General features: G+C 44.0%; 38 protein-coding genes and 1 riboswitch (1 of these 39 cut by a window edge). Of the genes, 25 read left to right on the top strand and 13 right to left on the bottom strand.

Annotated elements, in window-relative coordinates; genetic code table 11:
• Positions 1-755: 755 nt before the first annotated feature.
• The 3 genes from H7T92_RS05975 to pflB form a co-directional block, all read right to left on the bottom strand.
• Positions 756-1,223, bottom strand: a complete 468-nt coding sequence (locus H7T92_RS05975; protein WP_003005049.1) for a threonine/serine exporter family protein — start codon at positions 1,221-1,223, stop codon at positions 756-758.
• 4 nt (positions 1,224-1,227) lie between these two features.
• Positions 1,228-1,986 carry a threonine/serine exporter family protein gene (locus H7T92_RS05970; protein ID WP_201037327.1) on the bottom strand — a complete coding sequence of 253 codons (759 nt, stop codon included), beginning with the start codon at positions 1,984-1,986 and terminating at the stop codon, positions 1,228-1,230.
• 418 nt (positions 1,987-2,404) lie between these two features.
• A complete protein-coding gene (gene pflB / locus H7T92_RS05965) occupies positions 2,405-4,720 on the bottom strand; it encodes a formate C-acetyltransferase (RefSeq protein WP_201037326.1) in 2,316 nt (771 codons plus the stop codon).
• Positions 4,721-4,980: 260 nt separating this feature from the next.
• On the opposite strand from pflB, the gene dinB reads away from it, so the two are divergent.
• On the top strand, positions 4,981-6,087 hold the full coding sequence (gene dinB, locus H7T92_RS05960; protein WP_201037325.1) for a DNA polymerase IV: 1,107 nt from the start codon (positions 4,981-4,983) through the stop codon (positions 6,085-6,087).
• 231 nt (positions 6,088-6,318) lie between these two features.
• Here dinB and recD2 read toward each other — a convergent pair whose 3' ends face one another.
• The 3 genes from recD2 to rnhC form a co-directional block, all read right to left on the bottom strand.
• Complete coding sequence (gene recD2, locus H7T92_RS05955) at positions 6,319-8,751, bottom strand: SF1B family DNA helicase RecD2 (protein ID WP_201037328.1); 2,433 nt, start codon at positions 8,749-8,751, stop codon at positions 6,319-6,321.
• Between the two features lie 67 nt (positions 8,752-8,818).
• Positions 8,819-9,469: a signal peptidase I gene (gene lepB / locus H7T92_RS05950; protein WP_070590042.1), complete on the bottom strand. Its 651-nt coding sequence runs from the start codon at positions 9,467-9,469 to the stop codon at positions 8,819-8,821.
• A gap of 3 nt (positions 9,470-9,472) precedes the next feature.
• A complete protein-coding gene (rnhC, locus tag H7T92_RS05945; protein ID WP_129299446.1) occupies positions 9,473-10,372 on the bottom strand; it encodes a ribonuclease HIII in 900 nt (299 codons plus the stop codon).
• Between the two features lie 136 nt (positions 10,373-10,508).
• Between rnhC and H7T92_RS05940 the strand changes: the two genes are divergently transcribed.
• The 5 genes from H7T92_RS05940 to H7T92_RS05920 all read left to right on the top strand — a co-directional run bounded on the left by H7T92_RS05940 (position 10,509) and on the right by H7T92_RS05920 (position 17,012).
• The gene (locus H7T92_RS05940; protein WP_070506075.1) at positions 10,509-10,799 is read left to right on the top strand and encodes a hypothetical protein; all 291 of its coding nucleotides are present in this window, start codon (positions 10,509-10,511) and stop codon (positions 10,797-10,799) included.
• A gap of 10 nt (positions 10,800-10,809) precedes the next feature.
• Positions 10,810-11,364, top strand: a complete 555-nt coding sequence (locus tag H7T92_RS05935; RefSeq protein WP_003008795.1) for a CvpA family protein — start codon at positions 10,810-10,812, stop codon at positions 11,362-11,364.
• Positions 11,365-11,437: 73 nt separating this feature from the next.
• Positions 11,438-13,777, top strand: a complete 2,340-nt coding sequence (locus tag H7T92_RS05930; protein WP_201037324.1) for an endonuclease MutS2 — start codon at positions 11,438-11,440, stop codon at positions 13,775-13,777.
• Between the two features lie 159 nt (positions 13,778-13,936).
• Positions 13,937-15,355, top strand: a complete 1,419-nt coding sequence (locus H7T92_RS05925) for a C69 family dipeptidase (protein WP_201037323.1) — start codon at positions 13,937-13,939, stop codon at positions 15,353-15,355.
• A 129-nt stretch (positions 15,356-15,484) separates the two neighbouring features.
• A riboswitch (glycine riboswitch) is annotated at positions 15,485-15,579 on the top strand.
• Positions 15,580-15,680: 101 nt separating this feature from the next.
• Positions 15,681-17,012: an alanine/glycine:cation symporter family protein gene (locus H7T92_RS05920; RefSeq protein WP_201037322.1), complete on the top strand. Its 1,332-nt coding sequence runs from the start codon at positions 15,681-15,683 to the stop codon at positions 17,010-17,012.
• A 53-nt stretch (positions 17,013-17,065) separates the two neighbouring features.
• Here the strand turns inward: H7T92_RS05920 and sstT are convergent, their stop codons facing one another.
• Positions 17,066-18,283 (bottom strand): serine/threonine transporter SstT, encoded by a 1,218-nt coding sequence (gene sstT, locus H7T92_RS05915; RefSeq protein WP_201037321.1) that lies wholly within the window; start codon positions 18,281-18,283, stop codon positions 17,066-17,068.
• Positions 18,284-18,420: 137 nt separating this feature from the next.
• On the opposite strand from sstT, the gene H7T92_RS05910 reads away from it, so the two are divergent.
• Entirely contained in the window at positions 18,421-19,269 is an 849-nt protein-coding gene (locus H7T92_RS05910) for a mechanosensitive ion channel family protein (RefSeq protein WP_201037320.1), read from the top strand.
• 40 nt (positions 19,270-19,309) lie between these two features.
• On the opposite strand, the gene H7T92_RS05905 is transcribed toward H7T92_RS05910, so the two are convergent.
• On the bottom strand, positions 19,310-19,630 hold the full coding sequence (locus H7T92_RS05905; protein ID WP_201037319.1) for a hypothetical protein: 321 nt from the start codon (positions 19,628-19,630) through the stop codon (positions 19,310-19,312).
• A 281-nt stretch (positions 19,631-19,911) separates the two neighbouring features.
• Positions 19,912-21,258 (bottom strand): NADP-specific glutamate dehydrogenase, encoded by a 1,347-nt coding sequence (gene gdhA / locus H7T92_RS05900; RefSeq protein ID WP_003004977.1) that lies wholly within the window; start codon positions 21,256-21,258, stop codon positions 19,912-19,914.
• A 299-nt stretch (positions 21,259-21,557) separates the two neighbouring features.
• Here gdhA and H7T92_RS05895 point away from each other — a divergent pair, with 299 nt between their 5' ends.
• From H7T92_RS05895 to H7T92_RS05825, 16 genes are all read left to right on the top strand, one after another.
• Positions 21,558-22,493 carry a dihydroorotate oxidase gene (locus tag H7T92_RS05895; RefSeq protein ID WP_201037318.1) on the top strand — a complete coding sequence of 312 codons (936 nt, stop codon included), beginning with the start codon at positions 21,558-21,560 and terminating at the stop codon, positions 22,491-22,493.
• 124 nt (positions 22,494-22,617) lie between these two features.
• A complete protein-coding gene (locus H7T92_RS05890) occupies positions 22,618-22,974 on the top strand; it encodes a hypothetical protein (protein ID WP_049514572.1) in 357 nt (118 codons plus the stop codon).
• A gap of 275 nt (positions 22,975-23,249) precedes the next feature.
• Positions 23,250-24,185 (top strand): peptide-methionine (R)-S-oxide reductase MsrB, encoded by a 936-nt coding sequence (msrB, locus tag H7T92_RS05885; protein WP_201037317.1) that lies wholly within the window; start codon positions 23,250-23,252, stop codon positions 24,183-24,185.
• Positions 24,186-24,219: 34 nt separating this feature from the next.
• Entirely contained in the window at positions 24,220-24,423 is a 204-nt protein-coding gene (locus H7T92_RS10440) for a hypothetical protein (RefSeq protein ID WP_375791898.1), read from the top strand.
• Between the two features lie 193 nt (positions 24,424-24,616).
• Entirely contained in the window at positions 24,617-25,960 is a 1,344-nt protein-coding gene (locus H7T92_RS05880; protein WP_201037316.1) for a CapA family protein, read from the top strand.
• Between the two features lie 3 nt (positions 25,961-25,963).
• Entirely contained in the window at positions 25,964-27,628 is a 1,665-nt protein-coding gene (locus H7T92_RS05875) for a MutS-related protein (RefSeq protein WP_201037315.1), read from the top strand.
• Between the two features lie 27 nt (positions 27,629-27,655).
• On the top strand, positions 27,656-28,372 hold the full coding sequence (locus H7T92_RS05870) for a DUF554 domain-containing protein (RefSeq protein WP_201037314.1): 717 nt from the start codon (positions 27,656-27,658) through the stop codon (positions 28,370-28,372).
• A gap of 182 nt (positions 28,373-28,554) precedes the next feature.
• On the top strand, positions 28,555-29,133 hold the full coding sequence (locus H7T92_RS05865) for an HD domain-containing protein (protein WP_195189593.1): 579 nt from the start codon (positions 28,555-28,557) through the stop codon (positions 29,131-29,133).
• Between the two features lie 136 nt (positions 29,134-29,269).
• Positions 29,270-30,118, top strand: coding sequence for an HAD family hydrolase (locus H7T92_RS05860; RefSeq protein ID WP_049523127.1), 849 nt, complete (start codon positions 29,270-29,272; stop codon positions 30,116-30,118).
• Entirely contained in the window at positions 30,119-30,751 is a 633-nt protein-coding gene (locus tag H7T92_RS05855) for an SGNH/GDSL hydrolase family protein (RefSeq protein ID WP_049483048.1), read from the top strand.
• A gap of 419 nt (positions 30,752-31,170) precedes the next feature.
• On the top strand, positions 31,171-31,566 hold the full coding sequence (locus H7T92_RS05850) for a CopY/TcrY family copper transport repressor (RefSeq protein ID WP_049506522.1): 396 nt from the start codon (positions 31,171-31,173) through the stop codon (positions 31,564-31,566).
• 18 nt (positions 31,567-31,584) lie between these two features.
• Positions 31,585-31,956 (top strand): cupredoxin domain-containing protein, encoded by a 372-nt coding sequence (locus tag H7T92_RS05845; RefSeq protein ID WP_024056338.1) that lies wholly within the window; start codon positions 31,585-31,587, stop codon positions 31,954-31,956.
• 10 nt (positions 31,957-31,966) lie between these two features.
• The gene (locus tag H7T92_RS05840; protein WP_260314288.1) at positions 31,967-34,189 is read left to right on the top strand and encodes a heavy metal translocating P-type ATPase; all 2,223 of its coding nucleotides are present in this window, start codon (positions 31,967-31,969) and stop codon (positions 34,187-34,189) included.
• Positions 34,190-34,821: 632 nt separating this feature from the next.
• A complete protein-coding gene (spxB, locus tag H7T92_RS05835) occupies positions 34,822-36,597 on the top strand; it encodes a pyruvate oxidase (protein WP_201037312.1) in 1,776 nt (591 codons plus the stop codon).
• 108 nt (positions 36,598-36,705) lie between these two features.
• The gene (locus tag H7T92_RS05830) at positions 36,706-37,053 is read left to right on the top strand and encodes a VOC family protein (protein ID WP_003005063.1); all 348 of its coding nucleotides are present in this window, start codon (positions 36,706-36,708) and stop codon (positions 37,051-37,053) included.
• Positions 37,054-37,261: 208 nt separating this feature from the next.
• The gene (locus tag H7T92_RS05825) at positions 37,262-38,701 is read left to right on the top strand and encodes a 6-phospho-beta-glucosidase (protein ID WP_003005649.1); all 1,440 of its coding nucleotides are present in this window, start codon (positions 37,262-37,264) and stop codon (positions 38,699-38,701) included.
• 114 nt (positions 38,702-38,815) lie between these two features.
• Here the strand turns inward: H7T92_RS05825 and H7T92_RS05820 are convergent, their stop codons facing one another.
• On the bottom strand, positions 38,816-39,349 hold the full coding sequence (locus H7T92_RS05820; protein ID WP_155124642.1) for a hypothetical protein: 534 nt from the start codon (positions 39,347-39,349) through the stop codon (positions 38,816-38,818).
• Positions 39,350-39,552: 203 nt separating this feature from the next.
• Between H7T92_RS05820 and H7T92_RS05815 the strand changes: the two genes are divergently transcribed.
• Both H7T92_RS05815 and H7T92_RS05810 read left to right on the top strand, forming a co-directional pair.
• Positions 39,553-40,242, top strand: a complete 690-nt coding sequence (locus H7T92_RS05815; RefSeq protein WP_037615952.1) for a response regulator transcription factor — start codon at positions 39,553-39,555, stop codon at positions 40,240-40,242.
• On the top strand, positions 40,242-41,129 hold the full coding sequence (locus H7T92_RS05810) for a sensor histidine kinase (protein ID WP_201037311.1): 888 nt from the start codon (positions 40,242-40,244) through the stop codon (positions 41,127-41,129). Before H7T92_RS05815 ends, H7T92_RS05810 begins: the two co-directional genes overlap by 1 nt.
• A gap of 20 nt (positions 41,130-41,149) precedes the next feature.
• On the opposite strand, the gene H7T92_RS05805 is transcribed toward H7T92_RS05810, so the two are convergent.
• The 3 genes from H7T92_RS05805 to H7T92_RS05795 form a co-directional block, all read right to left on the bottom strand.
• Positions 41,150-41,902, bottom strand: coding sequence for an ABC transporter permease (locus H7T92_RS05805; protein ID WP_201037310.1), 753 nt, complete (start codon positions 41,900-41,902; stop codon positions 41,150-41,152).
• A gap of 54 nt (positions 41,903-41,956) precedes the next feature.
• Positions 41,957-42,865 carry an ABC transporter ATP-binding protein gene (locus H7T92_RS05800; protein ID WP_061593469.1) on the bottom strand — a complete coding sequence of 303 codons (909 nt, stop codon included), beginning with the start codon at positions 42,863-42,865 and terminating at the stop codon, positions 41,957-41,959.
• Between the two features lie 381 nt (positions 42,866-43,246).
• Positions 43,247-43,473 carry the end of an alpha/beta fold hydrolase gene (locus H7T92_RS05795; protein WP_201037309.1) on the bottom strand. The gene runs 424 nt beyond the window's last position, so 227 of the gene's 651 nt are visible here — the last part of the coding sequence; the start codon falls outside the window, past its right edge; the stop codon is at positions 43,247-43,249.

Genomic DNA, 43,473 nt, shown 5'->3' with positions numbered 1-43,473 from the left:
TATGAGGATAAACCACAAGTAAATCATGTAAAACTTATAAAGATAGCAAAAGGACTTATTTTTTTGTTTAGGCTTATACTTCCATATAAAATAAAATAAATAAGGTATAAAAATAATTAAAATAAATAGAAATTTCATCTCTAGCACAACTTATTACTTTCTATTTTGGATTTCCCGCAAGATCTCCTAACTTCCAAATACCAAGCCAAAAAGAAATTGTTAGCATGATAAAGAATGTGAGGAACATATTATCCACCAGATTTTTACTCATCAAGCATAGTTCTCTAGCTATGTAAGGAGACACGAGGAACAAAATGCACTGTACTATAGTAATTATTTTTTTCATGATTCATTTATAATACTGTCACATATGATACAGTATACTCCTTTCTAGGAAGAATTCTTATTATTCCTATCTTTATTATAGGCCTACAGCAATTTAGATTCAATTTTTAATATGTGAAAGTAGTTTCAGAATAATTTACAAAACAAAAATAAAGTACACTTTTTAAAGAATGTACTTTATGCTTCTAATTCAGTTGTATCAATGGTTTAGCTTTAGTTTAGTCAATTGTACATAAACTTTTAGTTTTCTTCAAAAAATAAAAATGAGTTCCAATTGTTAAAATGAATCAAGAAAATACAAAAACTTTCCGCCGTGAGAAAAGTGCTAGAAACACTATTGTTTCTAGCACTCGGGAGTTTTGGACCTAAGGAAAGTTTTTAAGAAGACTTTGTCACCAACACAACCAATGCTAGTTGGCATTGGTCATTTTTCTTTTTTGATGGCGTTGGTAAGAATGGTAGAGTTTCAAAACGACAGATCCACTAGCCATCCCGATGGAGATCACCAAGGCCAGAATAACCACCAGGGTCACGCTGGTTACTGCTTGGCGATATTGCCCACTGACAAAGAAGGAAGTGGTTCGATAGGAAATATATCCAGGAACCAAGGGTGCGAGAATGGACAACATAAAGACCACGACAGGCGTCTTGAGAATGATACTTAAAATCTGACTGATACAGGAGCCGACAATGGCGGCGATAAAGGTTGCTACGATGACATTGGTAGGGCCTTTTAGAATATAGTATAGTAGCCAGATGCCCATCCCGAGGATTCCTCCAGGAATCAACATGGAGCGCTGCACATTTAGGACGATTAAAAAGGTGATGATGGCAATCAAACTGGCCACCGCTTGGATTAAAAATTCAGTTAGGTTCATGATTTTATTTCATAAGGACGAGGGCGACCGTTGTACCGGCACCAAGTGCAAGAGTAATGAGGAGAGTCTCAAAGAGTTTGCTCATCCCAGAGTTGAGGTGGTAATTCATCAGATCTCGGACGGCATTGGTCATAGCGATTCCAGGAACGAAGGGCATGACACAGCCTGCGATAATGAGATCGGTATTGGAAGGAAAACCACTATAGCGCGTCCAGATATGGGCCAAAAAACCAAAGACAAAGGCGGCCGCAAAGGCAGTGACAAAAGGAATGCGAACGTATTTCTCAACGACAAGAGAAAAAGCAAAGGCAAAGACAGTCGCAATACCCGCTCCAATCGCATCATAGAAATTTCCTCCAAACATGATGGAGAAGAAAGGCGCACTGAGAGTTGCTGCAATGGTCAACTGGAGATTAGTATAAGGAACGCGCTTATTTTTCAATTCTCTCAAGGCCTGGTAGGCTTGCTCGAGATCTATCTCTCCAGAGACAAGTTGACGAGAGATCTGATTGACGTCACAGACCTTCTCGATATTGTAATTGGTCCGCAAGATCCGTTTCATGCGTGTGACATTGGCATTCTCAATTGAAAAGAAAATAGCGACTGGCATCGCTAAAACATTGCAATCGACGATTCCCTGTGAATGGGCGATCCGGATCATGGTATCTTCGACCCGGTGAATCTCAGAACCGCTCTCTATCAGGAGGGTTCCAGCTAACATCAGGACGTCGATCACTTGGTTGATCTGTTTTGACTCTTCCATAATTTCCTTCTTACTAAATAATCTGTTTCTATTATAGCAAAAAAGGACGAGAGACAGAACTAAAATCTGACAATTCTAGTTTGTTTCTTATCCTTTCTGAATTCGTTTAGAATAGCTATTGTTTAGGCTTATCATTCGCTAACTCGGGTGGTGGTGCTGCACGGTGCTGTCCTGGACGAGAAGGGTTGCTAAAAAGATCAGTGCAATCAGGATAAAGAGCCAAATAATAGCGAAAATAAATGTTAAAAACATAGGATCACCCCTTCTATATTATTTACAGCTCTACTATAACACTTGGAGAAAGCGCTGTCAAACCCTATATAGTAGGCTCTTAAACTCTTTCAAAATTCAGAATACTCTTGCGATGGGGATGAAAAAACCAGCCGTTTCCGACTGGTTTTTAAGACCTATTTGAATCTTAGTTCAAGGCATCATCCATTGAAAGAACTTCGTGGAAGACACGTTGTGTCAATTCAGTTTTTTGTTCTGGAGTGAGGTATTTAGTGTTTACACAGTATCCAGAGATACGAACGATAACGTCTTCACCTGACATGATCTTTTCGTAAACATCGTTCAAGTCCATAACGTTCAAGTTACAGTGTTGTCCACCGTTTTCGAAGTATCCATCAAGGATGGTTACCAAGTTATCAACTTGTTCGTCACGAGTTTTACCAAGAGCACGTGGTGATACTTGAGTAGTGAGTGAGATACCATCAGCTGCGTAACCAAAGTCAAGGCTAGCAAGTGAGTTCAAGTTTTGCAACCATCCACCTTTAGCTTTGTTAGATGGGTTAGCACCTGGTGAGAAGAATTCCAATTTAGACAAGTTCACAGAACCATCTTCGTTGAGGTATACCCCTTTGTGGACTGGTGAGTTACCAGTTTGTTTAGAGTAAGCAACGTTAGAAGTGATGGTAAGAAGTGAAACAGTTGCTTCAGCGTTCTTGTAAAGTTTGTGGCTGCGAAGACGAGTAGTGTAAGCTTCGATCAACCATTCTGCCAATTCGTTAGAACGTGGGTCATCTTCACCCCAACGTGGGTATTCACCGATTGTTTCGTAATCGTAGATGTAGCCATCTTCGTCACGGATTGGTTTAACAGTAGCGTATTTGATTGCTGACAATGTATCAACAGTGTTGGCAAATCCACAGATACCGAATCCCATGTTTGCGCGTTGGTGAGTTGGCAAGAAGGCCATTTGAACTGCTTCGTAGTTGTACTTATCAGTCATGTAGTGGATGATGTTCAAAGCATCTACATAAGTGTCAGTCAACCAGTCAAGAGATTTTTCAAAGTTTGCTTTAACAGATTCGAATTCAAGAACTTCATCACGGATAGGATCGATGTCAAATACTTTGTAGTCTTTATGAACATCGTCGTAACCACCGTTCAAACCAGTAAGAAGAGCTTTAAGGACGTTAACACGAGCGCCGAAGTATTGGATGTTGTGGCGTTGTTCTTCGTTTTCTGGGTCAAGTGGAGATACACAACATGAGATACAGCTCATTTCACCGTATCCGTCTTTAGCCATTGTTGTAACACCTTCGTATTGGATAGAAGAGTGTTTGTGGCTCATGTGCATACAGTAGCGACGGAAGCTATATGGCAATTTGTCAGTCCAAAGAACTGTCAAGTTTGGTTCTGGAGAGTTACCGATGTTGTCCAAAGTGTTCAAGAAACGGTAGTCCATCTTAGTAACACGGTGACGTCCGTCGTTACCCATACCAGCCATAGAGGTTGTGATGAAGGTTGGGTCACCTGAGTACAATTGGTCGTAAGCTTTTGTACGAGCAAATTTAACAGTACGCAATTTCATAACGAAATCGTCAACGAATTCTTGGATTTCTGATTCAGTGTAAGTACCACGAGCCAAGTCACGTTCAGCGTAGATATCCAAAACGATTGGCACACGTCCAAGAGAAGTAGCAGCACCGTTGATGACACGGCAGACAGCCATAAAGGCGATGTTTGTCCATTGGATCGCTTCTTTTGTATCGAAGGCAGGACGACGTACGTCTACACCATAAAGGTCACCCAATTTAACAACTTCTTGAAGTGCTTGGTATTGAAGGTTTACTTCTTCACGAAGACGGATTGATTCTTCATCGATTTCAGTAATAGAGTTCCAGTCGTTTGCTTTTTCAGCCATCAAGTAGTCAGCACCGTAAAGAGCCAAACGAGCATAAACCCCGATGATACGTCCACGAGAGTAAGCATCTGGAAGACCAGTTACAGTGTGAGCGTGACGAGCACGACGGATGTTAGAAGTGTAAGCGCGGAAGATACCGTCGTTTACAGTTGTAACGTATTTTGTGAAGATTTCATGAACTGCAGGATCTGGTTCGTATCCATTTTCTTTCAAAGTAGTTTCCGCCATACGGATACCACCACGAGGCATAAAGTTCAATTTGAACAATTCATCATTTTGGATACCGAAGATGACTTCGTTTTCTTTATCGATATATCCAGCTGCGATATCAGCGATAGATGTTGGACGGTTATCGTATGGGAAACGAGTTTCTTCATAATGAGCTTTCGTTTCTTCAACAATTTTTTTGATGTGAAGAGAACGTTCAGTTGGACCAGCTAGGAAGCTTTCATCTCCATCATATGGTGTGTAGTTAGCTTGAACGAAGCGAGAAACGCTTGCTTTTTCTTTCCAATCTTCACCTTTGAAGCCTTCCCAGGCTTTGTCAAAAATATCTTGTGCTTCAACGACTGTTTTAACAACCATTTTTATTTTCCTCTATTGTCTTTCTAGCAACTATATCTGTTGCACTTACAATAGTAGTATACCATACAGAAATCGGTTACACAAAGGCGAATTGCGAAAAACAACAGATTCTTTTGTAATACAGTTTCAAATCCTCTGCGATACTGTACTATATTTTTGAAAACAAACAAAGTTTTTCAACAATTTTCATGTTTTCTGGAGAGCCGATTTTTGCAATTCTGAAATTTTCTTCCTATAATAGAAAGAAAGGAGGGTGAAAAATGCTGATATTTCCATTAGTGAATGATACCAGTCGCAAGATTATTCATATTGATATGGATGCATTTTTTGCTGCCGTCGAAGAAAGAGACAACCCTAGTTTGAAGGGCAAGCCTGTCGTGATTGGCCAGGACCCTCGTCAGTCAGGAGGGAGAGGTGTTGTCTCGACTTGTAACTATGAAGCAAGGAAATATGGCATTCATTCAGCTATGAGCTCTAAAGAGGCGCTGGACCTTTGTCCTCAAGCCATTTTTATCTCTGGAAATTATGAGAAATACCGAGAAGTAGGTGAGCAGGTCCGTGAGATTTTCAAGCGTTATACAGATCTAATCGAGCCCATGAGTATTGATGAAGCCTATCTAGATGTGACGGAAAATAAAATCCAGAGCAAATCAGCTGTCAAAATCGCCCGCTTGATTCAGCATGCTATCTGGGAAGAGTTGCATCTCACAGCTTCAGCGGGTGTTTCTTATAATAAATTTTTGGCCAAGATGGCAAGTGACTACCAAAAACCCCGTGGCCTAACGGTGGTCTTACCGGAGGACGCTGAGGATTTCCTGAGCCAAATGGACATTGCCAAATTTCATGGAGTAGGAAAGAAGACAGTAGAGAGACTACATGAGATGGGTGTCTATACTGGCGCGGATCTTTTAGCCATCCCGGAGATGACTTTGATTGATCGGTTTGGGCGATTTGGCTATGATCTCTTTCGAAAGGCGCGAGGGATTCACAATAGCCCTGTCAAAAGTCATCGCATCCGCAAGTCGATTGGAAAAGAGCGGACCTACCGCAAGCTCCTTTATGCAGAAGATGATATTTTAGAAGAAATTGCCAATCTGTCCAGTAAGGTGGCCCAATCGCTGGAAAAACATGGTAAGCAAGGAAAGACCTTGGTCTTAAAAGTGCGCTATGGAGACTTTACCACCTTGACTAAGCGCATCACCTTGACGGAGCCAACGCGAGATGCTGAGCGCATCAATCGTTCAGCACGTCACATTTTTCAAGAAATCGAATCGATAAATACAGGAATCCGCCTCTTGGGTGTCACCATGACCAACTTTGTTGATCATACTGAACTGTCTCTGGTAGAGGAAGAAAAAGACGACTAGTCTATTCACTAGTCGTCTGAGATTGATGACAAAGTCATCTTAGAAACTTTCCTTAGGTGAGTACGGACGTCAGCGAACTTCTACGAAGTTCCATGACTTAGTTTTGAACCTAAAGTTTCAAAACTCCCGAGTGCTAGAAACCATAGTGTTTCTAGCACTTTTCTCACGGCGGAAAGTTTCAGTTGTATTTGAATGAGTCTTAAAAAATATATTATTTTAATTTTTGGGGTATCAATTAGGTTGTTTGACGTCAAAGAAGGCTGCAATCTCTTCTTCTGTTAGTCCAATCATAGGCGAGATGGCGTGGAGATTGTCTTCTGTTAGTCGATAGACAGTAGGCTTAGACGTCTCTGCTTTTGTTTCAACAGTTTCTTCCTTGCTTCGTGCAGATTCGACTGTAGCAGAAGCCGTTGCAACGGATGAAGAATAGTCTGTGGTGGCTTCGCCTCCGTCCAGGTCCTTGAAGCGCTCCACCAAATAGGTCTTGCGCGCTGTACCTGTATTTTTAGTGGCGTAATCAAAGGCGCTGTATTCTCCTAAGAGGATGAGTTTGCTCTTAGAGCGCGTGATGGCGGTATAGATCAAATTACGCTGCAACATCCGGTGGCTTTGATTGGTAATGGGTAAAATCACCACAGGAAATTCGCTTCCTTGCGATTTGTGAATACTCATCGCATAGGCTAAGCGAATCTTGTACCATTCATTGCGCGGGTAGACGATTTCATTGCCATCAAATTGGATAGTCAATTCATCTTGCTTGGATTCTGTATATTTTCCGGGGAGAAGATCGGTAATGTAGCCAATATCTCCATTAAAGACATTGCTTTCTGCATCATTGACCAGATGGATAACCTTGTCTCCATCGCGGTATTGGCAGTCTGGCGAGTCAAAGACGACCTGGTCTTTGACAGCTGGATTGAGAAGGTCTTGCATGAGTGTATTGATGTTGTCAATGCCGGCCTGGCCCTTGTACATAGGTGCCAAGACTTGGATATCTCGAGCCGGGATCTGACTGCGAAGGGCAGCAGAGGTGATCTGTTCGATCATCTTAGGGATGTGTTCGCTTCCGGCTTCGAAATAAGAGCGGTCGGCTTTTCGTTCTGTGAAATCTTGAGGAAGCTTGCCCTGGCGAATGTCTCCTGCTAGTGAGACAATGGTCGAATCTTCACTCTGACGGAAAATATGTTCGAGTTTGGTCTGAGGGATGCTTGGGATCTGCAAGAGATCCGCTAGGACCTGTCCAGGACTGACGGATGGTAATTGGTCAGCATCTCCCACAATCAAGAGTTTGGTATCGGTTGCGATGTTGCTGACTAATTGATTAGCCAACCAGGTATCGACCATGGAAAATTCGTCCACAATGATAAAGTCTGCGTCCAGATAGTCCTCTAAGTGGCTGGTGTCATCATCTCCTGTCATCCCCAAATGGCGGTGGATGGTGGCGCTCGGAAGTCCTGTTAGTTCATTCATGCGTCTAGCTGCCCGTCCCGTTGGAGCAGCCAAGAGGATCGGCAGGTCTTGTTTCTTCCGAAGATCCAGATGGTGGAGTTGGGCATAGACACTGATCATCCCATTGATAACAGTGGTCTTTCCTGTCCCCGGTCCCCCGGTGAGGATAAAGACCTTATTTTGGATAGCTTGGTGAATCGCCTCTTTTTGAATCGCATCGTAGCGAATCCCTAAATCTTTTTCAACCTCCTCAATCGCCTGGTTGATTTTCTCAGGGTCAAATGAAGTCGACTTTCCTTTTTCCAATAATCGACCGATATGACTACGAATCCCTTCCTCCGCAAAGAAAAGACTGTTGTCAAAGATCTTGGTGTCCACGTTTTGGACCTTGTCTTCCTCGATGAGGCGTCCTAATTCTTGGGCAACAGTGGAAGGATCCAATTCTACTGGACGAGCGGATTCTAACAGGTCAATGGTATAGCGCAGGAGGTCCTTGGCTTCGATGTAGGTATTTCCAGTCTCGATAGAGTAGCTAAAAAGGCTGTGGATCAGGCCCGCGCGGAAACGCTCAGGAGCATCACTTGCAATCCCCAATTCTTCGGCTAGTTGGTCCGCGATTTTAAAGCCCATGCCTTGGATATCTTCCACCAATCGGTAGGGCTGTTGCTCCACGATCTGGAGGGTTTCTTCCTTGTAGAAATCCTGGATCTGAAAGGCCAATTTATTGGGAATGCCATAGTTGGCTAGTTGGGCGAGAATGCGCTCCGTTCCGTAATTCTGACGGAGTTTTTCTACAAAAGCCAGGCGGTTTTTCTTGGAGAGACCTGTGATTTCTTCTAATTTTTCAGGAGCCTCCAAAATTTTGTCAATGGTATCGTCCCCATAGAGGTCCACGATTTTTTGGGCTGTTTTGAGACCAATTCCTTTAAAGTGATCGCTGGAAAAATATTTCACCAAGCCCTTGCTAGAGGGTTTGGCACGTTCATAGCGACTGATTTTGAGCTGTTCTCCGTATTTAGGATGATGGACCAGCTCCCCCCAGAAGGTGTAGTCTTCGCCTTCCATGATATCTGCCATGGTGCCCGTCACAATAATCTCAAAATCATCAAAGTCTTCGGCATCTGTATCGCTGATGTCGAGCAAGAGGATTCGAAAAAAACTGCTAGGATTTTCAAAAATAATGCGCTCAATAGTACCAGAAAAATAATATTCCATCATTTCTTTCCTTTTTATAAAGCGAGGCTGGGACATACTTGTCTCAGCCTCAGTCTGTTAATCTATACTAATAAGTTTTGAAAGGGTAGATCGGCCATAGTCTAAAGACGGCTTGTCCTTTGATTTGTTCTTTCTTGAAAGCTCCGACTTGACGGCTATCTTTTGAAACGATCCGGTCATCTCCAAGTAGGAGGTATTCATCGTCGAGCAACTTCAAGGTAAATTTAGGATTGCCATCCTTGTCTACTGTAAAAGCTTGGGCTGTATTGGCCAATTGGCGGAAGAGTTCTCCGTTTTCTTCGAACCCTTTTCCAGTGTATGTTGATTGCAATTTATCTTTTTTGAAACGAGCGATGTAGTCTTTCAAATAGGGCTCATTGGTCTTTTTTCCATTGATGTAGAGGGTATCGTTGTCGTACTGAATGGTATCTCCAGGAAGACCGATGACCCGCTTGACGATGTCCTTGGTTTTGCCGTCGTCGTCTTTTTCACTAGCAACGACAATGTCGAAACGATCAATCGAGAGGTGGTTGACCACAAGGAGATACTCGCTATCTGCTAGGGTTGGATCCATCGAATGGCCGTCCACCTTGACCGGAGCCCAGAGGTAGATGCGAGAGGCGATAATGAGACCAACAATAATACTGAAGAGGCCCCATTCTTTAAGGAATCTCACCACTGGTGAGCTAGATGACTGTTTTGAACTTCTTTTTGACATAACTTATCTTTCTAGTAATTTCTTTGCTTTTTCTGTGTTTTTAAAATGGAGTTTGGCACAATAATCCAGAGCTTTCATCCCGTAGGTCTGAAGCAATTTAGCAGCGACTTGGTCTGACTTTGCCCCTGCTCCACTAGGGAGATTAAAGCCAAGTTCCTTACCCAGATCTTCCAGATTTTGAAGGAAGAGATTGCGGGCGATGATGGAACTAACTGCAACAGCTAAATACTTACCTTCTGCTTTTTCTTCCAACTCAATGGCTTGGGTGACCTGATTTTTTTCAGCTTTCACATATTTTTGGTAGTTTTTAGCCGTCGTAAAGGCATCGATCACAATTCGCTCTGCTTGGACTCCTTTATTTAATAGAAGATAGATAGCCTGGTTGTGCAGGGCCACTTTGACCGAAACAGCATTGTAGCCAGAAGCAATGACTTCATTGTACTTCTTTGGAGATAATAAGAGTGCTTGGTGCTGGATGTTTTCCTCAAGGAGAGGAGCCAATTGCTGAATTTTTCGATCATCCAAGGTCTTTGAATCCCCAACACCGAGCTTTTTGAGCCAGTCGTGCTGGTCAGGTGTGACAAAGGATGCAACGACGGTAAGTCCACCAAAATAAGAGCCGTTTCCGACCTCGTCGGTTCCGATCATGGCTAGATCTTGTCCTGCAGATGAAGTAGTAGAACCTTTAGGGTTCCCAGCATCTTGCCCGAAAAAGGCCAGGTAAGGAGTAAGGTCATTGCCCTGAAGCAAGACTTTTCCAGACTTGTAGATCGAAACGGTCGCTCCCTCTAGTCGAAAGAAATAATCCATATGAGGATTCTTGCTTTGAGAGAGAGAACGGCGATAGGTATGGACAAAATCAAGGATTTGCTCCTGTGTTGGAGTGAGTGTCATACTTTCCATAACCACTATTGTACCACAAATTCAGGGAGAGAGGGAGCAAAAAGAAAGAAAGAATCTACTGGAAAATCCCTGTGAAGAGGGGCTTTGCTACTGACAAAGCTAGCCTTTTTTGGTATAATACCGTGAGGTGATTTTTATGGCGAGCTTAAATAGATATAAATTTACATTTGGAAACAAAGCGCTCACTTTAACAACCAACCATGATAATTTGTTTATGGAAGAAGTCGAACGTGTTGCGAAAGAAAAATACCAAGCAATTAAGGAACAAATGCCAGAGGCAGATGATGAAACCATCGCGATCTTATTGGCAGTAAATAGTTTGTCCATGCAACTGAATCGCGAGATTGAGTTTGATGACAAAGAAAAAGAATTAGATGCTTTTCGTCGCAAGGCTTTAGACGACTTAAAGGATAAATCATCCAAATAAGAGGAGATACATGTTAACTTTCTTAATCTTATTGATTTTGGCATGGAGCTTTTATATTGGCTATGCAAGAGGCATCATCCTCCAATCCTATTACTTTCTAGTGACCTTGGTAGCCCTCTTGATTGCAGGTGGTAGCTACAAGGGACTGGCTAAGGTTTTGTCTCTATGGGTTCCTTTTTCGAGTCCCACCCAGCAATCGGTAAATTATTTTTATGCCAACCGCTACCTATTTCAATTAGATGACATCTTTTATGCAGGTTTAGCATATGTATTGATTTTTGCGATGGTCTACCTGATTGGTCGTGTGATTGGGATCTTTATGCACTTGGTACCTCAGCCAGAAAAATTGGAGGATCGCAAGTATCAAATTGGAGCGGGTGTGATCGCCGTCGTGATAACTCTCTTGGTCATCCAGATGGGCTTGACTGTCCTCTCAACAGTTCCCATGGCTTCCATCCAAAATAGACTCAATGCAAGTGGATTGATCCGCTTTATCATCCTTCATACCCCGATCAGTTCCAGTCTGTTCCACAACTTGTGGGTGACTGCGATTATCGGAGCTTAAGGAGCAAAAATGAAGAAAGGAGTGAGACAAGTCCGATTCAAGGAAGGACGCTCACTTTTTTTGTAGGAGAAACATGAATAAAAAAATCTTAGATATTCTGGAGTTTGACAAGGTCAAGCAACTCTTTGAACCCTATCTACAGACAGAACAAGGGGAGATGGAGCTAGCAGCCCTTACTCCAACTGATAAAAAAGAAAGCATCGAAACGGCCTTTATGGAGCTAGAAGATATGGAGCAGATCCTCTTGGAAGAGCCTCGCTTTGCCGTGTCGACCATTCAAGATGTCCGTCCAGTGGCCAAGCGTTTGGAGATGGAGGCAGCCCTCAATATCGATGAATTACTAGCGCTAAAAGCTGTCCTTCGGGTGACACATGAACTTAAGGATTTCTACGACAACTTGGAAAATGTCCGTCTGGAAAGGCTTGATCGCCTCTTTGACAACTTGGTGGATTTACCACGCCTACAAGGTGGGCTTCAAGCTATCAACGAAGGAGGCTTTGTCGAGTCTTTTGCCAGCGAAAAATTGGCCAAAATTCGTCGCCGAATCCAGGAAAATGAACACCAGGTCAGAGAGATTCTCCAAGACCTGCTGAAAAGCAAGGCCGATATGTTAGCGGATGCTGTGATTGCTAGTCGGAATGGCGGCAATGTTCTGCCCGTAAAAAACACCTATCGCAACCGGATTGCAGGGGTGGTCCACGATATCTCAGCCAGCGGGAATACCGTTTATATCGAGCCTCGGGCAGTCGTCAATCTCAATGAAGAAATTGCCAACCATCGAGCCGATGAACGGTATGAAATCATTCAGATTCTGGAGGAATTGTCTGACACCCTACGCCCTCACGCAGCAGAGATTGCAAATAACGCTTGGATTATTGGTCACTTAGACTTGATCAAGGCCAAGTATCGGTTTATGCGCGATTGTAAGGCAGTGGTACCAGAGGTAAGTAGCAATCGTTCCATTCAGCTCTTGCAAGTGCGTCATCCCTTGATTGAAAATGCCGTCGCGAATGACCTGCATTTTACCGAGGACTTGACAGAAATCGTGATTACCGGTCCCAATACAGGGGGGAAAACCATCATGCTAAAAACGCTGGGACTAGCGCAAATTATGGCCCAGTCTGGTCTTCCCATCCTAGCGGATCCAGGTAGTCGTGTGGGGATCTTCTCACAGGTCTTTGCAGATATTGGAGATGAACAATCGATCGAGCAGAGCTTGTCGACCTTCTCCAGTCATATGACCAATATCGTATCTATCTTGAATCAAGTGGATACCGCCTCCTTGATCCTTCTGGATGAGTTGGGGGCTGGAACCGATCCTCAAGAGGGGGCTGGCCTTGCTATTGCCATCCTAGAAGACCTGCGTTTACGTGGGATTAAGACCATGGCGACAACCCACTATCCAGAGCTCAAGGCCTACGGGATTGAGACTGCAGGAGTGCAAAATGCCAGTATGGAATTTGATACAGCGAGTCTGCGTCCAACCTATCGCTTCATGCAAGGAGTTCCTGGTCGCTCAAATGCCTTTGAGATCGCCCGCCGTTTGGGCTTGTCTGAGACCATTATTCAGGATGCCATGAAGATGACCAATACGGATAATGATGTCAATCAGATTATTGAAAAATTGGAGGCGCAGACCTTAGAAAGTCGCAAGCGTTTGGATACCATTCAAGAGGTCGAACAAGAAAATCTCAAATTCAATCGCGCTCTTCGAAAACTCTATAACGAACTGACCCGAGAGAGAGAAACAGAGCTCAATAAGGCGAGAGAAGAGGCCAAGGAAATTGTGGACCTGGCCCTCTCAGAGAGTGACCGTATCCTTCAAGGGCTTCACGCTAAATCCCAGTTAAAACCACATGAGATCATTGAGGCCAAGGCTCAATTGAAAAAACTAGCGCCTGAGACCGTCGACCTTTCTAAAAATAAGGTCTTAAAAAAAGCCAAAAAGGCGCGTGCTCCTAAGGTGGGAGATGAAATCTTGGTTATCAGCTATGGCCAACGCGGAACCCTGGTCAAGCAACTCAAAGATGGTCGCTGGGAGGCGCAAGTCGGCTTGATCAAGATGACCTTGGAAGAAAAAGAATTCAACCTCATCAAGGCTGAAAAAGAAGCGGCTCAACCTAAGAAACGCCAAGTGAATGTCGTCAAACGATCGAATACGAGTGGGCCGAGAGCACGTCTGGACCTCCGTGGAAAACGCTATGAAGAGGCTATGCAAGAGCTAGATGGCTTTATCGATCAAGCCCTGCTCAACAACATGGCCCAAGTCGATATCATCCACGGGATTGGAACTGGTGTCATCCGTGAAGGGGTGACCAAGTATCTTCGCCGCAACAAACACGTCAAAAGTTTTGAATATGCCCCCCAAAATGCAGGTGGAAGCGGCGCGACCATTGTCACGTTTAAAGGATAATCGAAACCTAGCTGTTTATCAGCTAGGTTTTTTAAAATTTTATAAAATGAAAATATTTGAAAGTTGTTGAAAAGGATTCGCTTTTAAATCTGATTTTCAGTAGGTCCTCCCTTTTAAAAGTGCTATAATAGAGGCAATGAATGATTTGGGAGGATACGCATGCGTAAACGTGAAAGTGCAGATTCGTGTACAACGATTCTAGTCGGAAAAAATGCTAGCTATGATGGTTCGACCATTGTAGCACGAACAGAGGATTCTCAAAATGGCGTTTTTACGCCCAAGAAATTGATCGTGGTCAAACCAGAAGATCAACCGCGTCATTACAAGTCGGTTTTATCAACTTTTGAAATCGACTTACCAGATAATCCAGTTCGCTATACAGCGGTTCCAGATGCCATTCCTAAAGACGGGATCTGGGGAGAAGCTGGGATCAATGTCTACAATGTAGCTATGAGTGAGACAGAGACCATTACGACCAATAGCCGTGTGCTAGGGGCAGATCCTCTTGTAGAGAGTGGCATCGGTGAGGAAGACATGCTGACCTTGGCCTTGCCTTATGTCAAGACTGCCCGCGAAGGGGTTTTGCGTCTCGGAAAGATTTTAGAAGAGTATGGAACCTATGAATCTAACGGGATTGCGATTTCAGATGTGAATGAAATCTGGTGGTTGGAAACCATCGGAGGTCACCACTGGATGGCGCGCCGTGTTCCAGATGATGCCTATGTGACCAACCCGAACCAACTGGGAAGTGATTATTTTGAATTTGGAAATCCAGGCGAGTTTCTCTGTGACCCAGATCTTGAAAATTTTGTCACAGAGCACCATTTGATTCTGGATCAAGAAGGAAAAGGTTTTAATCCACGCTATGCCTTTGGTAGCCAAAAAGACAAGGACCGTCACTACAATACACCGCGGGCTTGGGCCATCCAGCGTTTCCTTAATCCTGAAATTGAGCAGGATCCACGGAGCTTTGAGATTCCTTGGTGTCAAAAACCCTATCGCAAGGTGACGATTGAGGATGTCAAATATGTCTTGAGCAATCACTACCAAGATACCATCTACGATCCTTATGGACCGGAAGGAGACCACGTGAGTCAGCGAACTTTCCGAACGATTGGGATCAACCGGACCAGCCAGACAGCGATTCTGCAATTGCGTCCCAACAAACCGCAAGAAACGACAGGCATCCAATGGATTTCTTATGGCTCCATGCCTTACAATACAGCCGTTCCTTTCTTTACCCAAGTGAATACAACGCCAGATTACTTTGCCAATACGACGGCTAAGGTGACAACGGATTCCTTCTACTGGGCTAACCGGATTATTGCAGGACTAGCAGATCCTCACTATGCCCACCATGTTGGGGATCTAGATGATTACCAAGAATCGACAATGGCCTGGGGACATGCACGCATCAATAAAGTCGATCGTGCCCTTGCAGCAGGTGAAACCGTCGATTTTGAGGTGGAAAACCAAGCCATGAGTGATCAGATTCAAGAAGCGACGGATCAACTCTTGGACAAGATTTTGCTCGATGCTAGCAACCTCATGACCAATCACTTCTCCTTAAGTGATTAAGAACCGCGCGTTTGCAGAAAACTTGCAAGATATTTTCATGAATCGTTGACAAAGCTTTGAAAATCGATTAAAATAGAGAAAATTACATACGACCGAATGAAGTTTGCAGGAGCGTGAGTGACTGTGAATGGACGGAACTCTGGAGAGACCAGAAATGGCACCGAAGGGGCAAGGTAGAGGATGCATCTACTCAAACTCTCAGGTAAAAGGACAGAGCGAAAAATAGGGAAAGTCCCCTATTTTAAGCAGGACCAGAGTACATGTTTGACATGTACTCTTTCTTTTTCTCATTTCTGTCGAGCGGTCGATAAAAAGGAGACAGAGAATGGATCATGTATTGCAATTTTTTCAGCAACTCGATAATTTAGTATGGGGCGCCCCACTTTTGGTGCTCTTGGTAGGAACAGGGATCTACCTGACCCTTCGTTTGGGCTTGCTTCAGATACGCTATCTTCCAAAAGCCTTCCGCCTGATCTTTACAGAAGATGAGGGGCATGGGGATATCTCGAGTTTCGGAGCCCTTGCGACAGCCCTAGCGGCAACTGTAGGGACAGGGAATATCGTAGGGGTGGCTACAGCGATTCAGACAGGTGGCCCAGGTGCCCTCTTTTGGATGTGGATGGCAGCCTTCTTTGGAATGGCGACTAAGTATGCAGAAGGGCTCTTAGCTATTCGTTATCGGACCAAAGATGACAATGGGCACATCTCGGGTGGTCCCATGTACTACATTCTTAACGGGATGGGAGAGAAGTGGCGACCACTGGCTATTTTCTTTGCGGTTGCAGGTGTTCTGGTGGCTCTCTTTGGGATCGGAACCATGACCCAGGTTAATTCCATTACGGGATCTCTCCAAGCCAGTTTTGGAACAGCTCCAGAAGTGGCTAGTGTAGTGATTGCTCTGGTGGTTTCTACCATCATCTTTGGTGGGATTCACTGGATTTCGAAAGTTTCTGAAAAAGTGGTTCCTTTTATGGCTGCTGCCTATATCTTTGCGACTGTCACGATCATTGCCTTGCATCTGGACCAATTGCTTCCAGCCTTAAAATCGGTCTTTTCAGGTGCCTTCACAGGGACTGCAACCATAGGAGGTTTTGCAGGAGCAACGGTCAAAATGGCCATCCAAAAAGGGGTGGCGCGTGGTGTCTTCTCCAATGAATCGGGTCTTGGATCGGCTCCCATTGCAGCAGCTGCTGCGAAGACCAATGAACCTGTCGAGCAGGGCTTGATCTCGATGACAGGAACCTTTATTGATACCATTATCATCTGTAGTTTGACAGGACTTTCGCTCTTGGTTTCAGCTGAGTGGATGGCCAAGGGCAGCACGAGCACCTTGACTCAGGATACGTTTACAGGTGTCTTTGGCCCAGTTGGAGGTATTATCTTAACGCTGTGCTTGGTGCTGTTTGCGACAACGACCATTCTTGGATGGTCTTATTATGGAGAACGGTGTTTCGAATTCCTATTTGGTGTCAAACATATCAACCTCTACCGGGCTTTCTTTGTCTTAATGGTTGGACTTGGTGGTTTCCTCAAGTTAGACCTGGTCTGGGTCATTGCGGATATCGTCAATGGGCTTATGGCTCTGCCCAACTTGATTGCGCTCTTAGCCCTCTCCCCAGTCATTATCAAAGAAAGTAAACGCTACTTTAAGAAATAAGAAAACCCAGATCGCGAGGTCTGGGTTTTCTTGTCTATTTGAGATAGGATCTTTTAATAGCGTTTTTCTTTTGGCCAGCTGCTCATTTCTGCGATGGCAGTGAAGAGCACATCTGTCGAAGAGTTGAGGGCTGTTTCACAAGAGTCTTGAATGACCCCGATGATAAAGCCGACACTGACGACTTGCATGGCCAAATCGTTGGTGATGCCAAAGAGGCTACAAGCAACAGGGATGAGAAGGAGAGATCCTCCCGCAACTCCAGATGCTCCACAAGCAGAGATAGCCGCTACGACACTCAGAATGAGCGCCGTTCCAAAGTCAACCTGAATGTGCAAAGTATTGGCAGCAGCTAGCGTCAAAATATTGATCGTCACGGCTGCGCCTGCCATGTTAATGGTTGAACCAAGCGGAATGGAGACAGAATAGGTATCTGGATTCAGCCCCAATTCTTCACAGAGACGCATGTTGACAGGGATGTTGGCTGCAGAACTTCTGGTGAAGAAGGCTGTTACCCCACTGACACGAAGGCATTTAAAAACAAGGGGATAGGGATTCTTGCGGATCATGAAAAAGACGATCAATGGATTGATGACCAGAGCGACAAAAGCCATCGTTCCCACCAATACTACCAAGAGAATCCCGTAGTTACTAAGGGCACTGAGTCCTTGGCCAGCGATGGTCGTGAAGACTAAGCCCAAGATCCCAAATGGAGCTAGGTTGATAATCCACTCGACAATTTTTGAAGTGATATCTGCTAGGGTTTGCAGGAGGTCTTTACTATGTTCACTGGCCTCTCTCATGGCGATCCCAAAGACAGTGGCCCAAGAAAGGATCCCAATGTAGTTGGCTTGCTGCAAGGCGTTGACCGGGTTGTCGACGATCTTGAGTAAGAGGTTACTAATCACTTCGCCAATCCCGTTTGGAGAGGATCCTTCAGCGGCCTTTCCAGTCAGGGTAATGGTGATGGGGAAGATGTAATTGATCAAAACAGCGACGAAGGCAGCTGCAAAGGTTCCTAGGAGATAGAGGACGATGACCTTTTTCATATTGGTCTCTGTTCCTTTTTGGTGTTGGGAGAGAGCATTTGCGACGAGTGCAAAGACCAGAAGGGGTGCGATGGCACGGAGCCCTCCAACGAAGAACTCTCCTAGGAGTCCAATCCCAGTTGCTTTCGGAAATACAAGTGCTAGAACGACACCAAGTACAATTCCGATTGCGATTCTTTTCATAAGGTTGGTTTTATTCCAAGTGGTAATCAGTCGATGAATCATGTAAGGCCTCCTTAAAAAATAATTAAGGAATATTATACGATAGTTAGGGGGTAATAGCAATGAAATTTTTAAAAAATAGCCTTATTTCCGAATATTTGATATAATCATACTATTCTTTGTTAGAAAGGCCCGAATAAATGAGTCAAGCTTTCCAACGTTATTTCAGTAAAATAGACTGGACAAAGATTTTTGATGACCTAATTTCAAAATGCATCTCTCTGATTTTTGTCTTTCTCTTATTTTTTATCGCTAAAAAGGTCATCCATAGCCTGGTCAAGCGGATATTAACCCCTTCTTTTAAGTATACGGTGCAGGATGAAGCCCGTAAAAAAACCATTCTCCGTTTAGTAGAGAGTCTCTTGAACTACTGCTTGTATTTTATCTTGATCTACTGGATCTTGTCGATCCTCGGTCTTCCAGTCTCTAGTCTATTGGCTGGTGCTGGGATTGCTGGGGTGGCGATCGGGATGGGAGCCCAGGGCTTCCTTTCCGATTTGGTCAATGGTTTCTTTATCCTTTTAGAACGCCAGCTGGATGTGGGGGACAATGTCCGACTTACCAATGGTTCTATTAATATTGCCGGCATCGTTAGCAGTGTGGGAATTCGGACAACTCAAGTACGTGATTTTGACGGGACTCTCCACTTTGTCCCAAACCGCAATATCACTGTCGTCAGCAACCTCTCTCGCGGCGATATGCGCGTGCTGGTGGATATTCCGCTAGATGCGAATACCGATCTTGACAAGATCTACCAGGTCATCGCTCAGGTCAATCAGTCTGAACAAGACAAACACCCAGAAGTGTTGACAGGTCCTACTATTTTAGGCCCACAGATCGAAAAAAATGGTCGCTATTCCTTCCGTATTGCGATGACCGCGCAAAATGGGACACAGGTTACTGTTTATCATACTTACTGTAAACTCTATCATGATGCCTTGATGGAAGCAGGAATCAACCTTCCAACAGGAAATAACGGAATCATGTAAAAAAGCTCAGAAATATTTTTCTGAGCTATTTTAATCGATGTTACGATCTTAAGTGGCAGTATTTGTCATCCAAATATTTAATCTGATCCCAAATCTTTCGAGCCTCAGGTGGTAAGATCAATAATTGCTTGCGCAATAGGGCAGTGATTTCGAGATCCAATGATTCGATCGGAAGGGCTAGGGCTACGGAACTTTTTGCCCTTTGGATCTTGTTAATGCAGTGTTGGATATGCTGGCAAGCAGTACAAGTCTGTGCTTGACGGCTTGCTGCAATCTCCTGACGCATATCAGAAAGCAGTTGCATCAATTCAGACTTAAGGAATTCAATGGTAGTTGACTTGTCTTGAGCAAAATGAAACATAAGCGCACCTCCTTTTGCTATAGTTTAATACTAATTTATTAAAAATGCAAGGGGGTAAAGTAAAAAAAATAAAATTTTTTTAGAAAAAGATACAGAAAAAGAGATGGCTCAAATCTCTCATCACTAATGATGGTTAAGATTCCTTTCTTTAAAAATGTCTTTCTTCCCTTGAGACCAATTGTCCTTAAAGAGATCAGTAGCTACAAAAAACTCCTGAAACACACTAGTTTCAGGAGTTGAGAGGCTTTGACCCGAAGGTCTCAAAGAAAAATATCGATTGATTATACAAGACCTTGTGCAATCATCGCATTTGCGACATTTTCAAAGGCAGCGATGTTGGCACCTGCAAGGTAATCTTTACCAAGACCGTAAGTTTCTGCAGTTGTTTTAGCAGTGTTGAAGATGTTGGTCATGATGTCTTTCAAACGTCCGTCCACTTCTTCGCGTGTCCATGAAAGACGTTGGCTGTTTTGGCTCATTTCAAGAGCAGATACAGCAACCCCACCAGCATTGGCTGCTTTAGCAGGTCCGTAAAGGATACCATTTTCTTTGTATACGTTGATGGCATCGATGTTACTTGGCATGTTTGCTCCTTCAGAGACAACTTTCACACCTTGAGCGACCAAACGTTTTGCAGCATCGCCATCGATTTCGTTTTGAGTTGCACATGGAAGAGCGATGTCATAGTTACCAGCATAAGTCCATACAGAACCTTCGTAGTAAGTAGCAGTTGGTTTTTCAGCAGCGTATTCAGTCAAACGTGCACGACGTTTTTCTTTGACGTCTGTAAGAAGGTCGAAGTCAATACCGTTTTCGTCGATCACGTAACCGTTTGAGTCAGATACAGAGATAACAGTTGCACCAAGTTCAGTTGCTTTTTGAAGAGCGTATTGAGCAACGTTACCAGAACCTGAAATCACGACTTTCTTACCAGCAAAGCTGTCGCCGTTGGCTTTGAGCATTTCTTCAGTGTAGTAAACCAAACCATAACCAGTAGCTTCTGGACGGATCAAGCTACCACCGAAACCAAGAGGTTTACCAGTCAAGACACCAGCATCAAATTGGCGAAGGCGTTTGTATTGACCGTAAAGGTATCCGATTTCACGTCCACCGACCCCGATATCACCAGCTGGGACGTCAAGAGAAGGACCGATGTGTTTTTGCAATTCAGTCATGAAGCTTTGGCAGAAACGCATCACTTCAGCGTCTGTTTTTCCTTTAGGATCGAAGTCAGATCCACCTTTACCACCACCGATAGGAAGACCAGTCAAGACGTTTTTGAAGATTTGTTCAAATCCGAGGAATTTCAAGATCCCTTGGTTAACAGTTGGGTGGAAACGAAGACCACCTTTGTAAGGACCTACAGCAGAGTTGAATTGAACACGGTAACCACGGTTTACTTGGATGTTTCCTTCACGGTCAACCCAAGGAACACGGAAAGAAATCACGCGTTCAGGTTCTGTAATACGAGCCAAAATGTTTTCTTCGATGTATTCAGGATGTTTTTCAAAAACAGGTTCCAAAGTGCTGAGGAACTCTTCAACAGCTTGAAGGAATTCAGCTTCGTGGCCGTTACGAGCTTTTACAGTTTCGAAAGTGCTTTGGATATATTCTTTAGCAGTTGTCATGTTAATTCTCCTTTGTGAATGAAACGAAAACCAGCAAACCCGCTAGGGGAATGGCTTTGAGACAGTTGACAAACAATGTCACGTTTTATTACATGGATCATTATAGCAGACTTTTTTTGGCTTGTAAAGAAAAAAGTTGAATTTTCTGAAAATTTTATTGCGGCTAGGAAACTCCGAATGTTTGGAAGAATTTTTAGCTTTGTTTGTCCGGAAGCTTCCAAGTGATGGTATAATGAAAGAAGAAAATAGAGAGCATCCCGAACGATTCTGTTGATGGGTGTTTCAAAAAGGAGTACAAGATGGTATCGACAAAAACGCAAATTGCTGGTTTTGAATTTGACAACTGCCTGATGAATGCGGCGGGTGTAGCCTGTATGACTACTGAGGAATTAGAGGAAGTGAAAAACTCAGCTGCTGGGACTTTTGTGACCAAGACAGCGACCTTAGAATTCCGTGCAGGAAATCCCGAGCCACGCTATCATGATGTGCCACTTGGTTCGATCAATTCGATGGGCCTTCCCAACCAAGGCTTGGATTATTATTTGGATTACTTATTGGAGTTGCAAAAAATAGATCCTGACCGGACCTTCTTCTTATCTCTTGTCGGCATGTCTCCTGAAGAGACCCATACCATCTTGAAAAAGGTGCAAGACAGCGACTTTAAAGGCTTGACAGAACTGAACCTCTCTTGCCCTAATGTCCCTGGGAAACCTCAGATTGCTTATGACTTTGATACGACTGATCGGATCTTGTCAGAGGTCTTTGCCTATTTCACCAAACCTCTAGGTATCAAGTTACCCCCTTATTTTGACATCGTTCATTTTGATCAAGCAGCAGCGATCTTTAACAAATACCCGCTTAAGTTTGTCAATTGTGTCAATTCCGTAGGGAATGGTCTCTACATTGAAGATGAATCCGTGGTAATTCGTCCGAAGAACGGCTTTGGTGGGATTGGTGGAGAGTATGTCAAACCAACTGCCCTTGCTAATGTTCATGCCTTTTACCAACGCCTGAATCCAGAAATTCAGATTATAGGGACTGGTGGTGTCTTGACCGGTCGTGATGCCTTTGAACATATTCTATGTGGGGCTAGTATGGTACAAATCGGAACTACGCTTCATAAAGAAGGAGTGGGGGCTTTTGAACGCATCACTGCGGAACTCAAAGCCATCATGGAAGAAAAAGGCTACCAAAGCCTGGAAGACTTCCGTGGCAAATTGCGCTACATTGACTAATCTTTCGAAAAGAACTTCCTCAAGTAGAAACTTGGGGAAGTTTTTTATAGTTTCTTGTCAAGAGAGAACATTCTGTTCCTAGTTTTAGGAATTTTCCATTTTTATAGAGAGAAAAAGGTGTACAATGGAGGTGAAAAGGAAGGTGATTGCTATGGAAGAAAGGGATGTGATTCAAGAGGCAAGGACGACGGTCAGCCTTCTTCAAACAGCCTTTTTGAAAGGATTCACCCCCAGTCCAGATGCCTTTCGATTTCGAGAAAATCTGGAGCAGATGTTGAAAGGTTTACGAAAGGCTAGGCGGGTAGACAATCGCTTGTTGATCGAGTTGGAAAAGTTTTATCAGACCGCCAGTCTATTGATTGGTCTGGGCGGGCTAGCATTGAACGAAGAAGCCTTTCAAGCTTGGCGAGCTTATGATCACTGGCATTATGAGGTAGTGAAGCCTCAGTTACAGGTCTACGGACCGACGGTGGTTTTGTAGTTGATACTAGCTTTGTGTTTGTCCACAGATATTCAGAGGAGGTGTTGGTCATGGTAGTTCTTCATGATTTTCTACATCAGTTAAGCATTTCGTTTTGGAATTTCTACTACTCGCTCTTTTTCTTATTTGAAAAATAAGAAGGATTGAATCCCTTTTACATATAGTAGAAGGGATTTTTGATGCAGAATCCTTGAAAATCTGAGGCTCTTGGATTATGATGGAGCTAATAGATGAGAAGCGTTCCTTGTGGGGAATGCAGGAAGTGAGGAAAAAAGATGGCAGAGATTTATTTAGCAGGTGGCTGTTTTTGGGGCTTGGAGGAATATTTTTCACGGATCCCCGGTGTAGAACAGACGACGGTGGGCTATGCCAATGGCCAGGTAGAAACGACCAATTACCAACTGATTAAGGAAACGGATCATGCAGAGACTGTACAAGTTATCTACGATCCAGACAAGATCACTCTACGAGCGATTCTGCTCTACTATTTCCGGGTGATCGATCCCTTATCCATTAACAAACAGGGAAATGATCGAGGCCGCCAATATAGGACGGGTGTCTATTATACAGACGAGGCAGATCGTGAAGTGATCGCCCAAGTGTTTGCAGAAGAAGAGAAGCAACTGGGACGCAAAATTGCGGTTGAACTAGAACCCTTGCGCCACTATATTTTGGCGGAGGACTACCATCAAGACTACCTGAAGAAGAATCCTGGAGGCTATTGCCATATCGATGTGACAGATGCTGAGCAGCCCTTGATTGATCCAGCAGCTTATCAGAAGCCAGATCAAGAAATCCTAAAGGCGAAACTGACAGCAGAGCAGTACCAAGTCACTCAAGAAAGCGCGACGGAACGTCCTTTCCACAATGCCTATGACCAGACCTTTGAAGAGGGGATCTATGTGGATATTACGACGGGGGAGCCTCTCTTTTTTGCCAAGGATAAGTTTGCGTCTGGCTGTGGCTGGCCAAGTTTCTCCCGTCCCGTTGCCAAAGATGTCGTCCACTATTACCAGGACCATAGCCACGGGATGGAGCGGATCGAAGTTCGTTCCCGCTCAGGCAATGCCCATCTAGGCCATGTCTTCACCGATGGACCAAAAGACCAGGGTGGTCTTCGCTATTGTATCAATTCGGCCTCGTTGCGCTTTATTCCAAAAGAAGAGATGGAGCAAGAAGGTTATGGATATTTGTTAAATGCTTTGAAATAAGTAGGTCTTTCTCGCAGATCGAGAAACGGAGTTTATGATGAAAAATAGAAATTTATGGCGAACGATTTTTGTGTTTTCGGCTTTGGTGACTCTAATTGGATTAGGATTTATTGCCTATAATCATTTTGTATTTCATCAACCTTTTATGAATCGGACGACAAAAGGGTTGCTTTCGGCCTTTTTCCTAAGTCTTGTCATGGTTGCGATTAGCTTGTCCAAATCAAACGATAAGAAGTGATTTGCGACCATTTATATGAATCAATCAACTGTGCAAGAGCAGGACGATGAAGCGTTTCTAAACAATGGCGTTTCTGTCCTGCTCTCTTTTTTCTCTTCTTAAAAATTGTGATACAATGAAGAGAAAGTATTTCAATGACAGCTCAATCTGTTGGCAGAGCATTGGAGAAACTAGGTAGGAAGAAGAGGTAGGAATGTTAGAGAAGTGGGAGAATGTGAAAGGGACCATCAAAACGATGGGAAAAGAGTTGTCATCGGCCTTTGATTGGGCTTTTGATCGTCTCTTTTCAAGAATTCAGCTGACCAATGAACAGTTTGTCTATGTGCTCTTGTCCATCGTTTTTATCGTGGCCAATGCCATCTTGTGGGTGCAAAAGTTCCAAGGCTTTCCGATCACCGCAACCGAACGGCCAGAGGTTGTGTACAAGGCAAAAACACCGGCTGATCAGATTCCTCATACAGCGCGGATCATGGCGAATGGAGACCAGCTCTATCATGATCTGGTTTATATGAGTGCACAAAAGGAAGACGGAAGCTATGATTTTCATGAAAATTATGAGTATGTCAAACCCTGGCTACAAAAAGCGGATCTGGCCTTGGGTGATTTTGAGGGAACCATTAACCCGAATTACTATTTGTCAGGTTATCCTCTCTTTAATGCGCCGAGCGAAGTCGTACCAGCCATCAAGGATGCTGGTTATGATGTCATGGATTTGGGACACAACCATATCTTGGATTCAGGCCTAGATGGGGTCTATTCGACAGCCAAGGCCTTTGAAGATGCAGGCATCACACCTGTCGGTGTCTACACGCATGAAAAGAGAGGGCAAGCTCCCTTGGTGATCAAGGAAGTGAATGGCATCAAGATTGCTATTCTAGCCTATGCTTACGGCTTTAATGGGATGGAAACGACCCTCACTCCAGAGGAGCAAGCAGATGTCTTGTCTGATTTGGATGAAGAGCGGATGAAGGCGGAGATCCAAAAGGCAGAGCAAGAGGCTGATATCACCATTGTCATGCCCCAGATGGGAATTGAGTACCAGTTGGAGCCGACAGAAGAGCAAAAAGAGCTCTACCATAAGATGATTTCATGGGGAGCTGATATTGTCTTTGGCGGGCATCCCCATGTTGTAGAGCCTGCTGAAGTGGTCAATAAAGATGGTCAAAACAAGCTCATCATCTACTCGATGGGGAATTTCCTTTCTAATCAGCGTCTGGAAACCATGGGGGACGTGGAGACGGCCCAGTGGACAGAGCGAGGAGTCTTGATGGATGTGACCATCGAAAAGGTCGGCCGCAAGACAAAGATTAAGACGGCTACTGCTCATCCAACCTGGGTTAGTCGAACTCCGAAGGGGACCTATTCTCCTGAAGGCTATGAGTTGTACAAGTACCAGACCTATATTTTGGAAGATTTTATCCAGGGTGGCAAATACCGCGACAAGCTGGATGAGGAGACCAAGGAGAGAGTGGACACGGCCTACCGAGAAATGAAGGAACATGTTCACTTGGACTGGCCTCAGAATGGAAAGGAATAGAGCATGGAAGGAAATGTGAACTGGATTCCGCTTGGGATTCTAGGATTGATGGTGGTAATTTGGGCAACCAAATTTCTGACGGCCATCCGCCTCAAGCAAAAGCTGAAAAAAGCTTGGGATGGAGCGCCTTTCTTTCGTAAGAAAGACACGGAAGAAAGTTTGATAGACAGTCTGGCTTATCCAGCTAAGGGAAGGACGTTCGATAGCCAAGTGGATGATCAGACTTGGCATGATTTGGCTTTGGATGCGGTCTTTGATCAGCTCAATTACACCCAATCGAGCCTTGGGGCAGAAGCTCTCTATCAAAAAATGCGCCTGCTGGAATTCCAGCCTCAGGATCAGCTTCATGACTTAGAAGCCTTCTTTGAAGAGCATCCGGATTTGCGGCTCAAGGTTCAGGTCATTTTCAACCAACTAGGCAAGAAGAACCACAACATGGCGCGTAGCATTGTCGCAAATCCTGGCAAGCATTATGCAGGTTTGCCCCTCTATATAGCCTTGGCCTGTCTTCCAATCCTCTGTCTCTTTGCCATCCCCTTTGAGCCGGTTGGGGCGATTACCCTCTTGGTGATCAGTGTGGTCTTTAATATCGTCTTTTCGAGTTTGCGCAATTGGTCCAATAAAATCCGTCTGGACAATGTTAGCTATTTGGTCCGTATCTTTGCTTCGGCAGAACGCTTAAGCCATCTAGCCTTGCCACAACAAGAAGAACTCAAGCAGGCAGTCAAACCCTTTAAGAAAACGCGTATCCTTGCCAGTGTCTTGCAGAGTCCAACGGGGACCTCTGAGATGGAAATCATTCTCCTCTACCTTAATGTCCTCTTTTTACTCCCGCAGATCGCCCAGGTTTATATTTACAATCAGGTGAAGGCTCATCAAAAAGAGGCCCAGAAGCTTCTGGATCTGCTAGGGGAGATGGAAGTTGCTATTAGTCTCTTGCGCCACAAAAGAGATCTAGAAGTGGTCTGCCAGCCAGTCTTTACGGAGGCGGGTGGGATTGAAGGCGAGACGCTCTATCATCCTTTGCTGTCTAATCCGATTGCGAATGATGTGCATTTTCAGAAAAATATGGTCATCAGTGGGGACAATGCGTCTGGGAAATCAACCTATTTGAAGACCGTCGCTATCAATGCTATTCTGGCTCAAGGGCTGGGCTTTGCCTATGGAGAAACCTTGGCCCTTCCTTACGGTCATGTCCTGACGGCTATGGATGTGAGCGATGATATTGAAGTTGGAGATAGCTACTTTATCACTGAAAGTAAAGCTATTTTGCGTATGATTCAGCATCTGAAAAAGCCTGGTTTTCACTACTTCTTTATTGACGAGCTCTTTAAGGGGACCAATACCATCGAGCGGATTGGATCAGGCCTTGGGATTGTCCGCTGGTTAGCTGCTCAAAACTGCCTCTACATGATCTCCAGTCATGATATTGAGCTGGTCGCAGCTTCTAGTGAGGTCAATGATAATTACCATTTTGACAGTCGTTATGTGGATGGCAAGATCGTCTTTGACTACCAGATCAAGCCAGGGTCAGCCGTGACCAAGAATGCGGTCAATACCCTAGAAAGTCTGCATTATCCAGAGGAGATTACGCAAACAGCCAAGGACTTGATTGACCAGTATGAAGAGACGGGACACTGGTCTTTGAAAGAAATTAAAAAAGAATGAAAATGAAATGAACGAAGGAGTTTGTAAATGATCGGTTTAGGGACCTTCTATAATGCCTTAGGGGTCGTGTTTGGTGGGCTTTTAGGATTGCTCATCGGTCAACGTTTATCAGAAGATTTTCATGAGACCCTTCTGAAAGTGACAGGAGTTGCTGTTTTTGTCTTGGGCATCGCAGGGACCTTGGAAAAGATGCTGGTGGTGCATGGAAGTCATGTGGAGAGTCACGGCAGTATGATGTTGATTCTGAGTCTAGTAATCGGGTCCGTTATCGGGGAACTCTTGAAGATTGAGGAGGGTTTTGAGCGCCTGGGAACCTGGCTGAAGGAAAAGACGGGCAACCAAGGCGATTCCAGCTTTGTTGATGCCTTTATGACCACGGCCTTGACCATTTGTATCGGGGCTATGGCGGTGGTCGGAGCCGTCCAGGATGGCCTGACAGGCGACACCTCGACCTTGTTGGCCAAGGCTATTCTCGATATGGTTATCGTTTTGGTCTTGACCGTTTCAAAAGGAAAGGGAGCGATCTTTGCGGTGGTTCCACTCGTGATCCTTCAGGGCTTGATCACGCTGTTGGCCCATTTGATCGCACCGATCATGACTCCACAAGCCCTTTCGAATCTGTCCCTAGTCGGGTCCAGCCTCATTCTCTGTGTAGGAATCAATCTCATCTGGGGCAAACGAATCAAGGTCGCCAATCTCCTTCCAGCAGTGCTGATTGCTATTATTTGGGCCTTTGTTGGCTAAAAAACAGAAGCTAACCGGCAAAGACTGGTTAGTTTTTTTACTTGTCTTTGTAGTCTTGTTAGAAAAATGGAGGTGCTCCGAAAAGGAGGGAGTTTTATTTGTGCAAATACGGGAATTCATTTATGGAAAACCTGATTTTTGGTATGATAGTCGTAATTTCGAATAGGGAGGTTGGAGTCGCCATGAGTGATTTGAATCAAACAGTTGAATTTATTAAAGAAATCGAGAAATTAAAGTCGGTAACAAGGTTTAATAGAACCCTTGATGGACGGTCTGAAAATAGTGCCGAGCATTCTTGGCAGGGTGCGATAGCTGCGATGGTTCTGCAAGATTATTATCCTGAAAAATTGAATATGGAAAAGGTCATGTTTCTGTTACTGATTCATGATTTAGGTGAGATTTATGCCGGAGATACTTGGGTGTTTGATGATGAAAAAAAGCTTCATGCTCATGATAGAGAGTTAGCATCTATAGAAAAAACAATGAGCCTCCTTCCAGAAGCAACATATGTGAATATGAAAAATTCGTGGTTGGAGTTTGAAAAAGGCCAGAGTCCTGAGGCAAGATATGCAAGAGTGATTGACGCATTGGTACCACTGATCAATCACTTGGAAGTATCAGAAGTCAATTATAATCCTGATCATATCCGTTCAGAGATGGTATTAGAAAAGAAAAAATTTATAAAAAGTGAATCGGAAGAATTATGGAAACTGACGGAAGAGTTGGTTCAGGAAAGTGTAGAAAAGGGATTATATTTATGATATCACTTGGTCTTTAGTAGCAACTTTCAGACTAAAAGTAAACCACCTGTTTTCACGGGTGGTTTTGACTTGCTTGATCTGTGGTATAATGGGAACAGATAGTTTGCACCCTATGAAAGGGAAAAGGTTAGATTGTATGATTAAGTTGATTGCAACAGATATGGATGGAACCTTATTAGATGAGCGAGGAGAGGTAGATCTTCCGCGCCTGGAAAGGCTATTGGACCACTTGGATCAAAAAGGGATTCGCTTTGTCATTGCGACGGGAAATGAAATCCATCGCATGCGCCAGCTCTTGGGTCCTTTGGTCAAACGGGTGACTCTAGTCGTAGCCAACGGAGCTCGGATTTTTGAGGATGACCAGATGATTCTAGGAAAATTCTGGGATCGAGAACTAGTAGAGGCGGTTCTTGCTTATTTTAAGGGGCGGGAAATTTCAGACCAGCTGGTTGTGTCAGCTGTCAATGGTGGCTTTGTCAAGGAAGGAACGGTCTTTACAGAAGTTGAGAAATTCATGCAGCCAGAAGTGATTGAAGCCTTGTACAAGCGGATGAAGTTTGTTCCGGAATTGACAGCAGATCTATTTGATCAGGTGCTTAAAATGAGCTTGGTGGTAGGCTTGGATCGTCTTGATCAAGTGAGCCAGGAAGTCCAACAAGCTTTTGGAGATCAGCTGATGGCGGTTTCGAGCGGTTTTGGCAGCATGGATCTCTTACAAGCTGGCATTCACAAGGCTTGGGGACTGGCTCAATTAATGGAGATGTGGCAGCTTAACGCCAGCCAGGTCATGGCCTTTGGTGATAGTGGAAACGACATCGAAATGCTTGAAATGGCAGGTCACTCCTATGCTGTAGCCAATGCAGAAGAAGCTGTCAAAGCTGTTGCCAAACACCTAGCACCGAGCCATCAAGAAGGTGGTGTCTACCAGGTGATCGAAGAGTATCTAGGATTGACCCCCTGGGAACAAGTGAAGGGAGAGAAATAGATGGCGGTACAACTGTTAGAAGACTGGCTCTTAAAGGAGCAGGAGAAAATCATAACAACCTATCGGGAACTCAATCAAGCCCCTCTGAAGGAGCCTGGTTTGATCTTTATCGGAGACTCCATCGTAGAGTATTTTCCCATTCATGAACTATTACAAAGTCCCAAGCACATGGTCAATCGAGGAGTGCGAGGCTATAAGACGGATCTCCTTCGTGAGCATCTAGACGCCCATGTCTTTGGAACGGCGGTGGATCAGATCTTTCTCTTGATCGGGACCAATGATATCGGAAAAGAAATTCCTCAAAAGGAAACCCTAGACAATGTAGAAGCGGTCTTACAAGCAATTATGCGAGATTTTCCGCTGACCCACATCAACCTGATCTCGGTTTTACCGGTGAGTCAAGAAGAGCGCTACAAACAAAAGGTCTATGTGCGGACCAATGAAAAAATTCAGTCCCTCAACCAGGCCTATCGCGAATTGGCTCAGGCCTACCACCAGGTCAGCTATGTCGATGTGTATTCGTCTTTATTGGATGAAAAGGGGCAGTTGGCAGAAGCCTATACGACAGATGGCCTCCATTTAAGTGTGGCTGGTTACCGAGTTCTAGCCCAAGCTCTGCAGGAGACATTATAGAGACAAAATAGGGAGCGAAAAAGCCCAACTAGACAAATCTTCAAAGAAAAATTTCAGATTGAAGATAAAGTCTTCTTAAAAACTTTCCTTAGGTGAGTACGGACGTCAGCGAACTTCTTTGAAGTTCCATGACTTAGTTTTGGACCTAAGGTTCCAAAACTCCCGAGTGCTAGAAACAATAGTGTTTCTAGCACTTTTCTCACGGCGGAAAGTTTCAGGAAATATTTGAATGGTTCTTATAATTGAAATCAATTCTATTTCTTTTTAGATTTCTTTAGATGATTTTTTGTAAAAACAGATTGTCTACCTTCCTCTATTTCCAAGAGGAAATTTTTTTGTCTTTTTGGTTGACAAATGTAAATCTTAGGAGTAGAATAGCATCATAAGATTTACAAATGTAGATTTAGAAAGGAGAAGCCATGCAAATTTCCAATGCGGAATGGCGCATCATGAAAATTATCTGGATGGAAGGCAAGCAGACCAGCAGGGATTTGATCGCCGTCTTGTCCGAGCGCTTTGACTGGTCGAAGTCGACCATCAAGACCCTCTTGACGCGCTTGGTTGAAAAGGGCTGTCTGACCAGAGAAAAATCTGGCAAAGCCTTTGTCTACTCGGCTTTGTTGAAGCAGGACCAGAGTTTAGACTTGGTGGTTGAGGAGGTGAAAGACAAGGTTTGCTCAAAAAGAATTGTCCAGGTGCTTGAAAACTTGATTCAGGAGAGTGACTTTACGCTTGCAGATCTTAATCAGCTGCAGCAGGTCCTGGAAGAAAAGAAAGCAGAGGCTGTCGAAACAGTCCCTTGCAATTGTATGTAATAGAAAGAAGGAAATTCCATGTTTGGATTGTTAATTAGTATTGTTTGTTTACTTTTGGTTGCTTTTATTGCTTGGTGGTTCTTTGCAGAGCATGAAAAGGTAAGCGGCCACGCTCGTCAGAAATCAGGTTATCAAGAAATTGAAGTCGAAGTCATGGGGGGCTATTCGCCTGAAACCATTGTCCTGAAAAAAAATGTTCCAGCCCGGATCATCTTTAATCGCAAGGATCCATCTTCATGTCTGGCTCAAGTGATCTTTCCAGATTTTGGCGTTCATGAAGATTTGCCTTTAGGTGAAAAACATGTCATTGAAATTACGCCAGAAAAAGCGGGCGAATATGGGTATTCATGTGGAATGAACATGATGCATGGTCAAATGATTGTGGAATAAAGGAGTAGGTATGGTAGAAAAACAAAAAGCAGTTGTGGAAAACGGAGTGCAAAAGATCCGTATTACAGCAGAAAAGGGCTATAGTCCCAAAGAATTTCAACTTCAAAAAGGGATCCCTGCTGAAATCACCTTCCATCGGGTCAATCCTTCCGGCTGTTACAAGGAAATTTTGTTTGAAGATCAGGGGATTTTAGAGCCTTTGGAAGTCGGTGTGGATAAGGTGATATCCTTTACCCCGACAGAAACAGGGGACTTCGAGTTTTCATGTGGAATGAAGATGCAAAAGGGTTCCTACACGGTTGTGGAAAAACGCCGTCGTGTCTTAGGTTTACTGGGTCGCTTTTGGATTACTAGTATCTTTACTCTTCCTTTATTGATCTTGATGATCGGGATGATGGCAGGATTTGTATCCCATCAAGTCAGTCGCTGGGGGACTTTTCTAGCGACAACGCCGATTATGCTAGTGGCAGGAGTTCCTTTTATCAAGAGTGCCTGGGCCTCATTTAAGAAGCACCATTCCAATATGGATACCTTGGTAGCTCTTGGAACCCTGGTAGCCTATGTCTATAGTGTATTTGCCCTTTTTACTGGTCAGCCAGTATACTTTGAGGCTGCGGGTTTTATCATCTTCTTTATCCTCTTAGGGCAAATCTTTGAGGAACGGATGCGTAACAATGCCTCCGAGGCTGTGGAAAAGTTGTTGGATTTGCAGGCAAAAACGGCTCAAGTTCTTCGTGATGGGAACTATGTCGAGGTGGCGGCGGAAGATATCCACATTGGTGATTTGATTCGGGTCCGTCCTGGGGAAAAGATCGCGGTTGATGGGACGATTGTAGAAGGAAGTACGACCATTGATGAGTCGATGGTGACAGGTGAAAGTTTGCCTGTGGAAAAATCAGTTGGTGATGCAGTCATTGGCTCCACTATCAACAGCAATGGGACCATTCTCTTTAAGGCTGAAAAAGTCGGTAGTGAGACCCTCTTATCTCAAATTGTGGACTTTGTCAAAATGGCCCAATCCAGTCGTGCTCCTATTCAAGATTTGACGGATAAGATTTCAGGTATCTTTGTTCCAGTGGTGACGATTTTGGCCATTGCGACTTTCTGGGTTTGGTCCGTGCTTCTGGGCGCGTCGCTCCAAGAGGCCATGCTCTATGCAGTCTCTGTCCTCATTATTGCCTGTCCTTGTGCCCTTGGTTTGGCGACGCCAACAGCCCTTATGGTCGGAACTGGTCGTAGTGCCAAGATGGGGGTTCTGATTAAAAATGGAACAGTTCTTCAAGAAGTGCAAAAGATTCAAACCGTTGTGTTTGATAAGACAGGGACTATTACCATTGGCCAACCACTTGTAACCGATGTTGTAGGAGATGAAGCGCGTGTCTTGACACTGGCTGCTAGTCTTGAAACTTTTTCAGAACATCCACTAGCCCAAGCGGTGTTATCCCAAGCAGAAGAAAAAGGTTTGGTGTTATCCCCTGTGGAAAACTTCCAAGCGATTGAAGGAAAAGGGGTCCAAGGTCAGATCGACCAGCAGTTGGTGACCTTGGGAAATGGCAAACTTCATGACGGGACAGCGATGGATCCGGAGCTTGAAAAACGGATGGTAGAGTTGCAAGAGCAGGCCAAAACAGTGATCAGTTTGTCTGTGGATGGGCAAGTGATTGGCTTGATTGCCATTCAAGATGCTCCGAAGGCCAGCTCAAAAGAAGCGATCAAAAAGCTCAAAGAACGGGGCTTGAAAACGGTCATGTTAACGGGGGATAATGAACGGGTGGCCCAAGCTATTGCTAAGCAAGTGGGAATTGACACCGTCATTGCTGATGTCCTTCCTCAAGAAAAAGCTAGCGCCATCCAAAAACTGCAAGAAACTAGCAAGGTCGCCTTTGTTGGAGATGGGATCAATGATGCTCCAGCTCTCTCGATCGCGGATGTGGGGATCGCTATGGGATCTGGAACGGATATTGCGATCGAGTCCGGTGGCATCGTGCTCACGCAAAATGATTTGCTTGGCGTTGTGCGCGCCTTTGACATGAGTCAAAAGACCTTCCGCAGGATCTTACTCAATCTCTTCTGGGCCTCTATCTACAATATCCTTGGGATTCCAATTGCTGCTGGAGTCTTTGTAGGACTGGGATTGACCCTCAATCCAGAACTAGCAGGTCTTGCCATGGCCCTTAGTTCTTTGTCTGTTTTGACCAGCTCGCTGCTCCTCAATGTCGCAAAGATTGATTAATGAAAATAAGAAGTGATACAGTATGCAGTAGCGATTAGAACGTAGTCAAACTTTTTTAAGTAATATAAGTTAAGTGATTCAACGAATAAAGTAAAATAAGTTCCAATTTTTAGATTGAATCAAGAAAATACAGAAAACTTTCCGCCGTGAGAAAAGTGCTTGAAACATTATCATTTCAAGCACTCGGTAGTTTTGAGACCTTAGGCTCAAAACTAAGTCATGGAACTTCGAAGAAGTTCGCTGACGTCCGTACTCACCTAAGGAAAGTTTTTTTAAAAATACTTTGCCATCAATTTGAGTACTACAGCATGCTGTAGTACTTTTTTATCATTCCTTACAGCTCTAAGGGAAAATAGAGGGTAAGAAAATATAGTATAATACCCTATTGTAGGATAGTTTGTGAAAATTTCTCAAAAAGAGCATCTGTTATGGAATAGGGATTGAGCATCTCTGAGCAGATCCTTATACATGTGAATCTCTTTGTGATAAATTAATACTGTAATCGTTTTGTAAATCGTTTTCATGAGAAAAGTCAGAAAAAACTCATTTTCAAGGCGAGATGATCGCAAAGATGAAGTAGAAGCGCTATGCTGCATTTTAAGGGATCAAAATAGAATTAAAGGAGAGTTAGAATGACTCAAGGGAAAATTACTGCATCTGCAGCAATGCTTAATGTATTGAAAACATGGGGCGTAGATACGATCTACGGTATCCCATCTGGAACACTTAGCTCACTTATGGACGCTTTGGCTGAAGACAAAGATATCCGTTTCTTGCAAGTTCGTCACGAAGAAACTGGTGCTCTTGCAGCGGTTATGCAAGCTAAATTTGGTGGCTCTATCGGGGTTGCAGTTGGTTCAGGTGGACCTGGTGCGACTCACTTGATCAACGGTGTTTACGATGCAGCTATGGATAACACTCCATTCCTTGCCATTCTTGGATCACGTCCAAACAACGAGCTGAACTTGGATGCCTTCCAAGAATTGAACCAAAACCCAATGTACAACGGTATCGCTGTTTACAACAAACGTGTAGCTTACGCAGAACAATTACCAAAAGTAATCGACGAAGCTTGCCGTGCTGCCGTTTCTAAAAAAGGTCCAGCCGTTGTTGAAATTCCAGTAAACTTTGGTTTCCAAGAAATCGACGAAAACTCTTACTACGGATCAGGTTCTTATGAACGTCACTTTATCGCTCCTGCCTTGAACGAAGTGGAAATCGATAAAGCAGTTGAAATTTTGAACAATGCTGAACGCCCAGTGATCTACGCTGGTTTCGGTGGAGTTGGTGCGGGTGATGTGATCACTGAATTGTCTCGTAAAATTAAAGCACCAATCATTACAACTGGTAAAAACTTCGAGGCCTTCGAATGGAACTACGAAGGTTTGACAGGTTCTGCATACCGTGTTGGTTGGAAACCAGCCAACGAAGTGGTCTTTGAAGCAGACACTGTTCTTTTCCTTGGTTCAAACTTCCCATTTGCTGAAGTTTACGAAGCATTCAAGAACACTGAAAAATTCATCCAAGTGGATATTGACCCTTACAAACTTGGTAAACGTCACGCCCTTGACGCTTCAATCCTTGGTGACGCAGGTCAAGCAGCGAAAGCAATCCTTGACAAAGTGAACCCAGTTGAGTCTACTCCATGGTGGCGTGCAAACGTTAAGAACAACCAAAACTGGCGTGATTACATGAACAAACTCGAAGGTAAAACTGAGGGTGAATTGCAATTGTATCAAGTTTACAATGCTATTAACAAATACGCTGACGAAGATGCTATCTACTCAATCGACGTCGGTGACACTACTCAAACATCTACTCGTCACCTTCACATGACACCTAAGAACATGTGGCGTACATCTCCACTCTTTGCGACAATGGGTATCGCCCTTCCTGGTGGTATCGCTGCTAAGAAAGACAATCCAGATCGCCAAGTATGGAACATCATGGGTGACGGTGCATTCAACATGTGCTACCCAGACGTTATCACAAACGTTCAATACGATCTTCCAGTTATCAACGTTGTCTTCTCAAATGGTAAATATGCCTTCATCAAGGACAAATACGAAGACACAAACAAACACTTGTTTGGTTGTGACTTCCCTAATGCTGACTATGCGAAAATCGCTGAAGCTCAAGGTGCTGTAGGATTTACAGTTGACCGTATCGAAGACATCGATGCAGTCGTTGCAGAAGCTGTTAAATTGAACAAAGAAGGTAAAACTGTTGTGATCGATGCTCGCATCACTCAACACCGTCCACTTCCAGTAGAAGTTCTTGAGTTGGATCCAAAACAACACTCAGAAGAAGCCATCAAAGCCTTCAAGGAAAAATACGAAGCTGAAGAGCTTGTACCATTCCGCCTCTTCTTGGAAGAAGAAGGATTGCAATCACGCGCAATTAAATAATTCCTCTCGCCGAAAATCAAAAGTAAACAGTGTAGATTTTATGCATTGATTTTCTTAGAGGGAAACTTAAAAGATCGGAGCAATCCGGTCTTTTTATGGAGATAGTAAATGAATTTAAATCAAATAGATATCATCGTTTCAAATGTTCCCCAAGTCTGTGCTGACTTGGAGCATATCTTGGATAAAAAGGCAGATTATGCTGATGATAGTTTTGCTCAGTTCACGATTGGCAGTCATTGTCTAATGTTATCCCAAAATCATTTGATTCCTTTGGAAGATTTTCAGTCAGGAATCATTCTTCATATCGAGGTTGAGGATCTAAATCAGAACTACCAACGGTTGAAAGATCTTGGTATCCAGGTTTTAAACGGACCAGCTGTAACAGATTGGGGAACAGAAAGTCTGCTAGTTGAAGGCCCTGCCGGTCTAGTCATTGATTTTTATCGTATGAAATAGGAGGCGTGGTCATTTAACGTCAACCTTAGCTATTCTTAAAACAGAATATGAGAATATGAACTATTAAAAGATCGGAGTCATCCGATCTTTTTGTGTTGCATGAAAGCGATAGTTACCTTAGAATAGGTTCGGTTTTTCCTAGGATCTTGTAAGACTTTTGGGTTAGAGAGGGGTATAATAGAACTATCCAATCAAGTGAGGTAAAGTGATGACCGACAAACTTCAATTTCCAGATGGTTTCCTTTGGGGTGGTGCGACGGCTGCTAACCAGTGTGAGGGAGCTTATAATAAAGATGGCCGTGGCTTGGCCAATGTGGATGTGGTACCGATTGGGCCTGATCGTCATGCGATTATTACGGGTCAGAAAAAGATGTTTGACTTTGAAGAGGGCTATTTTTACCCGGCTAAAGATGGCATTGATATGTACCATCGCTACAAGGAAGACATTGCCCTCTTTGGGGAAATGGGCTTTAAAACCTATCGCTTGTCCATTGCCTGGTCTCGGATCTTCCCAAAAGGGGATGAACTGGAGCCGAATGAAGCGGGTCTACAGTTCTATGAAGACCTCTTTAAGGAGTGCCACAAGTATGGTATTGAACCCTTGGTGACCATTACCCACTTTGACTGCCCCATGCATTTGATTACAGAGTATGGAGGGTGGCGTAGTCGCAAGATGTTGGAATGTTATGAACGTCTCTGCCGAACCCTCTTCACTCGCTATAAGGGATTGGTCAACTACTGGCTGACCTTCAATGAAATCAATATGATCCTTCATGCGCCTTTTATGGGAGCGGGGCTCTGCTTTGAAGAAGGGGAGAATGAAGAGCAAGTCAAATACCAGGCAGCTCACCATGAGTTGGTTGCTTCAGCCATTGCCACCAAGCTAGCCCATGAGATTGATCCGAACAACAAGGTCGGCTGTATGTTGGCAGCAGGACCAAACTATCCTCATACCTGTGCTCCGCGAGATGTCTGGGCTGGTCTAGAAGAAGACCGCAAGAACTATTTCTTCATCGATGTGCAGGCGCGTGGGGAATACCCAAACTATGCTAAGAAAGAGTGGGAGCGTCAGGGAATCACGGTTGAGATGACCGAGCAGGACCTGCAATTATTGAAAGAGCATACGGTGGACTTTATTTCATTCTCCTATTATGCTAGTAGGGTCGCTTCAGGGGATCCAGCTGAAAGGGAGAAAACAGCGGGCAATATCTTTGCCTCTCTGAAGAACCCTTACCTAGAAAGCTCGGAATGGGGTTGGCAGATTGACCCTCTTGGTCTCCGCATTACCCTCAATACTATCTGGGATCGTTATCAAAAGCCCATGTTTATCGTGGAAAATGGATTAGGGGCAGTTGATACACCAAATGAAGCCGGGGAGATTGAGGATGATTACCGGATTGACTACCTGGCTGCCCATGTCAAGGCCATGCGAGATGCCATCCATGAAGACGGCGTCGTCCTCTGGGGCTATACGACTTGGGGCTGTATTGACCTGGTCTCTGCCGGGACTGGAGAAATGAAGAAGCGCTACGGCTTTATCTATGTCGATCGGGACAACGAAGGGAAAGGAACTTTAGCCCGCTCACGGAAGAAATCCTTCTATTGGTACAAAGAAGTCATTGCGACAAATGGAGCCTCTGTTGAATAAAAGTTTTCGGTACTTGCTGGCCGACTCTCTCCTATAAACTAAAAAGCTTAGAATCCCTACCACAAGCTGGGGTCCTAAGCTTTTTGTATGTAGCTAAGGCAAGTCCTTACTGATTTACTGGTCGTAGTCTAAGACATTGTTCTCGATGACAAACTTAGATTCAGCGGAAATGCTGGCTTCTCCTAGTTGCAACTGAGAACTTCCGTCTGGTTTCATGATGTGCCACTGACCGTCCTTGTGGGCAAAGATAGCCTGAAATGTGACGTTATCACTCTTGTTTCGAATAGGTAGAACAAATGCTTGATCAGTATTCTCTAAGAGAATCTCTTCTTTTTTTTCAAAGTTATAGATATAAAACTGCCCAGTTCTTTGTCCCAAACCATGAAGTTCATCGGCTTTTTGCCAATTCTCAAACTTATTCCGAACAAGGGATTCATTATAAATCTTGTTGAAGGTTTCGTTCCGTTTCTTCGTTTCTTCCTCGTCTAGTGTTTTCTGAAACTCTGCAACCTTATTAGTCGTTTGAATGGTTTGTCTGTTTTGCTCCCTGATTTGCTGGCGGTGGATAACTCGCATCATTCTTGCAGCAACGCCCAGGATGACGAGGATGGATACAAGGCTGATTTTAGTTTTGGCGTTATTTTTCATAGATGATTCTCCCTATTCTATCATTGGTCCTATTATACCCTTTGAAAGAAAGGATAGTCAAGTTCATCTTGTGATGACCTAACATGCAGATTTGCAGGGGTACTATAGGATTTTATCAGATTTTCATTGACGAAGGTCCCTTTATTTGATAGGCTAGAGGAATAGAAATGATTTGGAGTTCAAAGGAAAAAGGAGTGAGGCAAGTGGCACGGGTTTTATTAATCGAGGATAATAATGATATCCAAGAAATTTTATACAGTCTCTTAGGTGAAGAACATGAGGTCCTTCAGGCTTTTTCAGGTACAGAAGGGCTGCGGGTCTTCCAGCAAGAAGCCATTGATTTGGTCCTTCTCGATATCATGCTTCCTGGGAAAAATGGGGATCAGGTCCTGGAGGAGATCCGTTTGCAGGGTCAGGTGCCAGTCATCATGATGACCGCTCTTGGAGACAAACACCTCATTAGCCAGTATCTCCTTGCAGGTGCTAATGATTATATCGTCAAGCCCTTTAATCTGGACGAAGTGGCAGCTCGGGTAACGGTGCAGCTGAGAAATAACAACACTCCGGCACAGGAACCTCCATCATCGAAAAAGCTGACTTTTAAAAATCTGGTCCTGAACCCAGAAACCTTTGAACTGGAATCTGGAGAACAGACGCTTCGCTTGGGCAAAAAAGAATTTCAAATTTTTGAGACCTTACTGGCGCATCCAAAGAAGATTTTTACCAAGGAAGAGTTGTATGAAGCAGTCTGGGAAGAAGTTTATCTGCCTGGAGACAATACGCTCAATGCCCAGTTGAGCAACCTCCGAAAGAAAATTGCTCAGCTCGATCCAGATGAGGACTATATTGAAACCGTCTGGGGCTTGGGAGTTCGCTTGAAAGGAGACAAGTAATGTGGGGATTGGTTCTAGTTCTAGTCGTCCTTGTCCTTCTCTTGGGACTAGGTTACCTTCGCCTACTCTCTGCCCTCAAAGATTTGCAGGAGCAAATTCAAAAGAAGCTCCAAAATGGGAGTGGGGTACGGTTGACCTCTCAGGTCTCAAAAAAAGAATTGGTCGCCTTGACCAAGCAGGTCAGTGATCTGTTTGAACAGATCGAGCGGACCAATCGGATTGCCTTTCAAGAGAAGAAAACCTTGGATATGGCCATCAGTAATATTGCTCACGATATCCGGACGCCTTTGACCATTGCTTCGGGCTATACCCAACAAATCATCAAAGGAGGGACGCAAGAAGAGGAAAAGCTGAAGAAAATTGCTTCCAATCTTCAAGTTGTCTCAAAACGCTTGGAATCTCTCTTGGAGTACAGACGCTTGATGGAGGGAGCCATCCAGCCTCGGCTTTCAGACGTTAATCTCAGCCAAGTCCTAACCCAGCAGTTATTCCAGTATTATGATAGCTTGTCTGAGGCGGGGATTGCCTTAGAGGTAGAGTTAGAAGAACATCTTCATTATGCTACCGATCCTGAGCTTTGGGAGCGCCTCTTGCAAAATATGCTCAGCAATGTCCTCAAGCATGGGAAGGAGCAGGCACATTTGACCCTGATGTCGGACCCGGACACGATTCGGGTCGAGCTGCGCAATATTGTGCAACAACCGATTCAGCATTTAGACCAACTGGCTAGTCGATTCTACTCAGAAAATCTATCGGATACAGAAGAGTCTTCTGGCTTGGGTCTCTACATTATTCAAAATTTTGTAGAGATTTTAGGGGGCGACTTGCAACTGGCAACAGAGGCAGACTGGTTTATCTTGACCATTACATTAAAAAATAAGGCTTGACCAATCGTCAAGCCTTTTTGTTATAAATCTTTGTGTTTAAAGGTAGCGAGTCCTAGGAAGCCGAAAACAAGGATGAAGCCAAGAGCGATCGAGAGGGTGTTGTTTGTTGCTGTCGTACTTTGGACCATGGAATATTGGAATTCCAAGTTTAGATAGTGGAGAAGATCAATGTCTTTAAAGAAGAGCGCAGGAAGGCTTAAGAAGATATTTCCAATGAAGTAGCCAACGAAGGCCAAGGTGATGGATTGGCTAGCATAAAGAAGGAAGGAAATGATGCTGACCCAAGCCAAGGTGGAAAGGAACTGAATCAGCACGGTTAGACCAAAATGAGCAAGGAAGTGCTCTGGCATGGTACCCATTCCATTGTAGAGGGTCGCAATCAAGAAGACGAGACCATAAGAAACAAGAAATTGGAATAGAGCAATGGTCAGGACAACTGCACTTTTGGCAAAGTAGTAGCTGGTGCGCGAAACGCCGTAGGCCAGACTGTTCTTGTATAAGTTTTGTGTTAAGTCTGTTCCCAGGACCAAGGTGATGACAATAATGGTAAAGAGAATGGTCACACTGATGCTAGCGGAGTAGTTGGTCAAGGCTTTAAAGCCCGTCCAAACTTCTGTCGCTTGGGGTAATTTGGATTCCGTATTGACACCGACGTGACCGGTAGCACCAAAAATGACTCCAGACAGGATGTTGAGAACGAGAATGGCTTCTGTAATCCAAAAACCTTTGGAGCGAAAAAGTCTATAAAAATCTGCTTGAATGGTATGCAACATGATAAATCTCCTAAATGAAATATGTGGGATAAGTAATACAAGACGGTGGTTTGACTAGTCTACCAAGTCTGTAAAGAATTTCTCCAAATCTTGGCGGGCATAGTAGATTTCGTCCACATCAATATCTGCTTGAACGAGAGCTTTGACAATGACTTTAATATCGTGAGTTTGTCCGAAAATATGGATTTCTCCATCCTTATCGATGACTTTGATACGGTGATGGAGTTGATCTTGAATCAGTTGACTCGCAAGGGCTAGCTGGCTGGTCTTGAGGATGATGTAGTCTTCGCCTTGCTCCTCGAATTCGGCCTTGCTAATTTCTTTGATTAGGCGTCCTTGGTCTACAATGCCAAAACGATTGGCAACCAGATAGAGTTCAGAGAGGATGTGACTGGAAATGAGGATGGTCATGCCGAGTTCATCGTTGAGGCGCTTGATCATCTGACGGAATTCCTTGATTCCGACTGGGTCGAGACCATTGATGGGTTCATCTAGAATGAGGAAGTCGGGTTTGGCAATGAGCGCGATGGCAATTCCCAACCGTTGTTTCATCCCTAGTGAAAAATCACGGAATTTCTTCTTACCTGTATTATTCAGCCCAACATAGTTCAGGGTTTCTTTGATGACCTGGTCGGGATTCGGAATATGGCGTGCCTTGCAATAGTAGACTAAGTTTTGGTAGGCAGTCATATGCTTGTGAGCCACGGGGCTCTCAATGACAGATCCGACACGTTTCAGGGCTTGCGTCCACTGGGAGCGATTTGAAGAAGCAAAGAGGGAGACGCTTCCGTCCGTTTCTTGAATCAGTTGGGTGATGACCTTGATGAGGGTGGTTTTCCCAGCTCCATTCTTACCGATGAGGCCATAGACATCACCTTTGCGAATAGTCACATTCACATCATTAAGGGCGTATTGTTGACCAAATTTTTTACTCAAATGGGAAATTTCTAATACTTTTTCCATGGTTTTCTCCTTCGTCCAAATGACTAGTTGTTTTCTTTACACTCTTAGTATACAGCTTGCTTTTCAAATAACTATCAAGCAATTCTCAAATATTTCTAAAAAAACGACTAACCTTTTAAAAGTTAGTCGTTACTTGTAGTTTTAAGTTTTCTAGAGGCTTTCCTTAAGTGAGGATGGACGTCAGCGAACTTCAAAGAAGTTCCATGACTTAGTTTTGAACCTAAAGTTTCAAAACTCTCGAGTCCTTGAAATATCACTATTTCAAGGACTTTTCTCACGGCGGAAAGCCTCAAGGTATTCATGAGTAACTTTAGAAAATAAACATTTCTTTAAATTTCTTGATTTTTTAAGTTATGTAACATGAAAAATACTTTATCTACATTAAGAGGAACTGTTTTTTAAGCTAGCTTCTTCATTTTTAAATTCACCAACAAACTCCTTGATGGCTTGCGCGAGTTCATAGGGTTTCTCTGTATTGAGTAGATGGCCTCCGTCTGCGATTTCTTGATAGCGACCTTTGGGCAGGAGCTTGGCCAACTTCTTAGATGAAGACTGATTGGCCCAATCTTTGCTGCCACAAATCACCAAGCTAGGGAGAGAGCAAGCTT

The organism is Streptococcus parasanguinis, from assembly GCF_016648855.1.
In the GTDB taxonomy this organism is placed as follows: Bacteria; Bacillota; Bacilli; order Lactobacillales; family Streptococcaceae; genus Streptococcus; species Streptococcus parasanguinis_L.
Note: the sequence above shows the minus strand (reverse complement) of the source record. Positions and strands in the feature narration are given on the sequence as shown.

Bases quoted from the DNA above. Each gene is read 5' to 3' on its own strand.
- H7T92_RS05975 (WP_003005049.1), bottom strand. From the start codon at position 1,223: ATGAACCTAACTGAATTTTTAATCCAAGCGGTGGCCAGTTTGATTGCC.
- H7T92_RS05970 (WP_201037327.1), bottom strand. From the start codon at position 1,986: ATGGAAGAGTCAAAACAGATCAACCAAGTGATCGACGTCCTGATGTTA.
- pflB (WP_201037326.1), bottom strand. From the start codon at position 4,720: ATGGTTGTTAAAACAGTCGTTGAAGCACAAGATATTTTTGACAAAGCC.
- dinB (WP_201037325.1), top strand. From the start codon at position 4,981: ATGCTGATATTTCCATTAGTGAATGATACCAGTCGCAAGATTATTCAT.
- recD2 (WP_201037328.1), bottom strand. From the start codon at position 8,751: ATGGAATATTATTTTTCTGGTACTATTGAGCGCATTATTTTTGAAAAT.
- lepB (WP_070590042.1), bottom strand. From the start codon at position 9,469: ATGTCAAAAAGAAGTTCAAAACAGTCATCTAGCTCACCAGTGGTGAGA.
- rnhC (WP_129299446.1), bottom strand. From the start codon at position 10,372: ATGGAAAGTATGACACTCACTCCAACACAGGAGCAAATCCTTGATTTT.
- H7T92_RS05940 (WP_070506075.1), top strand. From the start codon at position 10,509: ATGGCGAGCTTAAATAGATATAAATTTACATTTGGAAACAAAGCGCTC.
- H7T92_RS05935 (WP_003008795.1), top strand. From the start codon at position 10,810: ATGTTAACTTTCTTAATCTTATTGATTTTGGCATGGAGCTTTTATATT.
- H7T92_RS05930 (WP_201037324.1), top strand. From the start codon at position 11,438: ATGAATAAAAAAATCTTAGATATTCTGGAGTTTGACAAGGTCAAGCAA.
- H7T92_RS05925 (WP_201037323.1), top strand. From the start codon at position 13,937: ATGCGTAAACGTGAAAGTGCAGATTCGTGTACAACGATTCTAGTCGGA.
- H7T92_RS05920 (WP_201037322.1), top strand. From the start codon at position 15,681: ATGGATCATGTATTGCAATTTTTTCAGCAACTCGATAATTTAGTATGG.
- sstT (WP_201037321.1), bottom strand. From the start codon at position 18,283: ATGATTCATCGACTGATTACCACTTGGAATAAAACCAACCTTATGAAA.
- H7T92_RS05910 (WP_201037320.1), top strand. From the start codon at position 18,421: ATGAGTCAAGCTTTCCAACGTTATTTCAGTAAAATAGACTGGACAAAG.
- H7T92_RS05905 (WP_201037319.1), bottom strand. From the start codon at position 19,630: ATGTTTCATTTTGCTCAAGACAAGTCAACTACCATTGAATTCCTTAAG.
- gdhA (WP_003004977.1), bottom strand. From the start codon at position 21,258: ATGACAACTGCTAAAGAATATATCCAAAGCACTTTCGAAACTGTAAAA.
- H7T92_RS05895 (WP_201037318.1), top strand. From the start codon at position 21,558: ATGGTATCGACAAAAACGCAAATTGCTGGTTTTGAATTTGACAACTGC.
- H7T92_RS05890 (WP_049514572.1), top strand. From the start codon at position 22,618: ATGGAGGTGAAAAGGAAGGTGATTGCTATGGAAGAAAGGGATGTGATT.
- msrB (WP_201037317.1), top strand. From the start codon at position 23,250: ATGGCAGAGATTTATTTAGCAGGTGGCTGTTTTTGGGGCTTGGAGGAA.
- H7T92_RS10440 (WP_375791898.1), top strand. From the start codon at position 24,220: ATGATGAAAAATAGAAATTTATGGCGAACGATTTTTGTGTTTTCGGCT.
- H7T92_RS05880 (WP_201037316.1), top strand. From the start codon at position 24,617: ATGTTAGAGAAGTGGGAGAATGTGAAAGGGACCATCAAAACGATGGGA.
- H7T92_RS05875 (WP_201037315.1), top strand. From the start codon at position 25,964: ATGGAAGGAAATGTGAACTGGATTCCGCTTGGGATTCTAGGATTGATG.
- H7T92_RS05870 (WP_201037314.1), top strand. From the start codon at position 27,656: ATGATCGGTTTAGGGACCTTCTATAATGCCTTAGGGGTCGTGTTTGGT.
- H7T92_RS05865 (WP_195189593.1), top strand. From the start codon at position 28,555: ATGAGTGATTTGAATCAAACAGTTGAATTTATTAAAGAAATCGAGAAA.
- H7T92_RS05860 (WP_049523127.1), top strand. From the start codon at position 29,270: ATGATTAAGTTGATTGCAACAGATATGGATGGAACCTTATTAGATGAG.
- H7T92_RS05855 (WP_049483048.1), top strand. From the start codon at position 30,119: ATGGCGGTACAACTGTTAGAAGACTGGCTCTTAAAGGAGCAGGAGAAA.
- H7T92_RS05850 (WP_049506522.1), top strand. From the start codon at position 31,171: ATGCAAATTTCCAATGCGGAATGGCGCATCATGAAAATTATCTGGATG.
- H7T92_RS05845 (WP_024056338.1), top strand. From the start codon at position 31,585: ATGTTTGGATTGTTAATTAGTATTGTTTGTTTACTTTTGGTTGCTTTT.
- H7T92_RS05840 (WP_260314288.1), top strand. From the start codon at position 31,967: ATGGTAGAAAAACAAAAAGCAGTTGTGGAAAACGGAGTGCAAAAGATC.
- spxB (WP_201037312.1), top strand. From the start codon at position 34,822: ATGACTCAAGGGAAAATTACTGCATCTGCAGCAATGCTTAATGTATTG.
- H7T92_RS05830 (WP_003005063.1), top strand. From the start codon at position 36,706: ATGAATTTAAATCAAATAGATATCATCGTTTCAAATGTTCCCCAAGTC.
- H7T92_RS05825 (WP_003005649.1), top strand. From the start codon at position 37,262: ATGACCGACAAACTTCAATTTCCAGATGGTTTCCTTTGGGGTGGTGCG.
- H7T92_RS05820 (WP_155124642.1), bottom strand. From the start codon at position 39,349: ATGAAAAATAACGCCAAAACTAAAATCAGCCTTGTATCCATCCTCGTC.
- H7T92_RS05810 (WP_201037311.1), top strand. From the start codon at position 40,242: ATGTGGGGATTGGTTCTAGTTCTAGTCGTCCTTGTCCTTCTCTTGGGA.
- H7T92_RS05805 (WP_201037310.1), bottom strand. From the start codon at position 41,902: ATGTTGCATACCATTCAAGCAGATTTTTATAGACTTTTTCGCTCCAAA.
- H7T92_RS05800 (WP_061593469.1), bottom strand. From the start codon at position 42,865: ATGGAAAAAGTATTAGAAATTTCCCATTTGAGTAAAAAATTTGGTCAA.